A 41,657-nucleotide genomic window follows, 5' to 3' on the forward strand; every position below is an offset into this window, starting at 1 on the left:
ATGTAGCAACATTCCTCTTAAGCAACATGCTTTCTTGAATTCTCTATAGTTAATTGAATCCATTCATCGATTTCGCTTTCGATAAAAGCAATAGCACGAATACCGATCTTTACAGGCTGTGGAAACCGATTTTGGCTGATAAGACGATAAATCCAAGCCTTACCAAATCCGGTTTTATTCATCACTTCTGACAGGCGGATAAGACGTGTGCATGGCTGATTCATGGTATTTCCCTCATCTATGTTGACGGAAATGAATATATGATTGAATCACCAGCAAAAAGAGCGACCTTCAGATCGCCAAGGGTATGGATATCAGTCTTTATCAGAATCCGCGATTTTCATCACGTCTGAAACTCTGATGTTTTTGAGATGACTGTTTTTGTTGATGAACAGATGGAACTGACGGATGAAAGGTATACTGGCTGCTTTTATCGCCAGTGGTCTGTCTGTGTCCCGAATTTGGTGATTGAGGCGGGTCTGTTCTTCATCATCATCGTCGGTGTAAAGGAGGCGTGAAAGTCGATCTTCTGATATGCGAACCTTGTGCAGAGTAGACCATACAAGGATGTCAATCATGGGTATGAGTCTGTAGTTGATGATTTTCTTGATGGTTCCATAGCCAAACCTGATCGAATCAGATGTATCGGCTTCAATGCCCCGTACTTTACGCCATTGAGGTAGCGCGGCTTTCAAAGATTCAGCTATTTCCTCATCAGTTCCATTCGCAAGGTCTATTTCGACCATGACAGTATCTCTGAACAGCTTAGGGAGAGCTTCGGATACAGGGCTATCGAGAAATTCACGGTTAACCGAATACTCATCACTTCCATCCCAGAAAAATAATGAATTCCGTAATCCAACGATGCTGAGCTGAGCCAGCCGTTCTGTCGTGGTCAAAAAGAAATGTGGGGGTTGGTAAAGGGTGTCCTCTCTCGTGAGGTATCCGAGATGTTGCTCTGTAATAAGAAACGGTTTTCCGCTGAAAATTCGGTCAATATAGAGGTTCACGGCTTTCGCTTCGAATTCCTCATGATAAGGCTTAAAGAACAGTGTCCTTGCAAGCAGCTCATGGTAAAGCTGTATGAGAGTCAGATCTTCAAATCCTCGATAGGTATTGATATCCAACCATTTTTTAACTTCTTTGGTGTGTTCCGTTGACCAGTTTCTCATGATTGCCATTTGGTGCCTTTGTTATTCCATTCAGAAATGGATAGTTGAACTCATCTGAGCGACCAGAAGCAATAATTATAAAAAATGCAGTCATAAAAAAGAGCTACGCTCTTCCGAGACATAGCCCTTAGTTCAGCATCAGCTTCCTCTATGCACGTCGATTAAACGTCCCATGCATCACATTGCCACCATTCTCAAGGCTATCCATATAGTCAGCATACCATTGCAGCATCTCACGTCTGCCATCAAGATATTGCGCATGGTTATAGGTACCACGGATAGCATTCTTATCAAGATGCGCAAGCTGGGTTTCAATCCATGCGGTGTTGTAGCCTTGTTCATGAAGAACGGTGCTCATGGTATGACGGAATCCATGCCCCGTAACGCGGCCGGTATAGCCAATTCGCTTAAACACCTGATTGATACTGGCTTCGCTCATTGTTTTACTTGGATCATTACGACCGGGGAACATTAGATGAAAATTACCAGTCATTGCCCTGATTTTTTCAATAATTTCCAATGCCTGCACGGATAACGGAACAATATGAGGACGCCGCATTTTCATGCGTTCGGCAGAAATTTCCCATAACCCTTTATCAGGGTAAATTTCAGACCATAACGCACCACGTAATTCACCCGTTCGAACACCAGTGATGATCATTAGTCGGGCGGCTAACACTACCAACTCACTACCAGAGTAGCCAGCAAGGGCTTTAAAAAAGGCTGGAAGCTCCTCAATGGTCAGGAATGGATAATGTTTAGACTCATGCCCCTGCATAGCACTGGTGAGATCTGGTGCGGGGTTATACTCGGCTCTGCCTGTAACTATGGCGTAGCGAAACACTTCACCACACCGCTGACGTACTTTCTTAGCTTTCTCAGTCGCACCTCGCTCTTCCATCTTTTTGAGCACGTTAAGCAATTCCAACGGCTTGATGTCTGCAACAGGACGTTGACCGATGAACGGGAAGACATCTTTGTTGAAGGCTTCAAGAATGTCAGAGGCATATCCCGCAGACCATTTCTTCACTTTCATGTTGTGCCATTCGAGCGCAATTTGCTGAAAGGTGTTTTTTACTTCTTCGATTTGGGCTAGTTTGCTTTCTTTCTTAAACGCACTCGGATCAACGCCATTAACCAGCAGCTTTTTAGCATCATCTCTTTTGCTTCTGGCATCCGCTAAGGTAATGGTCGGGTAAACACCAAACACCACACGTTTTTCTTTACCTGCGATACGGTATTTCATGCGCCAGCTTTTGGTGCCGTTAGGGAACACCTCCAGATACATGCCCCCACCATCTGCTAACTTATAGGGTTTATCTTTAGGCTTGGCAGTCTCGACCTGTCTGGCATTGAGCTTCATTTGGGGGCATCTCCTTTAGACCGAATACAACATGCCCCCACCGATGCCCCCAACTCACCGTAGATTTTCGTGAACGTGAGTAGACGAGCAGAGACAACAAGGGCCGTGAAACGGCGTATTATAAGGATTTAAAGGGTGTTTGAGTAGACTTAGGGAGACGTTAAAATAGGTAGGATGGTGCCGATAATAGGAGTCGAACCTACGACCTTCGCATTACGAATGCGCTGCTCTACCAACTGAGCTATATCGGCCCTGAAAGGCCGGTTACGAGCGTAACCACGGGGCAAAAGAGTAGATCTAACCGGGTGATGCGTCAATGCCCTTTTGAATCAAACGGCTATTTTTGCATCACCCGCGATTATTTACCCACGAATCGTATCATCACCGTAGCCGATCCACTTGTAGGTGGTCAGTGCTTCCAGCCCCATCGGACCGCGGGCGTGCAACTTCTGAGTGCTCACAGCCACCTCCGCGCCCAGACCAAACTGGCCGCCATCGGTGAAGCGCGTCGAGGCATTCACGTAAACCGCAGACGAATCCACTTCATTCACAAACCGGTCGGCATTGCGCAGGGTGCGCGTCAGGATCGCGTCAGAATGCTGGGTTCCGTGTTCACGAATGTGCGCAATAGCGTCATCGAGATCCGCAACTACCTTCACGTTCAGATCCAGCGACAAATACTCATCGTCGTACTGCTCCGCGTTAACCGGAACGACCTTCGCCGGACCGTCTTTCAGCAGGGCGAGAGCGCTCTCGTCCGCATGCAGCGTGACGCCACTTTCCGCCATCTGCTTGCTCAGCGCTGGCAGGAAGGTACTGGCGATGCCCTGATGCACCAGCAGCGTTTCTACCGTATTACAGGTGCTTGGACGCTGGGTTTTAGCGTTGACGATAATCTTCAGCGCCGGTTCGATCTCCGCGGTGTCATCCACTACGATATGGCATACGCCAATACCGCCGGTGATCACCGGAATGGTAGATTGCTCACGGCACAACTTGTGCAAGCCCGCGCCGCCGCGTGGGATGAGCATGTCGATGTATTTGTCCATGCGCAGCATCTCGTTGACCAGTGCACGGTCGGGGCTTTCAATCGCCTGCACGGCACCCGCCGGTAAACCACACTCCTCCAGCGCCTGCTGAATGACGTTTACCGTCGCGGCGTTGGTGCGCCAGGTCTCTTTCCCGCCACGCAGGATCGCGGCGTTACCGGTCTTCAGGCACAGGGAGGCGACATCCACCGTCACGTTTGGACGCGCTTCGTAAATCACCCCAATGACGCCAAGCGGCACGCGGCGACGCTCAAGGCGTAATCCGCTGTCGAGCACCCCACCGTCAATCACCTGCCCTACCGGGTCGGCGAGGTTGCACACCTGACGGACGTCGTCGGCGATACCTTTCAGACGCGCCGGGGTCAGCGCCAGACGATCGAGCATCGCTTCGCTTAAGCCGTTGCGACGCGCTTCCAGCAGATCCTGCTCGTTGGCGAGCAAAATTTCCTGCGACTGAGATTCCAGATAATCAGCGATTTTTTCCAGCACGCGATTTTTCTCGCGGCTGGAAAGGAGCGCCAGTTTATAAGAGGCGGCTTTCGCGGCTGCGCCCATTTGTTCCAGCATGTTCTGGCTCCTTAACGAATAATCATGTCGTCACGATGCACGGCAACCGGGCCATATTCATAGCCCAGGATGGCGTCGATCTGCTGGGAATGGTGACCAGCAATCCGACGCAGCGCGTCGCTGTTATAACGACTTACGCCATGAGCGATGTCGCGACCTTCAATGTTACGGATTCGGATCACTTCACCACGCGAGAAGTTGCCTGTCACGCTTTTAATTCCTTTTGGAAGTAACGAGCTTCCTCTTTCCAGAATAGCGGCGGTCGCGCCTTCATCCACGGTCAATTCGCCAGCCGGGGGCGCACCAAAGATCCAGCGTTTTCGGTTTTCCAGCGGGGACGCCTGGGCGTGGAAGCGTGTGCCCACAGAGATGCCTTCCATCACATCACCGATCACGCCCGGACGGCTGCCCGCGGCGATGATGGTGTCGATACCGGCCCGGCACGCCACGTCCGCGGCCTGGAGCTTGGTGCCCATGCCGCCTGTCCCCAGACCAGAAACGCTGTCACCCGCAATGGCACGCAGCGCATCGTCAATGCCGTGAACGTCTTTGATCAGTTCAGCCTGTGGATTAGAGCGCGGGTCAGCGGTAAACAGCCCCTGCTGATCGGTCAGAAGCAGCAGCTTATCGGCCCCTGCCAGGATCGCCGCCAGCGCAGAGAGGTTATCGTTGTCGCCTACTTTGATTTCAGCGGTGGCAACAGCGTCGTTTTCGTTAATGACCGGAACGATATGGTTATCCAGCAGCGCACGCAGCGTATCGCGGGCGTTCAGGAAACGTTCTCTGTCTTCCATATCCGCACGCGTCAGCAGCATCTGCCCGACGTGAATGCCGTAGATGGAGAACAGTTGTTCCCAGAGCTGTATGAGTCGGCTTTGTCCCACGGCGGCCAGCAGCTGTTTGGAGGCGATCGTCGCGGGGAGTTCGGGGTAGCCCAGGTGTTCACGCCCGGCGGCAATCGCCCCGGAAGTCACAATCACAATACGATGCCCTGCGGCATGCAACTGAGCGCACTGACGTACAAGCTCAACGATATGGGCACGATTCAGGCGGCGCGATCCGCCTGTTAACACACTGGTACCGAGTTTTACCACCAGCGTCTGGCTGTCACTCATGATTCTCTGCCGTTCAACAATAAGGGAAAATGATGTCAGTCAGACGTTTTAACAGGTGTCAGCTCCGTTGCCAACTGCCTTAGCGCATGACCCGTCACTTTGTTGCGCGGGATCAGGAAGCGTAGCGGCAGATTTTGACAATTTTATTACCGAAAAATTAAAACATACTTTTTTAGACATATTCTTACTTTGTCATAAAACTTTCACCCACGAACGATAAAACCCTTCCTGTTTTTCACGGGGTAATAAGTCGAATCTTATTACTCAGCGAATATTAGCGCGTTTTTATAAAATCAGGATTGAAAATGAAAAAGAGCACTCTGGCATTAGTGGTAATGGGCGTAGTTGCTTCCGCATCTGTTCAGGCAGCAGAAGTTTATAATAAAAACGGGAATAAACTGGACGTGTACGGCAAAGTAAAAGCAATGCACTACATCAGTGATGATGACGCTAAGGATGGTGACCAGACTTACGTTCGTTTCGGCTTTAAGGGTGAAACGCAGATTAACGATCAGCTGACCGGCTACGGACGTTGGGAAGCTGAGTTCGCAGGTAACAAAGCTGAGAGCGACTCTTCTCAAAAAACACGTCTGGCATTTGCCGGGCTGAAACTGAAAGACTTCGGCTCACTGGATTACGGCCGTAACCTGGGCGCGCTGTATGACGTCGCCGCATACACCGATATGTTCCCGGAGTTCGGCGGTGACGGCCTGGCACAGACCGATAACTTCATGACGAAACGCGCCTCCGGTCTGGCCACATACCGTAATACCGATTTCTTTGGCCTGGTTGACGGCCTGAATATGACCCTGCAATACCAGGGCAAAAATGAAAACCGCGACGTGAAGAAGCAAAACGGTGACGGCTTCGGTACCTCCCTGAGCTATGACTTCGGCGGCAGCGATTTTTCTGTGATTGGTGCCTATGCCAGCTCCGATCGCACTAACGATCAAAACCTTCAGGCACGCGGCGAAGGTAAAAAAGCAGAAGGCTGGGCAACCGGTTTGAAATATGATGCCAACGATATTTATCTGGCCACTATCTATTCCGAAACCCGCAATATGGCCCCTATTTCCGGTGGCTTTGCAAATAAAGCGCAAAACTTCGAAGTGGTCGCACAATATCAATTTGACTTTGGTCTGCGTCCATCTCTGGGTTACGTGCAGTCTAAAGGCAAAGATATCGAAGGTATCGGCGATGAAGATATCGTGAAATACATCGACGTAGGTGCTACATATTATTTCAACAAAAATATGTCTGCGTTTGTTGATTATAAGATCAACCAGATCGATGACGATAATAAACTGGGCGTAAGCAGCGATGATATCGTTGCGCTGGGCATGACCTACCAGTTCTGATGTTGTGGTAATAAAAAACCGGCGCTGAGCCGGTTTTTTTGTGCCCGGTGACGCTGTGCTTACCGGGCGTACGGGATAGTACATTTTTCATGCCGGGTAAGGCGTAGCCGCCACCCGGCGCTGTGACATAATCAGGCTCTCAGTTTCACCGCTTCGCTGGAAAAATCGTCCGCAGGCTCCAGCTTCAGATCCAGCGTTGCCAGCAGGTCACGAGCTTTGCCGTGAAATTCTTTTAGCGTATGCTCCAGACGATCGATCACTTCCTGATCTTTGATGCTCGTCGCCTGCCAGTGCCCGTCTTTATTAAACAGGCCAAACTGATAGCTATAGGTAAAACGGTTTTCCTGTGCTTCCATTTCCATCCACCAGCCCCAGAACTCACGTTTTTCGGGTGCAGGCTTCACGTTGACGCAAACAGCCAGGCAGTCGAAAAAAAAGCGATTCTCTTCACACTGCTCTTCTCGAATATACGGGCCAAGAGCCATGAACTTCTTAATCAGTCTACTTTTCGGGTGTCCACTCGGTAACGTCATTGCGATCTCCTTTTGTGAAGCACTGTTTTACCAAACCAACGAAATTTAGCAAACTATTAACACAATCTCTGCGTGATCCAGCGTGTGATCTCTTTCAGCGCTTTGTCAAAATTCTGGTACACCGGGCTGAAGGGTACCTCCAGCAATTTACCATCAGAAGATGACGACGTGATTAAGCGTGACTCCTCTTCCGGGCTAAACGGATCGTTCTTCCAGAAACCGGACATCATCGGGGTTGGGCAGCGGCGGCCGAGTAAGCCCTGCGTTTTTAATGAATAACGATTAAGTTCAATGCGCAACGCTTCGTCTGAAGCATCATGCATGCCAAGTCGGCTCGCCAGCACGTCCAGATACATCTCAGGAACGCTACCCTGACGCGCAGGATCGCTTAACAGAGCATGCACCACCGGGCCAAGACAGGCGACGGCCTTCAGGCGTGAAGATTCAAGGTAGGCAAGCCGTACCGCGACGTTAGCGCCAAAGCGGAAGCCAAACGCGCCAACCCGGGTGTGGTCAACCCAGGGGATATTCTCCAGCGCTTTTAAAGCATGCTGGTGCAGCAGGCTGGAGTCTTGCGTAAGTTTCCATTTGGATGAAAAACCAATGGAAGGCATATCAAGCGTCAGCATGGCGATTCCGTTTGGGGCAAAGTAGCGCTCATACAGGCTGTAATAGTCAATTTGTAACGAGTCCAGTCCACCGCACATCAGAACCGTCGGGAACGGCCCTTCCCCCTCCGGCATATGCAGGAATCCGGTCACCGGGCTGCCACCGGGAATGGCGAACTCAATTTCACGCATCCGGCCAGGCAACCGCTGCGCGGCCTCTTCATAAGCCCGGTTTGCCAGCGCCTGGGCCTGCTCTGCCAGTTCGTCGCCTTTAAGATGCGGATATGCAGCGATGCTGTACAGATTTGCCGCATGCAGCCAGTGCTTTCCGCTGAGAGTGGCGTCTTCTTCCTGGCTCGCTTTTTGCTGCCAGAGCATGGCCTGCTTTGACCATTCGTAGATCCAGTTTCCACCACGGTAGCCCACCACCGTATCGTAGAGATCGCCGTCGGTACGCTCGGACTCGCTCATCACGATACGCGCCTGCACGTCGAGGATTTCACGCGGATCGATGCCGCGCCAGATCCACATCAGGCGGTTAATCATTCGATACCAGTGGGGCACGTTCTTACCGTCTAACGCTGACTGAACGGCAGGCATTGTCCCCGGATTAAAACGACGCACCAGCGTCGACGTTTCAGGGTGCTTGAAACGGGGTTTGAAGAGAGTTTCGGTAAGATTCGCCTGCGTCATTGCGTTGCCTCCATGGATACGTCATATGAAGACCATTGTAACGCGTGGCAGGGTAAAAAGAACAACGCCCGGCATAACCGGGCGTGTAAAGTTACGTACTGAAATTAACGGCCAGAGATAGGCGGTACGAAGACCACGCCCATATCCCATGGCTGTTCAATCCAGGTATCCTGCGGGATATCAATGACGTAATCATCAACCAGTGGGCGACCCGCTGGTTTCGCGAAGATCGTGACGAAGTGCGCTTTTGGATACATTTCGCGGATAGCCACCGCGGTACCGCCGGTGTCCACCAGATCGTCGATAACGATAAAGCCTTCACCGTCGCCTTCCGCGCGTTTCAGCACTTTCAGTTCGCGCTGGTTGTCGTGATCGTAGCTGGAGATACATACGGTATCGACATGACGAATACCCAGCTCACGAGCCAGCAGCGCCCCCGGTACCAGACCGCCACGGCTGACGGCAATAATGCCTTTCCACTGTTCGGAAGGCATCAGACGCGCAGCCAGTTTGCGTGCGTGAATCTGCAACATGTCCCAGGTGACGACGTATTTTTCGCTCATGTGAAGTGTCCCAGCCTGTTTATATACGGCTTAAAAAAATGAGGGTGAACCAGGTTGCGCGAGATTATAGAGATCTGACGCACTAAAAACCAGTGTTACGCGCCATGAGCCTGAGTTTTTACATGCTTAATGCTACCAGCCACGGGAGAAAGTGGTATTCTCAGTTGCATCTCGCAAGCCTGACTTGTGGTAACGATTAACCTGCTAACCCTGTGACCTGCAACATTGTTTTGCAGCGCAACGACAAGGAGACCTATCGTGTCTGAACTGTCTCAATTATCTCCACAACCACTGTGGGATATTTTTGCCAAAATCTGCTCCATTCCGCACCCTTCCTATCACGAAGAACAGCTTGCCGAACATATTATGGGTTGGGCAAAGGAAAAAGGTCTGCACGCTGAGCGCGACCAGGTTGGCAATATTCTTATCCGCAAACCTGCCACCGCAGGTATGGAAAACCGTAAGCCAGTGGTATTGCAGGCGCACCTGGATATGGTTCCGCAGAAAAACAACGACACCGTTCACGACTTCACAAAAGACCCGATCCAGCCGTACATCGACGGTGAGTGGGTGAAGGCGCGCGGCACGACTCTGGGCGCAGATAACGGCATTGGTATGGCTTCCGCGCTGGCCGTGCTGGCTGACGACAGCGTTGAACACGGTCCGCTGGAAGTGCTGCTGACCATGACTGAAGAAGCGGGCATGGATGGCGCGTTCGGTCTCCAGGCAAACTGGCTGCAAGCGGACATTCTGATCAACACCGACTCCGAAGAAGAGGGTGAGATCTACATGGGCTGCGCGGGCGGGATCGATTTTATCTCTACCCTGCCGCTGTCCCGCGAAGCGATCCCTGCCGAATTCGAGACCTTTAAGCTGACGCTGAAAGGGCTGAAAGGCGGTCACTCCGGCGGTGATATTCACCTGGGCCTGGGCAACGCCAACAAACTGCTGGCGCGTTTCCTGGCGGGCCATGCCGCTGAACTGGATCTGCGTCTGGTGGACTTCAACGGCGGTACTCTGCGTAACGCGATCCCTCGCGAAGCCTTCGCTACCGTGGCGGTGCCTGCGTCGAAAGCGGACGAGCTGAAAAACCTCTCCAGCGTGTATCTGGAGATCCTGAAAAACGAACTGTCTGCAAAAGAGAAAAACCTGACGGTGGTGCTGGAGTCCGTTACGACGGATAAAGCCGCGCTGACCGCACAGTCTCGTGACACGTTCGTCCAGCTGCTGAACGCAACGCCAAACGGCGTTATTCGCAACTCTGACGTGGCGAAAGGCGTGGTGGAAACCTCCCTGAACGTGGGCGTGGTGACCATGGGTGACGACAGCGCAGAGATCATCTGCCTGATCCGTTCCCTGATCGACAGCGGCAAAGAGTACGTTGTGAGCATGCTGGAATCTCTGGGCACCCTGGCCGGTGCGAAAACGTCTGCAAAAGGCAGCTACCCGGGCTGGCAGCCGGATGCAAGTTCTCCGGTCATGGCCCTGGTGCGGGAAACTTATCAGCGACTGTTCAACAGCACCCCGAACATTCAGGTTATTCACGCGGGTCTGGAGTGTGGTCTGTTCAAGAAACCATATCCGGATATGGACATGGTCTCCATCGGGCCAACCATCACCGGGCCACACTCCCCGGATGAGCAGGTTCACATTGAAAGCGTCGGTCACTACTGGACGCTGCTGACTGAGCTGCTGAAAGCAATCCCTGCGAAGTAATTCGTCGTCTGTTGCCCGGTGGCGCTACGCTTACCGGGCCTACGATTAGCGTAATCTACAGTCCCAACACCAGCTGACGATCCAGCTGCGGATCCAGCAAGGTGACATGCAGCCCCACCAGCCTCACCCCTCGTCCGCCTCGTCGTTCTTCCCACGCCTTTTTCGCCGTCGCGATAAGATCCTCTTTGTTCAGACGCGGCCAGACATGCTCCTGCGTCGTCTGCTGAAAGTCGTTAAATTTCAGCTTGATGCCCTGCCGGGCAATAAGCAGATCCGGTTTGACCTTCAGTAAGCGTCTTTCAAGCTCAGGATAGAGTTGTTCCGTAATAATGGTTTCACACTCGGTCCAGTCATGGATATCTTCGCTGAGCGTGCGTTCGACTCCGACCGATTTACGCAGCCGTTCGTTGTTCACATCCCGGTCATCAATGCCCTGACTGCGTTCCCACAGTACGCGGCCAAACTTGCCAAAACGCTTAAGCAGCAGCGCCAGATCGCTGCGCTGAACATCTTCGCAGGTGCGAAGCCCCATACTTTCCAGCTTCGCGGCGGAGACTTTGCCCACGCCGGGGATTTTGCTGAGCGGCAGCGTCTTTAAAAACGCCGGAACCTCTTCCGGAGTGATGACGTACTGGCCGTTGGGCTTATTTAAATCGGAGGCGATTTTGGCGAGAAATTTGACCGGCGCGACGCCTGCCGATGCCGTCAGGTTCAGCTCGTTAAAAATAGTCTGGCGGATCTCCTGCGCCATGAGGGTGGCGGAGCCGTGGCAGTGCACGCTGTGGGTGACATCCAGATAGGCTTCATCCAGCGATAACGGTTCAATCAGTGAGGTGTAGCGGGAGAAGATCTCCCGAATGTGGCTCGATGCTTCTTTATAGGCATCAAAACGTCCGGGCAAAAGAGTGAGATGCGGGCACAGTTTCAGCGCCATCGCTGTCGGCATGGCGCTGCGTACACCGTATTTGCGAGCAGGATAGTTGGCGGTGCTGATGACACCGCGCTGAACCCGGCTGCCGCCAATGGCGATCGGAATATCCCGCAGCGCCGGGTTGTCACGCATCTCCACTGCGGCAAAAAAGCAGTCCATATCGACATGGATTATTTTGCGCATAGTAAGCCCTCACTTATTACTGGATAAGTATACAGTAAACAAATGAGGGTTGAGAAGTGCGCGCAGGAATTGTCGGGTGGCGGCGTTGCCTTACCCGACCTGGAAGACTAAATAATGCGTTGCTGCTCGCGAGCCATCCGCTTTTTCCGCGCATCGCACGGTTCCGGACAATCGCACACTTTTTCCATTCCGATGGAAGAGATGCCTCCGCAACTGCCCTGAATGCTTTTACGCTTGATGATCCAGCCTAAGGACATGCCGAAGATCACCAGCACAAACACCGCAAAGGTCGCCAGAAAAGTCAGCATAATCAGCCTCCGAAATCATCAAGCATGATGTTCTCATCTTCCACGCCAAGATCTTTTAGCATCTTAATCACGGCGGCGTTCATCATTGGTGGACCACACATATAGAACTCGCAGTCTTCCGGTGCCGGGTGCTGTTTGAGGTAATTTTCATACAGCACGTTGTGGATGAAGCCCGTATAGCCTGTCCAGTTATCTTCCGGCTGCGGATCGGATAGCGCCACATGGAAGGTAAAGTTAGGGTTATCACGCGCCAGTTGTTCAAACTCATCGTCATAGAACATTTCGCGCAGTGAACGCGCCCCGTACCAGAAGCTGATCTTACGCTTGCTGCCAAGTCGTTTGAGCTGGTCAAAAATATGCGAACGCATCGGCGCCATACCCGCACCGCCGCCGATAAAGACCATCTCCGCGTCAGTATCTTTGGCAAAGAATTCGCCGAACGGGCCGGAAATCGTCACTTTGTCGCCAGGCTTGAGGGACCAGATATACGACGACATGACGCCAGGAGGGGCATCAGGCACATTCGGTGGCGGCGTGGCGATACGCACGTTGAGCATAATAATGCCCTTCTCTTCCGGATAGTTAGCCATGGAATAGGCGCGAAGCGCGGGCTCTTTTACCTCGGAAACAAAGCGGAAGAGGTTAAATTTATCCCAGTCTGCCCGGTACTCCTCAGGCACATCGAAGTCAGCATACGCGACGGTGTGTGCCGGACAATCAATCTGGATATACCCACCCGCACGGAACGGGACGCTCTCCCCTTCAGGGACACGCAGCTTGAGCTCTTTGATGAACGTGGCTTTGTTATCGTTAGAGATAACTTCGCACTCCCATTTTTTCACGCCGAAGATCTCCTCCGGCAGCTCAATCTTCATGTTCTGGCGCACAGCGACCTGACACGCCAGACGGCATCCCTCTTTCGCTTCACGCTTCGTGATATGCGACAGTTCCGTTGGCAGAATATCACCGCCGCCCTCTTTGACCGTCACACGGCACTGGCCACAGGAGCCACCGCCGCCACAGGCAGACGAGACAAAAATCCCGTTGCCGGAGAGCGTGTTAAGCAGCTTATCCCCTGCCGGGGTACGGATCTGATTCTGCGGATCGTCATTGATATCAATGATCACATCCCCGGAATTGACCAGCTTCGCACGCGCCGCCAGGATCAGCCCTGACAGCACCAGTACTATCAGCGTGAACATCACCACGCCAAGAATAATTTCCATCTGTTAGCCCTTATAGCTGCACACCGGAGAAGGACATAAAGCCCAACGCCATTAGGCCGGTGGTGATAAAGGTGATCCCTAAGCCACGAAGCCCCGCAGGTACGTTGGCATATTTCATTTTTTCACGGATCCCCGCCATGGTGACAATCGCCAGCATCCAGCCGATACCGGAACCGAAGCCATACACAACCGATTCACTGAAGTTGTAATCGCGCTGAACCATAAACGAGACGCCACCGAAGATGGCGCAGTTCACGGCGATCAGCGGCAGGAAGATCCCCAGCGCGTTGTACAGCGACGGGAAGTATTTATCGAGGATCATCTCCAGGATCTGAACAAGCGCCGCAATCACTCCGATAAAGGTGATGAAGTTCAGGAAGCTAAGATCAACCCCCTCCACCAGCGCGCCATCGCGCAGCACGAAGTTGAAGACCAGGTTGTTAATCGGAACGGAAAGCCCCAGCACAACGGTGACCGCCACGCCCAGACCAAATGCCGTCGATACCTTTTTAGAAACGGCAAGGAACGTACACATGCCCAGGAAGAAAGCGAGCGCCATGTTTTCAACAAACACCGCGCGCACAAATAAACTCAGGTAATGAGCCATTGTCGGTTACTCCTTTTCCTGCTGTTCAGGCTTCAACGTACGAATCAGCCAGATCAGCAAACCGATAATGAAAAATGCGCTTGGGGCCAGCAGGAACAGGCCGTTCGGCAGATACCAGCCGCCGTTCTGTACCGTATCCAGCACCGGAATGCCAAACAGCTTGCCGCTGCCAATAAGTTCGCGCAGGAAACCAACCGTCAACAGGATCACGCCGTAACCCAGGCCGTTGCCGATACCGTCCATAAAGCTCGCCAGCGGTGGCATTTTCATCGCATAGGCTTCAGCACGCCCCATCACGATACAGTTGGTAATTATCAGGCCGACAAACACCGAAAGCTGCTTCGAGGTTTCATAGGCGAAGGCGCGCAGGAGCTGATCGACCACGATCACCAGCGAGGCGATGATCGCCATCTGCACGATGATCCTCACGCTGTTGGGTATGTGGTGGCGGATCATTGAGATAAACATGCTGGAAAACGCTGTCACCAGCGTTACTGCCAGCGTCATGACCACCGCCGTTTCCAGCTTGGTGGTCACCGCCAGCGCCGAGCACACCCCCAGCACCTGAAGCGTTATCGGGTTATTGGCTAACAGCGGGCCAATCAGCACCTTTTTAACTTCTTTCAGTTCACCCGTATCAGCCATTATTCAGCGCTCCTTCACGTACATTCTTCAGGAAGGGACCAAAGCCCAGTTCACCCATCCAGAAATCAAAGCTGTGCTGCACACCGTTAGAGGTGAGCGTGGCGCCGGAAAGGCCATCAACGGCAAATTCATCGCCGGGACGCGCGCTCCCTTTCACCACCTTCAGCGCAGGCTGGCCGTTGTCGTCGAGCACTTTTTTACCAACAAACTGTGCCCGCCAGTTAGGGTTCTCAACTTCGCCCCCCAGCCCTGGTGTTTCGCCCTGATCGTAATAAGTAATGCCTTTGACCGTACGACCATCGGTATCCAACGCCACAAAGGCGTACATCATTGACCATAAACCGTTGCCATAGATGGGCAACACGATTTCCTGGATGCGCTTTTGCTCGTCACGGACGAGGTAAATCTCCGCGACATTGCTGCGGCGCTTAATGCCTGCCGGATCCTGCGAGGCGTCAAGCGTGATGCTCATCTGCGGATCTTTTAGCGCCAGCGCCTGGTTGTATTTCGCCGGGTCTTTATCCATTAACTCCCCGGTTTTTAAATCCACCAGCCGTGCGGTAATACGTTCGGCAAACACCGCTGCGACGTCATCCTTCGTCATGCCTTCCTGCATCAGCCCGGCCACGGCCAGGATGTTACGCTGTTTATCCAGCGCTCGTTGCTCTTGCTGTAGCGGCTTTAACCCTACGGCAGAACCGGCCACGACAATGGAACAGACCAGACACAGTACCAGCACCACCAGCAGCGTTTTGCTGATGCTGTCGTTATTTTTGATCTCAGCCACGCGCCTTCCTCCGCTTAATGTTGGCGCGCACGACCAGGTAGTCGAACAGCGGCGCAAACAGATTGGCAAACAGAATGGCCAACATCATCCCTTCCGGATAAGCCGGGTTAACCACGCGAATCAGTACACACATCACCCCAATGAGCGCGCCGTAACACCATTTACCTCTGTCGGTAAACGAAGCCGAGACCGGATCGGTGGCCATGAACATCATGCCAAACGCAAAGCCTCCCAGCACGAGGTGCCAGTACCACGGCATGGAGAACATCGGGTTTGTGTCTGAACCAATGAAGTTGAAAAGCGTGGCGGTGAGTACCATCCCGAGCATGACGCCTGCGACAATGCGCCAGGACGCCACGCGGCCAAAGAGGATGATGGCCCCGCCGATCAAAATCATCAGGGTAGACACTTCACCGATGGAGCCTGGAATATTGCCGATAAACGCATCAAACCAGGTGACAGGCTGTCCGGTTGCATTATTGACCAGCGTTTCGCCGCCGCCAGCCGCCCACTGTGAAAGTGGCGTCGCGCCGGAGAATCCGTCTGCTGCCGTCCACACCAGGTCGCCCGAGATTTGCGCCGGATAAGCAAAGAACAGGAACGCGCGCCCTGCCAGAGCCGGATTGAGGAAGTTGCGTCCGGTCCCGCCGAAGATCTCCTTGGCAATCACCACGCCAAAGCTGATCCCCATCGCCGCCTGCCAGAGCGGCAGCGTTGGCGGAACAATCAGCGCAAACAGAATAGAGGTAACAAAGAAGCCCTCGTTGATCTCATGTTTGCGAATAATGGCGAACAGCACCTCCCAGAAACCGCCCACGATAAAGACAGTCATATAGATGGGGAGGAAGAAGACAGCGCCCAGCGTCATCATGCTGATCCAGCCGGCATCTGCCGCAAAGCTCACCCCCAGCGACTGCGCCAGACGATAGTGCCAGTCAGACTGAATCACCTGCGCCAGCTGCTCTGCATCGTACATATGGTGCAGCGCCGGAATAGTTTGCAACCCAACGTTATACATCCCCCAGAACATGGCCGGGAAGACCGCAAACCAGACCAGAATCATCATTCGCTTGAGGTCAATGGCGTCGCGAACGTGCGCCGCGCCTTTCGTCACCAGACCCGGCGTGTAGAAAATGGTCGTTGTCGCTTCATACAGCGGGTAGTACTTTTTGAGCTTCCCTTCGGTAAAGTGCGGCTCAATTTTTTCAAAGAGGTGTTTTAAGCCCATGGTTATCCTTCCTGCTCAATGCGGGTTAACACCTCGCGCAATACGGGTCCATATTCGTATTTACCTGGACACACATAGGTACACAGCGCCAGATCTTCTTCGTCCAGCTCCAGACAGCCCAGCGCCTGGGCACCGTCGGTATCGCCGGCCAGGAGATCGCGTAGCAGCACGGTGGGCAGAATATCCAGCGGCATCACGCGTTCGTAGTTGCCAATCGGAACCATGGCGCGCTCACCGCCGTTGGTGCTGGTGGAGAAGTTAAACAGCTTACGACGCAGGAAGTGGCCGAGCGTGGTGCGCGTTACCGAGTATTTTTCTGCACCAGGCAGTACCCAGCCGAACAGCTCTTTCTCGCGTCCTTCAAGCACAACGCTCACCTGAAGATGGAAACGACCCAGCCAGGCCATCGGGCCTGTCGCGTGCCTGCCGCTCAGCACCGAACCGGAAATAATACGGTTTTCACCCTCTTTCGTTTCGCCAGTCAACAGCGCCGTCAGGTCTGCCCCAAGCAGCGTGCGAACCAGACGCGGTTGGGTTGCCTGAGGGCCGCCGATGGCAATAATGCGTTCTGCGCACAGCTCACCCGTGGTGAACAGCTTACCGATAGCAATCACGTCCTGATAATTAAGATGCCAGACCTGTTTCGTCAGGCTTACCGGCTCCAGGAAATGAATATGCGTTCCCACCAGCCCGGCCGGATGCGGGCCGGCAAATTCATTAAAGGCCACCTGCCCTTGCGGATGACCGCCCAGCTTACCCCCACTGGCCTGGCAGACATGCACTTTGCCCGGCGTCAGGCGCGTTAACACGGTGAGGCCGGCATCGAAAGCTTTTCGTTCCGCCAGGATAAGAGGCTGCGGATCTGCGCTGAGCGGGTTGGTGTCGATGGCCGTAACGAAGATAGCGGCCGGCACAGTGCCAGGCACGGGCGTTTTGCTATAGGGGCGCGTGCGAAGCGCCGTCCACAGTCCCGACTCCAGCAGTTGCGTCTGCACCGCGTCGTGGCTGAGGGTGGCAAGATCGGCGGCGTCAAAACGCGCAAATTCGCGTTTCTCATCGCCTTCAATTCGAATAACAACCGATTGCAGGACGCGACGCTCACCACGATGGATGGCGACAACGGTGCCGCTGGCTGGGGCTGTAAACATAACGCCAGGATTTTTTTTATCCTCGAAGAGCGCCTGGCCTTTTATTACGCGATCGCCTTCCTTTACCAGCATCGCGGGACGCATGCCCACGTAATCATCACCTACAATAGCGACATGGTGAATACTGGCGCCGGTTGTTACGTGCTGTTCAGGCACGCCAGAGATTGGCAGATCGAGTCCTTTTCTGATTCTAAACATGTGGTTAGCAGGTATCCATGAACAACAATCCAGAGAGGCCGGAGTGTACCATTTTCGGCCCTGACGAGGGCAGCAAATCCGCCGTCTGGCGCGCCGAAATGCGAGCTATTGCGCAAAGTTCCTGGAGTCAGGACAATGTGAATGGGTTATAAAGTAAAACTAATTTGTAAACGCAAAGGTTGGCTCTTGCGAAAATCTCCATCGGTGCTAATGTGAGCGCTCCTGTCCAGATTAGTCTGATTTCGGGTGTCTTTTGCCGTTCTGGCAAGTTGGTCATTGTTTTATCAAGGAACCAGTAGTATGCGTAAAATCGCATTGTTCATTGCGATGCTTCTGATACCGTGCATGTCGTTTGCCGGGCTGCTTGGCAGTAATAGTTCAACGACGCCGGTCAGCAAAGAGTATAAACAGCAGTTGATGGGATCCCCGGTTTATATTCAAATCTTCAAGGAAGAGCGCACACTCGATCTGTTTGTCAAAATGGGCGAGACGTATCAGCTGCTCGATAGCTACAAAATCTGTAACTATTCTGGCGGGCTGGGGCCGAAACAGCGCCAGGGTGACTTCAAAAGTCCGGAAGGGTTTTACAACGTTCAGCGTAACCAGCTAAAACCGGACAGCCGGTTCTATAAAGCGATTAACATCGGTTTCCCCAATGCCTTCGACCGTGCGCACGGTTACGAAGGGAAATACCTGATGATTCACGGTGCCTGCGTGTCTGTCGGTTGTTATGCGATGACGGATTCCGGCATTGATGAAATCTTCCAGTTTGTCACGGGCGCACTGGTCTTCGGCCAGCCGAATGTTCAGGTCAGCATCTATCCGTTCCGTATGACGGATGCGAACATGGCGCGCCATAAGTACTCTGTTTACACAGATTTCTGGAAACAGCTAAAACCGGGCTATGACTACTTCGAGCAGACCCATAAGCCGCCGGTGGTGTCCATCGTCAATGGCCGTTACGTGGTGAGTAAACCGCTCAGCCATGAAGTGGTTCAGCCGCAGCTGGCGTCAAATTACGCGGTCCCCGAGACAAAATAGCGCCCACTCGCCTGGCATAATCTTTTGCCAGGTTTCGTTGCCAGTCAGCGGCTGCGTTGCAATGACAGTGACCACATCGTTCGGTGTGGTCTCCTTCTGAAAATCAATTTCCACATCCTGATCGAGCAGCGTGGCGACCCCAAACGGCGCACGTCGGGTGATCCAGAACAGATTTGTCGAGCAGAACGCCATCACGTAGCGCCCGTCAGACAGCAGCATATTAAAGACGCCCTTCTCGCGTAACTCAGACGCCAGTGACGCTATGTACTTAAAAACGGCGGTCATGTTGCCGGGCGTACGGGGGTAGCGCTCGGTCAGCTTGTGCAGCAGCCAGCAAAATGCTTTTTCGCTGTCCGTTTCACCGACAGGACGAAAATTGCCGGTTTCCAGTGACTTATAGCCCGAGAGCTGCCCGTTGTGCGCATAGGTCCAGTTACGGCCCCACAGTTCACGGGTAAACGGATGGGTATTTTCCAGCGCCACTTCGCCGCGATTTGCCTGGCGGATATGGGCGATCACCGAACAGGATTTAATAGGATAGTCCTGCACCAGTCTGGCAATGGGTGAGTTAAAGCTGGGTTGTGGATCTTTAAACGTGCGACATCCTTTGCCTTCGTAGAAGGTAATGCCCCAGCCGTCTTTATGCGGCCCGGTTCCTCCACCGCGCTGAACCAGCCCGGTAAAACTAAAGCAGATATCGGTTGGCACATTGGCGCTCATCCCGAGCAGTTCGCACATAGATCACCTCCACAACAGCGGGGGCACCGGCGCCCCCAGCGAAGTCTTACTTAACCATCTCTTTTTCGATCAGTTGGATCAGGATGTGGATCACTTTGATGTGAATTTCCTGAACGCGATCCGCATAACCGAAGTGTGGTACACGGATTTCAATGTCCGCTGTACCGTCCATCTTACCGCCATCTTTCCCGGTCAGGGTGATCACTTTCATGCCCTTCTCACGCGCGGCGGCGATCGCTTTGATCACGTTAGCGGAGTTACCGGACGTGGAGATACCCAGCAGTACGTCGCCTTCACGGCCTACGGCTTCAACGTAGCGGGAAAAGATATGGTCGTAACCGAAGTCGTTGCCTACACAGGAGATGTGGCTCACGTCGGAAATCGCTATCGCCGGGTAGCCCGGACGGTTTTCGCGATAGCGTCCGGTCAGCTCTTCGGCGAAATGCATGGCGTCACAGTGGGAACCGCCGTTACCGCAGGAGAGCACTTTACCGCCGGCTTTGAAGCTGTCGGCAAGCAGGACCGCCGCGCGCTGAATAGCGTGAATATTGGCATCATCTTTCAGAAAATTCGCCAGCGTTTCCGCCGCTTCGTTCAGTTCGTTACGAATAAGATCCTGGTACATGAGGATAATCCTTCAGTATTGATGAAATAACACAGTGGAGTGTACCGGATAGCAGTAAAAGCGAGAAGCTAAAGCCATGCGAATCGTCGGGCGTTTTGATTTTTTGTGCCGGCTAAAACGCGAACAATGTGAACCAGGTTGTAATTATTTTGTAAACACATTGCTAAAGGAAATGACATCAACTACAACCATATCATCACAAGTGGTCAGACCTCCTACAAGCAAGGGAGCTTTTCTTTATGATGATTTTGAGCATTTTCGCAACCGTTGTGCTGCTCGGTGTGTTGTTCTATCACCGTGTCAGTTTATTCCTGAGTAGCCTGATTCTTCTGGCCTGGACGGCTGCACTTGGCGTCGCTGGCCTGTGGAATATCTGGGTCCTTGTTCCCCTGGCCATCATTTTGCTGCCGTTCAACCTGACGCCGATGCGTAAGTCGATGATCTCTGCGCCGGTGTTCAGGGGATTCCGTAAAGTGATGCCGCCGATGTCGCGTACAGAGAAAGAAGCGATTGACGCCGGTACAACTTGGTGGGAAGGCGATCTGTTCCAGGGCAACCCCGACTGGAAAAAGCTTCACAACTATCCGCAGCCGCGTCTGACCGCCGAAGAACAAGCCTTTATTGATGGTCCGGTAGAAGAAGCGTGCCGCATGGCAAACGACTTTGCCATCACTCACGAAATGGCCGACCTGCCGCCTGAGCTGTGGGCATACCTGAAAGAGCATCGCTTCTTCGCGATGATCATTAAGAAAGAGTACGGCGGTCTGGAATTCTCCGCTTACGCTCAGGCTCGTGTGCTGCAAAAACTGGCGGGTGTCTCCGGGATCCTGGCGATCACCGTTGGCGTGCCAAACTCCTTAGGCCCGGGCGAGCTGTTACAGCATTACGGTACAGAAGAGCAGAAAGATCACTACCTGCCGCGTCTGGCGCGTGGTCAGGAAATTCCGTGCTTCGCGCTGACCAGCCCCGAAGCGGGCTCCGATGCCGGCGCAATCCCTGATACCGGCGTGGTTTGCATGGGCGAATGGCAGGGCCAGCAGGTGCTGGGTATGCGCCTGACCTGGAACAAACGTTATATCACCCTCGCACCTATCGCCACGGTGCTGGGCCTGGCGTTCAAACTCTCTGACCCGGAAAAACTGCTGGGCGGTGAAGAAGAGCTGGGTATTACCTGTGCGCTGATCCCAACCTCAACCCCGGGCGTTGAAATTGGTCGCCGTCACTTCCCGCTGAACGTACCGTTCCAGAACGGTCCTACCCGCGGTCAGGATATCTTTGTCCCGATTGACTACATCATCGGTGGCCCGAAAATGGCCGGGCAGGGCTGGCGTATGCTGGTGGAATGTCTGTCTGTGGGCCGCGGCATTACCCTGCCGTCGAACTCAACAGGCGGTCTGAAATCGGTGGCGATGGGGATTGGGGCTTACGCGCATATCCGCCGTCAGTTCAAAATCTCCATCGGCAAGATGGAAGGTATCGAAGAGCCGCTGGCGCGTATTGCGGGCAATGCCTACGTGATGGACGCCGCAGCCTCGCTGATTACCTACGGCATTATGCTGGGCGAAAAACCCGCCGTGCTGTCGGCGATTGTGAAGTATCACTGTACCCACCGCGCACAGCAGTCAATTATTGATGCAATGGATATCGCAGGCGGTAAAGGTATCATGCTCGGCGAAGGCAACTTCCTGGCGCGCGGCTATCAGGGTGCGCCGATTGCCATCACCGTGGAAGGGGCAAACATCCTGACCCGCAGCATGATGATCTTCGGCCAGGGTGCGATTCGCTGCCATCCGTACGTGCTGGAAGAGATGGCTGCCGCGCAGAATAATGATGTGGATGCCTTCGACAAACTGCTGTTCAAACATATCGGTCACGTCGGCAGCAACAAGGTGCGCAGCTTCTGGCTGGGCCTGACGCGCGGGCTGACCAGCGCGACGCCAACCGGCGATGCGACCAAACGTTACTACCAGCATCTGAACCGTCTGAGCGCCAACCTGGCCCTGCTGTCTGACGTATCAATGGCCGTCCTGGGCGGTAGCCTGAAGCGTCGCGAACGCATCTCCGCCCGTCTGGGTGATGTGCTGAGCCAGATCTTCCTGGCCTCTGCGGTGCTGAAACGCTACGACGATGAAGGCCGTCAGGAAGCGGATCTGCCGCTGGTGCACTGGGGCGTGCAGGATGCGATGTATCAGGCCGAACAGGCGATTGACGATCTGCTGGCGAACTTCCCGAACCGCTTCGTAGCGGGTGCCCTGCGCGCGGTGATCTTCCCGACCGGTCGTCATCACCTGGCGCCGTCCGACAAGCTGGATCACAAAGTGGCAAAAATCCTCCAGGTACCAAGCGCAACCCGCTCTCGTATTGGTCGGGGTCAATATCTGGCACCTACCCCGCATAACCCGGTAGGTTTGCTGGAAGAGGCGCTGCTTGACGTGATGGCCGCCGACCCGATTCACCAGAAGATCTGCAAACAGCTGGGCAAAAACCTGCCGTTTACACGACTGGATGAGCTGGCAAAACAGGCGCTGGCGGGTGGCATCATCGACAACAGCGAAGCTGCGATTCTGGTGAAAGCCGAAGAGAGCCGTCTGCGCAGTATTAATGTGGATGATTTCGAACCTGAAGAGCTGGCGACACAGCCGGTAAAGCTGCCAGAGAAGCACCGCAAACCTGAAGCGGCATAAGGCCTTTTGCTCTCACAACCCCCGCCCCGCGCGGGGTTTTTTATTGCCACATTTTCTGGTAATGACGTGCTACAGTGTCAAAAAGTGTTTATTAAGGAGCCTGTATCGTGCCTGGTTTAAAGATTTCTGTTTTGCAGCAACCTTTAGTGTGGATGGACGGCCCCGCCAACCTTCGCCATTTTGATCGCCAGCTGGAAGAGATTACCGGACGCGATGTGATTGTCCTGCCGGAGATGTTTACCACAGGTTTCGCGATGGAGGCAGCAAAACAGTCCATGCCGCAGGACGAGGTGGTGGCCTGGATGCACGCCAGGGCGCAGGAAACAAATGCGCTGATTGCCGGTAGCGTCGCACTCCAGACCGGGCGCGGACCGGTCAACCGCTTCCTGCTGGTCGAGCCGGAAGGAAAAGTCCATTTCTACGATAAGCGCCACCTGTTCCGCATGGCGGATGAACATCAACATTATGAAGCCGGAAGCGAACGCGTGGTATTTGAATGGCGCGGCTGGCGTATTCTGCCGCTGGTCTGCTATGACCTGCGCTTCCCGGTGTGGTCGCGCAACCGCAACGATTATGACCTGGCGTTGTACGTCGCCAACTGGCCCGCCCCACGCTCCCTGCACTGGCAGGCTTTACTGACCGCGCGCGCGATTGAAAATCAGGCTTATGTCGTTGGCTGTAACCGCGTGGGAACGGACGGCAACGGGCATCACTATCGCGGTGACAGCCGGGTGATCAGTCCGCAGGGAGAGATTATTGCCACCGCAGAGCCGCATCAGGCAACACGAATTGACGCTGAGATCTCGTTAACGACGTTAAAGGAGTATCGGGAGAAGTTTCCGGCCTGGCAGGATGCAGATCCGTTTAGCATTGGTTGAAAAAAAGCCGGGTGACGACTGCGCCTTACCCGGCCTACAAAAAGCACAGCGTAGGCACGGTAAGCGCAGCGCCACCGGGCGTTAATTAACTCACCAGCGCCTGCCCGTCTTTGCGGCTTTCCGTCGCGGCCACGTAGTGCCCTTCCGGCATACGGTAAATCACCTGCGCACCGCCGAAGTTATAATCCTGAAGCGGATCTTCCACCACGATCTGATGCCCGCGCTCGCGCAGCGCCGCGATAGTATTGCGATCGAACGTTGATTCGACGATCACCTCCCTGCCCTGCACCACGCGCCAGCGCGGTGCATCGATTGCCGCCTGCGGGTTTTGCCCGTGCAGCATAATGCGCAGCGCCATCTGCATGTGCCCCTGCGCCTGCATCGGGCCGCCCATCACGCCGAAGGACATCAGCGGCTTGCCGTTGTCGTCCATCGCAAATCCCGGAATGATGGTGTGGAACGGGCGCTTGCTGCCCGCCAGCGCGTTCGGGTGCGCAGGGTCCAGCACAAAGCCGCAGCCCCGGTTTTGCAGGCTGATCCCGGTATCCGGCACCACGATCCCTGAACCGAATCCCATATAGTTGGACTGAATAAACGAGACCATCATCCCACTCGCATCCGCGGTGCTGACGTAAACCGTCCCGCTCTGCGTCGGCGATCCATACACAAAATCAGAAGCTTTATCGTGGTTGATAAGCGCCGCGCGCGACTTCAGGTAATGGTCGCTCAGCAGTTCTTTCGCCGCGAAGGCCATGTGTTCTTCGTCCGCCACGTAGCGATCGAGATCCGCCAGCGCCAGCTTCATCGCCTCAATGGACAGGTGCAGAGATTGCACGGAGTCCGGGTGGTGCTTCTCAATGCCGCACTGCTCAAGAATGCCCAGCGCAATCAGCGTGGCGATCCCCTGACCGTTAGGCGGCAGCTCCTGCACCGAACCGCCCGCGAAGTCGCGCGACAGGAGGTCTACCCAGTCCACGCGGTGGTTTGCCAGATCCTCTGCCGTCAGATGCGCACCGTGTTCTTTGGCAAAGGCGGCAATTTTCTGCGCCAGCTCGCCGCGGTAAAACGCGTCGCCGTTGGTTTTCGCAATCAGCTCCAGCGAGTTCGCCTGCGCCGGGTTACGGAAGATTTCCCCCACGCGCGGGGCGCGGCCTTCCGGCGCGAAGCAGGCGCTGAAGCCCGGCTGATCTTTCAGCTTGCTATAGCCTCGCTGCCAGAGATGACCAATCAGCGGCGAGACGGGAAAGCCGTTGCGCGCGTAGTCAATGGCAGGCTGCGCCAGCGTGGTCAGCGGCAGCGTGCCGAAGCGCTCCGCCAGCGCGACCCAGCCGGATACCGCTCCCGGCACGGTCACCGCGTCCCAGCCAATTTCCGGCACTGCGCTTTTTCCGGCAAACAGATCCGCATGCCAGCTGGCCGGCGAGCGGCCTGATGCGTTGAGGCCGTGAAGCTTTTCACCGTCCCAGACGATGGCAAAGGCGTCGCTGCCGATCCCGTTGCCGGTCGGCTCGACCACCGTCAGCGCCATCGCGGTGGCAATGGCTGCATCGACGGCATTGCCGCCCAGTTGCAGCATCTTCATCCCCGCCTGCGCCGCCAGCGGCTGCGACGTGGCAACCGCGTTATGGCCCAGCATCGGCGGGCGGCGTGAATCGTAACCGGACGTAAAATCAAGCGCTTTGGTCATCATGACTCCTTAGTCGTGGCGCGGATCGAGCGCATCGCGCAGCCCGTCGCCGAGTAGATTAAAGCCCTGCACGGCAAGGAAAATCGCCACGCCGGGGAAAACGGACATCCACGGAGCCTGCTCCAGAAACCCTTTCGCGGTGTTGAGCATGGAGCCCCAGGACGGATTTGGCGGCTGCTGTCCCAGCCCCAAAAACGACAGGCTGGCTTCGGCGATAATCGCCGAGGCGATCGCCAGCGTGGCCTGCACGAGGATCGGCGACATCACGTTTGGCAGGACGTATTTAATGATGATCCAGCGATCCGCCAGGCCAATCGCCCGCGCGCCGTCGATATACTCTTCGTTGCGAATGGCGATCACCTGGCCGCGCGTCAGCCGGGCGAAGATCGGCATTGCCGAGAGACCAATGGCGATCATCGCATTCGTCAGGCTTGGGCCTAAAAATGCCCCCAGCGCGATCGCCATGATCAGGAATGGACAGGCCAGCAGCGCCTCAATGAAGCGTGAGATGACGCCGTCCCACATCTTCTGGAAGTAGCCCGCCACCAGCCCCAGCGGCACGCCGATGACCACGGCAATAATGACCGACATACAGCCCGCCATCAGCGAGGTGCGCGCCCCCCAAATAATGCGGGATAAGATGTCACGCCCCAGCTCGTCGGTGCCGAACCAGTACATCGCCGACGGCGCTTTGCGCACCGCCAGGAAGTTGGCTTTGACCGGGTCGAAGGGGGCTATCCACGGCGCCAGCAGCGCCACCAGGACAAAAAAACCCACCACAAGCGCGCCAATCACCGCGCTTTTATTGCCGAGAAATTTCTTCAGCACCCGGTTCTGCGCGCGCGGCAGCGTGGGGGAAACGGTTTGCGTCGTCAGTTCCGCCATGGTTAACCTCGCATTTTCGGGTTGATAAGGACGTAGAGCACGTCGGCCAGCAGATTGAGCATCAGGAAGCCGATCGCCACGATCAGCACCACGCCCTGCACCACCGCATAGTCACGATTGAACACCGAGTCGACGATCATTTTGCCAAAGCCCGGAATGGTGAAGACCTGCTCGGTCAGCACCGCGCCGCCCAGTAGCTCGCCGAACAGCAGCGTGGTGAGGGTGATTACAGGCACCAGCGCGTTGCGAAAGGCGTGCTTCAGGATCACTGCTTTCGGCAGCAGCCCCTTCGCGCGCGCGGTGCGGATGTAATCCGCTTTCAGCACCGCAATCATCGACGCACGGGTATGGCGCATCAGCGTCGCCGCCAGTCCGGTTCCGAGCACGGACGCGGGCAGCAGCAGCGTGCGCAGGTTCTGGATCGGATCTTCACTGAATGGCACATAACCGGACGCAGGTAACCATTGCAAGTTCACCGAAAAGACCAGAATCAGCAGGATCCCCAGCCAGAAGTGCGGAATTGATATCCCCGAGATCGCCACAAAGTTCGCCCCGTGATCCACCCAGCTGTTTTTATTCACCGCCGCAAGGATCCCCATGCTGATGCCAAACACCAGCGCGATGATCATCGCCAGCAGAGAGAGCTCCAGCGTGACCGGCAGCTTGCTGGCAATCAGCTGCGTGACCGGTTCATGCGTGCGCAAGGAGACGCCCAGATCGCCCTGCAGCGCGCGCGTCAGCCAATGGAAATACTGCACGGGAATCGGCGCATCCAGATTAAGCTCAGCACGAAGTTGGGCAATGACCGCCGGATCGCGCTCCTCCCCGGCCATGGCGATCAGCGGGTCGCCGGGCAGCAGCTTTTGCAGCCCGAACACCATCATGCTCACCAGCAATAGCGTCGGGACGGCCAGCAGCAGACGTTTGCAAATCAGTTCCAGCATGGGTTCTCCTCAGGACGTTTATTTTGCCAGCGTCAAACCGGCCAGACGCACGATGCCGTCCGGGTACGGCTTAAAGCCCTGCACGTTCTTGTTCAGTCCAAAAATGCGCGGCTCGAAGTAGAGGTAGGCAATCGGCATGTCGGTCTGGAGCTGCTTCACCACCTTGTCGTACAGCGGCTGGCGTGCGGCCTGGTCGGTGCTCTGACGCGCCTGGGTCAGCCATTCATCAACCTGCGCGTTGCTGTAGCGACCGTCGTTCAGCGTGCCTTTACTGTGGATAAAGCCGTAAATGCTGCCGTCCGGATCCGGGCGCCCCGACCAGCCGGAGAAGCTCAACTGGTAGTCACCGCTCTGCTGGCGATCCAGCAGCGTGGCGAACTCGGTCATTTGCAGGTTCAGGTTAAAGCCCGCCTCTGCCACCATCGCCTGCAATACCTGTCCCACCTGCTGCGAGGTTGGGTTGTTCGGCACCAGCAGATTGACGCTCAGCGGCGTGGTCACACCGGCGGCTTTCAGCAGCGCTTTGGCTTTATCGACGTCGCGCGGCGGGACCGGCAGGTTAACGTGGTACGGGCTGACCGGTGAAAACGCCTGATTTGCCGGGGTGTAGAGCCCTTCAAAGACCACCTGGTTTAACGCATCGCGATCGATTGCCTGAGAAAACGCCTCGCGCACGCGGGCATCTTTAAACGGATCGTTGGCCGGCACCTTGCCATTGTTAATATTGAAGGTGATCCCCTGATAGCCCAGACCGGTGACCTTCGCCAGCGCCAGCTTGCTGTCGGCTTCGACGGTTTTGACGTCGCTGGCGGCAATGCCTTCGGTCAGGTCGAGATCGCCCGCGCGCAGGTTCGCGAGACGCACGGAGGCATCCGGGATCGGCAGGTAGATGATTTTGTCGAAGTGGTAGGCGTCTTTGTTCCAGTAGTTGTCGAAGCGGGTCAGAACGATGCGGTCCTGCGAGACGCGGCTGTCGAACTTATAGGGGCCAGAGCAGACCGGATGGGCGGCAAAGTCGGGCTTTTTCGCCGCTTCCGGAGCCATCATCGCCCCGGCGCGGTCAGTGAGCTGCATCAGCAGCGCGGCATCGGGGGTCTTCAGGTGCAGGGCGATCTGCATCGGGCCAGTAACTTCCACGGACTCTACGGACGAGATTTCACTTTTACGCAGGGAGCCTTTTAAGGTCAGGGCGCGGTCGAGGTTGTACTTTGCCGCCACCGCATCAAATTTTTCACCGTCGTGGAAGGTCACGCCTTCACGCAGGTTGAGCGTCAGGGTTTTACCGTCTTCGCTCCAGGCCCAGTCTTTTGCCAGCCCCGGCACCACCTTTAAATGCTCATCAACGTCCACCAGCCTGTCGCAGAGAGAGGCAAACACGAAACGGCCATAGTAGGTGCGTGCCAGATGCGGGTCGAGCATGTCAGGGTCAGCGCCCAGACCGATTCGCAGCACGCTTTCAGAATGGGCGGGCAGCGCCGCGCCAAGCAACATAACACTTCCCAGTACGGTCAAAAGAGAATTACGCATTGTCATTATCATGAGTTCCTTGAAGGAAGGGAGGAGTGAGTGGCCGCGTGTTCAAACAGCGCGCGGCGGCGCAGAAAAGCGGCGGATGGCGGTGCGATCTGGATAACGCTGCGATCGCGATTGATCTCCTGCCAGCGATGGCAGGCAACCTGACGTCCGCCGTCGAGCACCTGATTAATCGGCTCGATCTGGCGGCATTCATCTGTAACGTAGGGGCAACGGGTGTGGAAACGGCAGCCGGACGGCGGGTTAGCCGGGTTCGGTAAATCACCCTGCAACAGCGGCGTATCCCGCGCTACGCCTGGCTGCATTTGCGGCGCTGAGGCAATCAACGCCTGGGTATAAGGATGCAACGGTGCGTCGAAGATGTCGTCGACGGTGGCCAGCTCGACGATTTGCCCAAGATACATTACCGCCACGCGGTCGCTCATATGACGAATAACCGCCAGCCCGTGGGCGACGATCACCATCGTTAGCCCCAACTGGTGCTTCAGGCTTTCCAGTAAATTAACCACCTGTGCCTGCACGGAAACGTCCAGCGCAGAAACCGGCTCATCACCCAGCAGCAGCTTTGGGCCTGACGCCAGCGCGCGCGCAATGCCGATACGCTGGCGCTGCCCGCCGGAAAATTCGTGTGGATAACGCCCGGCCCAGGCCGCGGGCAAGCCGACCGTCCTGAGTAGCTCGGAGACGCGGTACTGGCGATCCGTTTTTTTCATGTTCTGGTGCAGCCACAGCGGCTCACCGACAATTTGCTCCACCGTCATGCGCGGGTTCAGCGAAGCGAAGGGATCCTGAAAGATGATCTGTAGCTCACGCCGGAGCTGGTTCAGACGGGCGCCCGAGGCGTGGGTGATCTCCTCACCCTGATAAAATACCCGCCCTTCGCTGGCGCCCAGCAGGCGCAGCAGCAGACGACCAAGGGTGGATTTCCCGGACCCCGACTCGCCGACAATTGCCAGCGTTTCGCCAGGCATCACCGACATCGAAACTCGGTCGACAGCGGTGACAAAGCGGGCCGGCGTAAACAGTTTTTTCGGGCCGGGGAAAAGCTTGCTCAGATCGCGGGCTTCAAGAATGGGCATGGTCATGCGGTCTCTCCCAGGGCAATGTGATGTTCGAGCGGCACGCGGAAGCAGGCAACCTGATGGCCCGTACCGAGCGTAGTGAGCGGTGGTTTTTCAGCATGACAGCGCGTCTGCGCGAAGGGACATCGGGTAGCAAAGCGGCAGCCTTGAGGCATGGATTCCGGCAGCGGGACCGATCCGGGAATAGTTGATAGCTGGCCTTTACGCGCGCCCATAGAAGGAAGGGAACCCATTAGGCCAATGGTATAGGGGTGCTGCGGATCGGCAAACAGAGCTTCAACACTCCCCTGCTCCACTACCTGTCCGGCATACATCACCGCCACCTGCTGCGCGACTTCAGCCACCACGCCTAAATCGTGGGTGATCATCAGCACCGCCGTGCCCGTTTCTTCTTTTAAGGTATTGAGCAGGGAGAGAATTTGCGCCTGAATGGTCACGTCCAGAGCGGTAGTGGGTTCGTCAGCAATAAGTAGTTTGGGATGGTTTATCAGCGCCATCGCTATCATCACGCGCTGGCGCATACCGCCGGAAAGCTGATGCGGGTAAGCCTTAAGGCGCATCTCTGCGGCCGGGATCTGCACCTTCTCCAGGATCTGTAGCGCAACCGTCATCGCCTCAGCCCGGGAGATCGTTTGATGGCGCATCACCGCTTCACTGAGCTGATCGCCAAGCGTGAAGGCCGGGTTGAGCGAGGTCATGGGCTCCTGGAATATCATCGCCAGCTCGCTGCCGCGCAGATCGGCATACTCCCGCGGCGAGAGCTTGCGCAGATCCTGGCGGCGGAAATTCATCTCCCCGCTGACGATCCGGGCGCTGGCAGGTAATAACCCCATCAGCGCCAGGGAAGTGATGCTTTTACCGCAGCCGGACTCGCCTACCAGCGCCAGCGTTTCTCCCGCCCTGACCGTCAGCGAGATATCGTCGAGCACGCTCACCGGCGAGCCCGCGAATTTAACGTTGAGGTTTTGCAGCCGCAGTACGGGCGTGGAGTCCTTAAAGGGTATCGTCGTCATAGCGTGGAATCGTCCTCAAGGTGGATAGCCTGAATCAGGGCGGTTTGCAGGCTGAGCAGGTGTTCGCGCATGGCGGCAGCTGCTTCATTAGGCTGGCGATGAATAATCGCTGACATGATTTTGTGATGGTGGTCGTTGTAGCTATCGACACGTTCAGGGGTGCGGGCAAGTTCGCGTAAATGCTGCCAGCCAGGCTCCCGGCGGACGGCATCTATCGCATCAAAAAGCCCAAGCATCAGGCGGTTACCTGCTGCCTCCGCAATGGCGCGGTGGAAGGCGCTATCCCACAGTTCGTTGAGATCGCGGTCATCCGGGCTGACCTTATTAATGCGTTCCAGCATACGCTGCATGAGCGCGAGGTTTTCCCTGGTGGCACGCAGTGCCGCAAGTCGGGCTAAGCCGGGTTCGAGCTGTAGTCGAGCTTCCATGACTTCCAGCAGGTTGGTTTGCTGAACCAATCCCTGAAGCGCCAACGGCTCAACCGGGGCAGATGGACCAATAAAGGTACCCTTGCCCTGCTTGCGCCAGATACGCCCTTCCTCTTCCAGCACGTCCAGCGCGCGACGCACTTCACGTCGGCCTACGCCGAGAGTGTCCGACAGCTCACGTTCAGTGGGCAGCGGAATGCCTGGTGTTGACTCGTGCTGGTTGATAAGCCCGCGCAGCTGCTCAAGCGCGGTACTGGAATTAGCTAAAAACCGTGAAGGCTTTTCCATATTGGTTCGCTCGCTTTCATCATTGCTTTATTTTTATTAATAATAAGTTATTGATATGACGCAGAACTTAACGTGCTAATGATTAAGCAATTAACGAACCAATAGCGTATTGGTTCGTTAATTTTCTGAAAAATGATCGGTAACCGAATGATTTCTTACCAATTATTTTACATAATTATTACATAAGAAGATGGACACGGAGGTGAGAGTGGGCAAAAAATGCACAAAAATAGTGCAAATAACGCACTAAAATCGCGCAATTTTTAATAAAATGCACTGCATTAATTAACTTTTTGTTAATGAAAATAAAAAGAGGAATGAACAATATTCGAGGGACGATAAAACGACGAAAGCCTGAATCATTTCTGACTCAGGCTTTCTGAATAGTGGCGGAACGGACGGGACTCGAACCCGCGACCCCCTGCGTGACAGGCAGGTATTCTAACCGACTGAACTACCGCTCCACTGTTCCCGTTTGGGGAACGAGGCGAATATTACGGTTTGCCTCTGAACTCGTCAACGCTTTTTCTCAGGTTTTGAATCGTTTGCTGCAAAATTCACCCAAACGGTGATTTAACAAACGTTTCGGCACATTTTCACGTGCGCCACAAACAGCTTCCGCCCTTCTTCTGCACTAAATCGAGACGAGATTCATGGTTCATCAGTTCTTCATCACTGGCTAAAACAACCCGCAGGCGATTCGCCTGACGCACAATACGCTGAATTCCCCCTTCATCCCGCGTCTGCTGGGATTCATTTTCCATACTGAATTTCATCGACGTTTGCCCGCCGGTCATGGTCAGGTAGACATCGGCCAGGATCTGGGCATCGAGCAACGCGCCGTGCAGCGTTCGCTTGGTGTTGTCTATCTCATAGCGAGAGCACAGGGCATCAAGGCTGTTACGCTTGCCGGGGAACATCTTCCTTGCCAGCGCCAGGCTATCCGTGACTTTACAGAACGTATTCGTCTTCGGGATATCGCGGTTGAGCTTGCTGAACTCATAGTCCATAAAGCCGATATCAAACGACGCGTTATGAATGACAAGTTCCGCACCTCTGATGTAGTCGAGAAATTCATCTGCGACGTCGGCAAAGGTGGGCTTATCCAGCAAAAACTCATCGGCAATTCCGTGAACGCCGAACGCTTCCGGGTCCACCAGCCGATCGGGTTTGAGGTAAACGTGGAAGTTGTTGCCCGTAAGGCGACGGTTCACCACTTCAACGGCACCAATCTCAATGATTTTGTGCCCTTCGTAGTGGGCGCCAATCTGATTCATACCGGTGGTTTCGGTATCGAGAACAATCTGGCGAGTAATTGCAGTGCTCATAGCGGTCATTTATGTCAGACTTATCGTTTTACTGAACGTTTCAAATACAGGAAGTCTACCAGAGATGCGTAAACAGGTAGAAATTTTCACCGATGGATCTTGTCTCGGTAACCCAGGGCCCGGCGGCTATGGCGCCATTATGCGCTATCGCCAGCATGAAAAAACATTTAGTGAAGGCTATTTCCTGACCACCAACAACCGCATGGAGCTAATGGCGGCCATCGTGGCGCTGGAAGCGTTAAAAGAACATTGTGACGTGGTGCTGAGTACCGACAGCCAGTATGTCCGCCAGGGTATTACTCAATGGATCCACAACTGGAAAAAACGCGGCTGGAAAACGGCAGAGAAAAAACCCGTCAAGAATGTCGATCTCTGGAAGCGTCTTGATGCCGCCCTCGGTCAGCACGAAATCAAATGGGAGTGGGTAAAGGGGCACGCCGGTCACCCTGAAAACGAACGCTGTGACGAGCTGGCTCGCGCGGCGGCATCCAACCCAACCCATGAGGATGCAGGTTATCAACCTGAATCCTGATCATGGTTTTTTGTACTGCCGCGTGGCCCCCACGGTCTGGCGGATCCGCGTTTTGGATTTGCTTTGCTTCATCGGGTTGAGCGTAAGGGGGATCGTCCTCTTACGCGCGACAATAAATTGCATGCAGCCCAGCGCGGGTAAATGGGTGCTTAATAAGACCCCGCCTTTACGCGTCCAGGGGATGACCTGAAAACCCCCGTAGCTCAGCACTTCGAAATTTAACAGTGAAAGCCAGTCCAGCTGGCGCATCATGGTAAACATCCTGCTGTTATAAGGCGGCGTGCGACGCAGAACGGGCGTCAGCTTACGTAGCCCCATCAGACTCAGCGGATTAAAACCGCTCAGGATCAGCCAGCCGTCATCAATCAAAACGCGGTCGGCTTCCCGCAGCAGACGATGGGGATCGCTGCACCAGGGCAGCGTGTGGGCGAGCAGACAGGCATCAATGGATTTTTCCGCAAACGGCAAATGCAGCGGATCCGCTTTCACCTGAACCGGGGAGCCATTAAGCGATACGCTAACCTGATGCGAGATAGCGCAGCTTTCAGTATTGATTTCTGCGCTCAGATTGCCAATCTTAAGCAGGTGAAAACCATACATTTTCGCGAGCCAGGGTTTAAGCTGAAGTTCTAAGGCCTCGCGATAATATTCACCCCAGGGCAACTCTGCCCAACGTTCCGGTGGTGCGACAGTCTGAGGTATCCTTGCCGGTTTCATCAAAACACCCGCCACGCTATAAGAGGTAATGCATGAATCTTATCAGTATTTCCGCCTTTCAGGACAATTACATCTGGGTTTTAGTCGACGACGATCGCAGATGCATCATTGTTGATCCAGGCGAATCCGCACCTATCCTGCACGCGATAAAAGAAAACGACTGGCAGCCTGAAGCGATCCTCCTTACCCATCACCATCACGATCATGTCGGCGGTGTTCCCGATCTCCTTGCGCGCTATCCCCATCTACCCGTCTACGGACCCGCAGAGACACAGGATAAGGGTACGACGCAAGTTGTTGAAGAAGGCGAAAGTATCCTCATCCTCGGGTGGGAGTTTTCCGTATTTGCCACGCCAGGTCACACTTCCGGTCATCTCTGTTTCTACAGCAAACCTTATCTGTTTTGTGGCGACACGCTGTTTTCTGGCGGCTGTGGAAGGCTGTTTGAAGGCACGCCAGAACAGATGTATCAATCTTTACAAAAAATTAATGCGCTGCCAGCCGACACCGTAATTTGTTGCGCACATGAGTATACATTAGGGAATATGAAGTTTGCTGCAAGCGTGCTGCCTGAGGATCGGGCGATTCAGGATTATTACCAGAAAGTGAAGGAGTTACGTGCAAAAAACCAAAAAACACTCCCCGTAATTCTGAAAAATGAGCGACAAATAAATTTATTTTTAAGAACTGATGATGTTGATTTAATTAGTAAAATTAATCAAGAAACAAATTTGTTACAACCTGAAGCGCGATTTGCATGGTTAAGGTCAAAGAAAGATAACTTCAGATAATTGCGGGTTGCCTTTTCAAAATTTCGCCGTTATCATCGCTCGTCTTTTAAGCAACTATTGACACACACATGAAGGCAAAAGCGATATTACTCGCCTCTGTCCTGCTTGTAGGTTGCCAGTCACAAAACGGCAGCAACGTACAACAGCACGCACAGAGCCTTTCTGCGGCTGGTCAAGGGGAAGCAGGGAAGTTTACGAGTCAGGCGCGATGGTTGGACGATGGGACATCCTTCGCGCAGGAACAAGACTTGTGGGCCTCTATTGGCGACGAGCTAAAGATGGGAATTCCGGAAAACAGCCGGATTCGCGAACAGAAACAGAAGTATTTGAGAAATAAGAGCTATCTCCACGATGTAACATTACGGGCAGAGCCGTATATGTACTGGATAGCCGGGCAAGTTAAGAAACGTAACATGCCTATGGAACTGGTACTACTACCCATAGTGGAGAGCGCTTTTGACCCGCACGCGACGTCTGGCGCCAATGCAGCAGGCATCTGGCAGATCATTCCGAGCACAGGGCGAAATTATGGTTTAAAGCAGACCCGCAACTACGATGCGCGTCGTGATGTTGTCGCTTCAACGACAGCCGCTCTCGACATGATGCAACGTCTGAACAAGATGTTTGACGGCGACTGGTTATTGACCGTCGCGGCGTATAACAGTGGTGAAGGTCGTGTACTGAAGGCAATGAAAGCGAATAAAGCGCGTGGAAAATCCACAGACTTCTGGTCGCTCTCACTGCCACAGGAAACAAAGATTTACGTACCGAAAATGCTGGCACTGGGCGATATTCTCAAGAACAGCAAACGTTACGGTGTACAACTGCCAACACCAGACGAAAGTCGTGCACTGGCGCGTGTCCGCCTCAGCAGCCCGGTTGATATTCAACAGGTTGCCGATATGACGGGTATGTCGGTAAGTAAGCTTAAAACCTTTAATGCAGGTGTTAAAGGCTCCACGCTGGGCGCTAGTGGCCCTGGCTATGTGATGGTTCCGCAGAAACATGCGGAACAGTTACGAGAGTCTTTAGCTTCGGGTGAAATTGCAGCCGTTCAGTCCACGCTGATCGCTGATACGTCGCCTGTAAGCAGCCGCAGCTATAAGGTGCGTTCAGGTGATACGCTTTCAGGTATTGCATCACGTCTTGGCGTGAATGCGAAAGATCTCCAGCAGTGGAATAATCTGCGCGGATCTGGTCTGAAAGTGGGTCAAACGCTGACCGTAGGTGCAGGTAGCAGCGCACAGCGTCTCGCTAAAAACAGCGATAGCATTACCTATCGCGTACGTAAAGGCGACTCGCTGTCCAGTATTGCTAAGCGTCACGGCGTAAACATCAAAGATGTGATGCGCTGGAACAATGATACTGACAACCTGCAACCTGGCGACCAGCTGACGTTGTTTGTGAAAAACAGCGCTACGCCAGATTCCTGATAGTACGATCGCTTGTTAAAAAGGCACCGATTCCCCTCGGTGCCTTTTTTATTTATCCCGCTTTTTGCGCTTCAGCCATAATGGTGTCGCTGGTAAACGAACCATCGTCATGCAGTTCAAAGTACGCCTTCACGTCAGCAGAGGCGCTCTCCTGATACAATCGGATCGCCTGAGTCAATGCCTCGGGTGTGCGCATCCGTGCAATCCATGATGTGAACTCCAGCGGCAAACGGTCGGTTATCAATGAGCGTGAAATCAAGCCGGCTTCGGTGATAAACGTAAGCCACTCTCCACTGGAGTAGTTTTGCACGTGCGAGGTATCACGCAGCGCTTCAACCGTCTGGAGCCAGATATTTCGTACCGGATGTCCGGGAGACATCACGTCCATGATGATGAAGATTCCGCCCGGTTTGAGCACGCGTTTCACTTCCCGTAATGCCTGCCCCACATCATGCCAGTGGTGTGCAGAGTAACGGCTAATCACAACCTCAAACGACGCATCCTCAAAGGGTAAAGATTCAGCGTAGCCCTGGCGCGTCGTGACGTTATTCAGCCCTTTCGCTTTCGCCGCTTCAGCAACCACATCCAGCATCTGGCTCGATAAGTCATATGCCGTCACCTGAGCAACCTGCTGTGCGGCGGTAAAACTGGCGTGCCCCGCCCCGCAGCCTAAGTCCAGCACGTGCGCGTCAGGAAACGCGGCGAGCCGCTCGCCGAGACGCACTAGGTCGCGGCCAGAGGCGTGCACGGCGCTGCTCAGGTAGGCACTTGCCTGAGAACCAAACTGTTTTTCGACGTTGTCATGATGGGAGTGTGTTGTTGTCATGTTGCTGTCCTTTTATGGGTTAAAAAAGAAAGGGCAGCACCCGCACAGGCCTGCCCCACGGCAGACCTGACGCACCATTATTTATCAGGTTTGCCGGGACTGAATTCAACTAGTAGAGGATTATGATCGGAGGCGCGCGTCACCAGAACGGAGGCGTCGTGCACGCTTAAACCCCGATAGAAGACAAAATCGAGAGGACGACCAAACGCTTTCTTGCGCTGGTCATCGTTAAAACGAACTTCACGCAGCGACATTTCACGCGCGAAGCGATACAACGCGTTCATACGTGGACGGCTCCAGGCATTGAAGTCCCCGGCCATAATGATCGGCCCACTGTGATGAGCAATCTGATCGCCAATGGGTAGTAACTGCTTACTGTACACATCAACACCCAGGCTAAAGTTCACCGCATGAATGTTTACCACCATCAGCAGACGGGTGTCGGGCAACGGATAGACCGTGACCAGCGCCGATTTTGCCAGACGCAGGATTGGCTCACGTTCACGCAGCGGGCAGCAATAGACCGGATGTGCGGCTGAAAGGGTCATCACCCCAGAAGGATGCTGTGGCAGAACAAAGGCAGGCACCTGATCGGCTGCAAGATAGTTTGTCGTTGCAAACCTGACCAGCTCAGGCGTGGTTTGCGCCTCCTGTAACAGCACCAGATGCGCATCTTTACCAAAATTTTTAAGTACGGATAACCACTCCGCACGCTGTTGTTTAAAGATGTTCCACACCAGTACGCGAATTTTTTCGTCACTGCTTAATGGCGTGCCCGCTGGTAATGCCTGACCCAGGCTCGCAAACGACCCCGGAGGCAAGATCCTCTCCGCGGGCATTCCGGCAACATAACGCATGGCATAGGTATTTTTTCGCACTTTTGGAAACGACCTCTGTAACATGAACCAGCCCGGAAAACGGACTGGTTCTAATGTTATAGGGATTTTAGGTCACACTTTCAACGCAATTACTGAGAAACCGCTTTCCAGTTTTGTAAGCAAGCACTTACTGATACTTATCCAAGCGCGACGCGAGCGGGTTTATCAAGCCGTCCACTCAGACCAATAAGCAGGAAAGCGACAAGCACAATTACCGCACCAATCCATGGCGTTTGGGTTAATCCAACGTGTTCAACCGTCTGCCCGCCGATAACCGATCCGAGTGCGATACCAATATTGAATGCGGCGTTATTCAGGCCGGATGCGACATCCACCGCATTGGGCGTATAGCGTTCGGCTTTCTGTACAACATAGACCTGCAATCCCGGTACGTTACCAAACGCGAATATTCCCATAACCAACACAGTTACCAGCGCGGCGTATTGTATCGACGCGGTGAACTGGAAAATCATCAGCAGGACAACCAGCGCGGCGAAGATAAATTTTAGCGCCGGTACCGCACCATGCTTATCTGCAAGCTTGCCGCCCCAGATATTGCCGATTGCGACGGAGATACCGTAGCCCAGTAAAATCCAGCTCACTGCGCCCGGAGAAAAACCAGCCAGTTCCTGCATCATCGGTGCAAGGAAAGTGAACGCAGTGAACACACCTCCATAACCCAGAGCCGTAACGGCATAGATCAGCAGCAGGCGCGGGTGTGTCAGAACCTTAACCTGATCGCTCAGGCTGGCGCTCGCGCGCCCCGGAATACTGGAGGGCACCAGCAGCAGGCTGGCTACCAGAGCAATCACGCCCAACAGCGTTACCGCGAGGAAAGTTTCTCGCCAGCCAAAATGTTGCCCAATAAACGTTCCTAACGGCACGCCGGTGACCAGCGCGACGGTTAAGCCGCCAAACATAATCGCAATGGCTGACGCCGCTTTCTCTTTTGGCACCAGGCTGGTTGCAATCGTGGAACCGATGGAGAAGAAGACACCGTGCGCGAGGCCAGTCAGCAAACGGGCAATGACCAGCGTGGTATAGTCCGGTGCCTGCCACGCCAGAATATTGCCGGCGGTGAAGAGCACCATCAGGGCAACTAACAGTTGTTTACGTGGAAAGCGTCCAGTCAGTGCGGTCAGCACAGGCGCCCCAACAGCGACGCCTAACGCGTAAATAGATACCAGCAGTCCGGCAGAAGGCAGCGAAATGGCGAGTTGATCAGCAATGGTAGGAACAAGTCCTACAATAACAAATTCGGTCGTGCCAATTGCGAAGGCACTGATCGTCAGGGCAAGAAGCGCCAGTGGCATAAATACTCCGTCTCTTCAGGATTAAGATGACAGGCAGTATGCGCCAGTGTTTAAATAACAAAAATGGTTAGAATCTCAATAGAATTTTGCGGATGATGCAATAATGAAAGCCACATCGGAAGAACTGACTATCTTTGTTGCCGTTGTTGAAAGCGGCAGCTTCAGCCGTGCGGCCGAACAGCTCGGGCAGGCGAACTCCGCCATCAGCCGTTCGGTGAAAAAGCTGGAGATGAAGCTCGGGGTAAGTCTGCTCAACAGAACAACGCGGCAGCTCAGCCTGACGGAAGAAGGTGAACGTTATTTTCGCCGCGTACAATCCGTTTTGCAGGAGATGGCGGCAGCTGAGACGGAAATAATGGAGTCGCGTAGCACTCCGCGTGGATTGCTACGCATTGATGCGGCGACGCCGGTCGTGCTTCATTTTCTGATGCCGTTAATCAAGCCATTCCGGGAACGTTATCCGGAGATGACTCTGTCCCTGGTCTCTTCAGAGACGTTTATTAACCTGATTGAGCGTAAAGTTGATGTGGCGATCCGCGCGGGAACCCTGACGGATTCAAGTTTACGCGCTCGCCCACTGTTCACCAGCTACCGCAAAATTATCGCGTCACCGCAATATATTGCAGAGCATGGCAAACCGGAGACCGTTGAGGAGCTGAAGCAGCACCTGTGCCTGGGCTTTACGGAACCTGTCTCGCTGAACACCTGGCCCGTGGCCTGTCATGACGGACAACTTCATGAGATCACTTGCGGACTTTCGTCTAATAGCGGAGAAACGCTGAAACAGCTTTGTCTTGAAGGAAATGGGATCGCCTGTTTATCAGACTATATGATTGATAAGGAAATAGCTGCGGGTCAGCTTGTAGAACTGATGGCTGACAAACGCTTACCTGTAGAGATGCCTTTTAGCGCAGTGTATTACAGTGACAGAGCGGTAAGTACGCGCATACGCGCTTTTATCGACTTCATTAGCGAACATATAAAAACAGCTCCCGGAGGAGCTGTGTGAGGGTTTAAGGGTACAGAGGAAGGGCTTTTATTAATCCCAGTCTGGTGCTAACCCTTCCGGGCTGACCAGACGATCGTTGCATTCCAGTGCAGCGATCGCGCTTTTATCTTCATCATCAAGCTGGAGATCCCGCGCTAACAGGTTACTTGCCAGGTTTTCACGTTTGGTTGAAGACGGGATCACGGCATAGCCCTCACCCATCGCCCATGCCAGGATCACCTGTGCGGCTGTCGCATTGTGTTTTTCAGCGATGCGTGCAATCACTTCATCTTTCAGCGCCTTACCATATGCCAGCGTCATGTACGAGGTGATGTGAATACCATGCTGTTTCGCCCAGTCCACGACTTTGTGGTTTTGCAGGTAAGGAGAGAGTTCAATCTGATTGGTGGCAATATTTTCTTTACCCACTGCGGCAATGGCCCTTTCCATCAACGGGATGGTGAAGTTAGAGATGCCAATTTTACGCGTTAAGCCCTGCTCTTTCGCTTCCAGCAGCGCCTGCATGAACTCCTCCACAGAGACGGCATCGTCAGGTGATGGCCAGTGGATCAGCGTCAGATCAACATAGTCAGTACGCAGCTTTCTCAGACTTTCCTTCAGGCTTGGGATCAGCTTGTCTTGGCTGAGATTCTCAATCCAGATTTTAGTGGTGATGAAAAGTTCGTCGCGCGGTACGCCACTCTCTTCGATGGCCTGGCCTACGGCAGCTTCGTTATCATAAATCTGCGCCGTATCAATAGCACGATAGCCCAACTCAAGTGCGGTTTTAACAGATGCGATAACAACGTCGTCTTTCAGGCGGAAAGTGCCCAGACCCAGTGCAGGGATAGTCATATGATTCCTCAATCGTTATGTTCGTAAACTGAGGAGAATTATCGCTGTAGTTGTTATGCCGAAAAAGATCGTAAAACGCAGAGGATTTTTGCTAATTTCGCAACAATCAAACGACAGATAAGAAAAAAGCCCTGAGCGTTAGCTCAGGGCTTTTAATAAGTGGCGGAACGGA

40 protein-coding genes and 2 tRNA genes are annotated in these 41,657 nt (G+C 54.3%); 9 read left to right on the forward strand and 33 right to left on the reverse strand.

The window, feature by feature from the left end:
- Window positions 1-17: 17 nt before the first annotated feature.
- The 6 genes from IM290_RS20475 to proB form a co-directional block, all read right to left on the reverse strand.
- Window positions 18-224 (reverse strand): AlpA family transcriptional regulator, encoded by a 207-nt coding sequence (locus tag IM290_RS20475; RefSeq protein ID WP_001075424.1) that lies wholly within the window; start codon window positions 222-224, stop codon window positions 18-20.
- 90 nt (window positions 225-314) lie between these two features.
- The gene (locus tag IM290_RS20480) at window positions 315-1,172 is read right to left on the reverse strand and encodes a DUF6387 family protein (protein ID WP_001412615.1); all 858 of its coding nucleotides are present in this window, start codon (window positions 1,170-1,172) and stop codon (window positions 315-317) included.
- A 148-nt stretch (window positions 1,173-1,320) separates the two neighbouring features.
- Entirely contained in the window at window positions 1,321-2,535 is a 1,215-nt protein-coding gene (locus IM290_RS20485) for an integrase arm-type DNA-binding domain-containing protein (protein ID WP_193042638.1), read from the reverse strand.
- Between the two features lie 175 nt (window positions 2,536-2,710).
- Window positions 2,711-2,786 (reverse strand) — tRNA-Thr (locus IM290_RS20490).
- Between the two features lie 111 nt (window positions 2,787-2,897).
- Complete coding sequence (proA, locus tag IM290_RS20495) at window positions 2,898-4,151, reverse strand: glutamate-5-semialdehyde dehydrogenase (RefSeq protein WP_193042639.1); 1,254 nt, start codon at window positions 4,149-4,151, stop codon at window positions 2,898-2,900.
- An 11-nt stretch (window positions 4,152-4,162) separates the two neighbouring features.
- Complete coding sequence (gene proB, locus IM290_RS20500) at window positions 4,163-5,266, reverse strand: glutamate 5-kinase (RefSeq protein ID WP_032652660.1); 1,104 nt, start codon at window positions 5,264-5,266, stop codon at window positions 4,163-4,165.
- 305 nt (window positions 5,267-5,571) lie between these two features.
- Here proB and phoE point away from each other — a divergent pair, with 305 nt between their 5' ends.
- A complete protein-coding gene (gene phoE, locus IM290_RS20505; RefSeq protein WP_017383128.1) occupies window positions 5,572-6,624 on the forward strand; it encodes a phosphoporin PhoE in 1,053 nt (350 codons plus the stop codon).
- A 131-nt stretch (window positions 6,625-6,755) separates the two neighbouring features.
- Here the strand turns inward: phoE and crl are convergent, their stop codons facing one another.
- The 3 genes from crl to gpt all read right to left on the reverse strand — a co-directional run bounded on the left by crl (window position 6,756) and on the right by gpt (window position 9,021).
- Window positions 6,756-7,157 carry a sigma factor-binding protein Crl gene (gene crl, locus IM290_RS20510; protein ID WP_006809999.1) on the reverse strand — a complete coding sequence of 134 codons (402 nt, stop codon included), beginning with the start codon at window positions 7,155-7,157 and terminating at the stop codon, window positions 6,756-6,758.
- A gap of 56 nt (window positions 7,158-7,213) precedes the next feature.
- A complete protein-coding gene (gene frsA / locus IM290_RS20515; RefSeq protein WP_017694464.1) occupies window positions 7,214-8,458 on the reverse strand; it encodes an esterase FrsA in 1,245 nt (414 codons plus the stop codon).
- A 104-nt stretch (window positions 8,459-8,562) separates the two neighbouring features.
- A complete protein-coding gene (gene gpt / locus IM290_RS20520; protein WP_003863205.1) occupies window positions 8,563-9,021 on the reverse strand; it encodes a xanthine phosphoribosyltransferase in 459 nt (152 codons plus the stop codon).
- Between the two features lie 258 nt (window positions 9,022-9,279).
- Here gpt and pepD point away from each other — a divergent pair, with 258 nt between their 5' ends.
- Window positions 9,280-10,737 (forward strand): cytosol nonspecific dipeptidase, encoded by a 1,458-nt coding sequence (pepD, locus tag IM290_RS20525; RefSeq protein WP_193042640.1) that lies wholly within the window; start codon window positions 9,280-9,282, stop codon window positions 10,735-10,737.
- A 55-nt stretch (window positions 10,738-10,792) separates the two neighbouring features.
- Here the strand turns inward: pepD and dinB are convergent, their stop codons facing one another.
- From dinB to IM290_RS20565, 8 genes are all read right to left on the reverse strand, one after another.
- The gene (gene dinB, locus IM290_RS20530) at window positions 10,793-11,851 is read right to left on the reverse strand and encodes a DNA polymerase IV (protein WP_193042641.1); all 1,059 of its coding nucleotides are present in this window, start codon (window positions 11,849-11,851) and stop codon (window positions 10,793-10,795) included.
- Between the two features lie 107 nt (window positions 11,852-11,958).
- On the reverse strand, window positions 11,959-12,159 hold the full coding sequence (gene nqrM, locus IM290_RS20535) for a (Na+)-NQR maturation NqrM (RefSeq protein ID WP_003863212.1): 201 nt from the start codon (window positions 12,157-12,159) through the stop codon (window positions 11,959-11,961).
- A 2-nt stretch (window positions 12,160-12,161) separates the two neighbouring features.
- Window positions 12,162-13,385 (reverse strand): NADH:ubiquinone reductase (Na(+)-transporting) subunit F, encoded by a 1,224-nt coding sequence (gene nqrF / locus IM290_RS20540; RefSeq protein WP_015571374.1) that lies wholly within the window; start codon window positions 13,383-13,385, stop codon window positions 12,162-12,164.
- Between the two features lie 10 nt (window positions 13,386-13,395).
- Window positions 13,396-13,992: an NADH:ubiquinone reductase (Na(+)-transporting) subunit E gene (gene nqrE / locus IM290_RS20545; protein ID WP_003863217.1), complete on the reverse strand. Its 597-nt coding sequence runs from the start codon at window positions 13,990-13,992 to the stop codon at window positions 13,396-13,398.
- A gap of 6 nt (window positions 13,993-13,998) precedes the next feature.
- A complete protein-coding gene (locus tag IM290_RS20550; protein WP_003863219.1) occupies window positions 13,999-14,637 on the reverse strand; it encodes an NADH:ubiquinone reductase (Na(+)-transporting) subunit D in 639 nt (212 codons plus the stop codon).
- A complete protein-coding gene (locus tag IM290_RS20555) occupies window positions 14,630-15,424 on the reverse strand; it encodes a Na(+)-translocating NADH-quinone reductase subunit C (RefSeq protein WP_193042642.1) in 795 nt (264 codons plus the stop codon). The genes IM290_RS20550 and IM290_RS20555 overlap by 8 nt, the downstream gene beginning before the upstream one ends.
- Complete coding sequence (locus IM290_RS20560) at window positions 15,417-16,652, reverse strand: NADH:ubiquinone reductase (Na(+)-transporting) subunit B (protein ID WP_022647143.1); 1,236 nt, start codon at window positions 16,650-16,652, stop codon at window positions 15,417-15,419. The genes IM290_RS20555 and IM290_RS20560 overlap by 8 nt, the downstream gene beginning before the upstream one ends.
- A gap of 2 nt (window positions 16,653-16,654) precedes the next feature.
- A complete protein-coding gene (locus IM290_RS20565) occupies window positions 16,655-17,998 on the reverse strand; it encodes a Na(+)-translocating NADH-quinone reductase subunit A (RefSeq protein ID WP_193042643.1) in 1,344 nt (447 codons plus the stop codon).
- Between the two features lie 300 nt (window positions 17,999-18,298).
- Here IM290_RS20565 and dpaA point away from each other — a divergent pair, with 300 nt between their 5' ends.
- Window positions 18,299-19,039 (forward strand): peptidoglycan meso-diaminopimelic acid protein amidase, encoded by a 741-nt coding sequence (gene dpaA, locus IM290_RS20570; RefSeq protein ID WP_006810008.1) that lies wholly within the window; start codon window positions 18,299-18,301, stop codon window positions 19,037-19,039.
- On the opposite strand, the gene IM290_RS20575 is transcribed toward dpaA, so the two are convergent.
- Together IM290_RS20575 and lpcA are read right to left on the reverse strand one after the other, a co-directional pair.
- Window positions 19,010-19,777 (reverse strand): class II glutamine amidotransferase, encoded by a 768-nt coding sequence (locus tag IM290_RS20575; RefSeq protein WP_017383120.1) that lies wholly within the window; start codon window positions 19,775-19,777, stop codon window positions 19,010-19,012. The genes dpaA and IM290_RS20575 overlap by 30 nt on opposite strands.
- A gap of 46 nt (window positions 19,778-19,823) precedes the next feature.
- The gene (gene lpcA / locus IM290_RS20580; protein ID WP_003863232.1) at window positions 19,824-20,402 is read right to left on the reverse strand and encodes a D-sedoheptulose 7-phosphate isomerase; all 579 of its coding nucleotides are present in this window, start codon (window positions 20,400-20,402) and stop codon (window positions 19,824-19,826) included.
- 239 nt (window positions 20,403-20,641) lie between these two features.
- On the opposite strand from lpcA, the gene fadE reads away from it, so the two are divergent.
- Both fadE and IM290_RS20590 read left to right on the forward strand, forming a co-directional pair.
- Window positions 20,642-23,086, forward strand: a complete 2,445-nt coding sequence (fadE, locus tag IM290_RS20585; RefSeq protein WP_015571378.1) for an acyl-CoA dehydrogenase FadE — start codon at window positions 20,642-20,644, stop codon at window positions 23,084-23,086.
- Window positions 23,087-23,193: 107 nt separating this feature from the next.
- Window positions 23,194-23,964, forward strand: coding sequence for an amidohydrolase (locus IM290_RS20590; protein WP_032652649.1), 771 nt, complete (start codon window positions 23,194-23,196; stop codon window positions 23,962-23,964).
- 85 nt (window positions 23,965-24,049) lie between these two features.
- Here IM290_RS20590 and IM290_RS20595 read toward each other — a convergent pair whose 3' ends face one another.
- From IM290_RS20595 to dnaQ, 9 genes are all read right to left on the reverse strand, one after another.
- Complete coding sequence (locus tag IM290_RS20595) at window positions 24,050-25,651, reverse strand: gamma-glutamyltransferase family protein (protein ID WP_193042644.1); 1,602 nt, start codon at window positions 25,649-25,651, stop codon at window positions 24,050-24,052.
- Window positions 25,652-25,660: 9 nt separating this feature from the next.
- Window positions 25,661-26,536, reverse strand: coding sequence for an ABC transporter permease (locus IM290_RS20600; protein WP_193042645.1), 876 nt, complete (start codon window positions 26,534-26,536; stop codon window positions 25,661-25,663).
- A gap of 2 nt (window positions 26,537-26,538) precedes the next feature.
- Entirely contained in the window at window positions 26,539-27,480 is a 942-nt protein-coding gene (locus IM290_RS20605; protein ID WP_015571382.1) for an ABC transporter permease, read from the reverse strand.
- An 18-nt stretch (window positions 27,481-27,498) separates the two neighbouring features.
- Window positions 27,499-29,013, reverse strand: coding sequence for an ABC transporter substrate-binding protein (locus IM290_RS20610; RefSeq protein WP_193042646.1), 1,515 nt, complete (start codon window positions 29,011-29,013; stop codon window positions 27,499-27,501).
- 2 nt (window positions 29,014-29,015) lie between these two features.
- On the reverse strand, window positions 29,016-30,098 hold the full coding sequence (locus IM290_RS20615) for an ABC transporter ATP-binding protein (protein ID WP_032652644.1): 1,083 nt from the start codon (window positions 30,096-30,098) through the stop codon (window positions 29,016-29,018).
- On the reverse strand, window positions 30,095-31,108 hold the full coding sequence (locus IM290_RS20620; protein ID WP_015571385.1) for an ABC transporter ATP-binding protein: 1,014 nt from the start codon (window positions 31,106-31,108) through the stop codon (window positions 30,095-30,097). Before IM290_RS20620 ends, IM290_RS20615 begins: the two co-directional genes overlap by 4 nt.
- Window positions 31,105-31,824 carry a FadR/GntR family transcriptional regulator gene (locus tag IM290_RS20625; protein WP_015571386.1) on the reverse strand — a complete coding sequence of 240 codons (720 nt, stop codon included), beginning with the start codon at window positions 31,822-31,824 and terminating at the stop codon, window positions 31,105-31,107. The genes IM290_RS20620 and IM290_RS20625 overlap by 4 nt, the downstream gene beginning before the upstream one ends.
- Before the next feature lie 387 nt (window positions 31,825-32,211).
- Window positions 32,212-32,288: transfer RNA gene (locus IM290_RS20630), tRNA-Asp, on the reverse strand.
- Between the two features lie 132 nt (window positions 32,289-32,420).
- Window positions 32,421-33,152 (reverse strand): DNA polymerase III subunit epsilon, encoded by a 732-nt coding sequence (dnaQ, locus tag IM290_RS20635; RefSeq protein ID WP_003863237.1) that lies wholly within the window; start codon window positions 33,150-33,152, stop codon window positions 32,421-32,423.
- Here dnaQ and rnhA point away from each other — a divergent pair.
- On the forward strand, window positions 33,106-33,684 hold the full coding sequence (gene rnhA, locus IM290_RS20640; RefSeq protein ID WP_160840538.1) for a ribonuclease HI: 579 nt from the start codon (window positions 33,106-33,108) through the stop codon (window positions 33,682-33,684). The two genes, dnaQ and rnhA, sit on opposite strands and share 47 nt — an antisense overlap.
- Here the strand turns inward: rnhA and IM290_RS20645 are convergent, their stop codons facing one another.
- Window positions 33,685-34,401, reverse strand: a complete 717-nt coding sequence (locus IM290_RS20645; RefSeq protein ID WP_017383714.1) for a class I SAM-dependent methyltransferase — start codon at window positions 34,399-34,401, stop codon at window positions 33,685-33,687.
- Window positions 34,402-34,433: 32 nt separating this feature from the next.
- On the opposite strand from IM290_RS20645, the gene gloB reads away from it, so the two are divergent.
- Both gloB and mltD read left to right on the forward strand, forming a co-directional pair.
- Entirely contained in the window at window positions 34,434-35,192 is a 759-nt protein-coding gene (gene gloB / locus IM290_RS20650; protein WP_193042657.1) for a hydroxyacylglutathione hydrolase, read from the forward strand.
- A 68-nt stretch (window positions 35,193-35,260) separates the two neighbouring features.
- Entirely contained in the window at window positions 35,261-36,625 is a 1,365-nt protein-coding gene (gene mltD, locus IM290_RS20655; RefSeq protein ID WP_032671409.1) for a murein transglycosylase D, read from the forward strand.
- Between the two features lie 52 nt (window positions 36,626-36,677).
- Here mltD and IM290_RS20660 read toward each other — a convergent pair whose 3' ends face one another.
- From IM290_RS20660 to IM290_RS20670, 3 genes are all read right to left on the reverse strand, one after another.
- Window positions 36,678-37,451, reverse strand: coding sequence for a class I SAM-dependent methyltransferase (locus IM290_RS20660; protein ID WP_015571390.1), 774 nt, complete (start codon window positions 37,449-37,451; stop codon window positions 36,678-36,680).
- A 77-nt stretch (window positions 37,452-37,528) separates the two neighbouring features.
- Window positions 37,529-38,329 carry an endonuclease/exonuclease/phosphatase family protein gene (locus IM290_RS20665; RefSeq protein ID WP_026080641.1) on the reverse strand — a complete coding sequence of 267 codons (801 nt, stop codon included), beginning with the start codon at window positions 38,327-38,329 and terminating at the stop codon, window positions 37,529-37,531.
- A 137-nt stretch (window positions 38,330-38,466) separates the two neighbouring features.
- Window positions 38,467-39,642 carry an MFS transporter gene (locus tag IM290_RS20670; protein ID WP_193042656.1) on the reverse strand — a complete coding sequence of 392 codons (1,176 nt, stop codon included), beginning with the start codon at window positions 39,640-39,642 and terminating at the stop codon, window positions 38,467-38,469.
- Window positions 39,643-39,745: 103 nt separating this feature from the next.
- On the opposite strand from IM290_RS20670, the gene yafC reads away from it, so the two are divergent.
- Complete coding sequence (yafC, locus tag IM290_RS20675; RefSeq protein WP_193042655.1) at window positions 39,746-40,651, forward strand: DNA-binding transcriptional regulator YafC; 906 nt, start codon at window positions 39,746-39,748, stop codon at window positions 40,649-40,651.
- Window positions 40,652-40,681: 30 nt separating this feature from the next.
- Here yafC and dkgB read toward each other — a convergent pair whose 3' ends face one another.
- Window positions 40,682-41,485 carry a 2,5-didehydrogluconate reductase DkgB gene (gene dkgB, locus IM290_RS20680; protein WP_193042654.1) on the reverse strand — a complete coding sequence of 268 codons (804 nt, stop codon included), beginning with the start codon at window positions 41,483-41,485 and terminating at the stop codon, window positions 40,682-40,684.
- Window positions 41,486-41,657 lie beyond the last annotated feature (172 nt).

It is taken from the genome of Enterobacter cloacae complex sp. S1, from assembly GCF_014930525.1.
Lineage (GTDB): Bacteria > Pseudomonadota > Gammaproteobacteria > Enterobacterales > Enterobacteriaceae > Enterobacter > Enterobacter hormaechei_C.

What these genes read in the sequence shown, in the direction of transcription:
- IM290_RS20550 (WP_003863219.1), bottom strand. Translation starts at nt 14,637, where the DNA reads ATGGCTGATACGGGTGAACTGAAAGAAGTTAAAAAGGTGCTGATTGGC.
- gloB (WP_193042657.1), top strand. Translation starts at nt 34,434, where the DNA reads ATGAATCTTATCAGTATTTCCGCCTTTCAGGACAATTACATCTGGGTT.
- mltD (WP_032671409.1), top strand. Translation starts at nt 35,261, where the DNA reads ATGAAGGCAAAAGCGATATTACTCGCCTCTGTCCTGCTTGTAGGTTGC.
- IM290_RS20575 (WP_017383120.1), bottom strand. Translation starts at nt 19,777, where the DNA reads ATGTGCGAACTGCTCGGGATGAGCGCCAATGTGCCAACCGATATCTGC.
- fadE (WP_015571378.1), top strand. Translation starts at nt 20,642, where the DNA reads ATGATGATTTTGAGCATTTTCGCAACCGTTGTGCTGCTCGGTGTGTTG.
- nqrE (WP_003863217.1), bottom strand. Translation starts at nt 13,992, where the DNA reads ATGGCTCATTACCTGAGTTTATTTGTGCGCGCGGTGTTTGTTGAAAAC.
- IM290_RS20565 (WP_193042643.1), bottom strand. Translation starts at nt 17,998, where the DNA reads ATGTTTAGAATCAGAAAAGGACTCGATCTGCCAATCTCTGGCGTGCCT.
- proB (WP_032652660.1), bottom strand. Translation starts at nt 5,266, where the DNA reads ATGAGTGACAGCCAGACGCTGGTGGTAAAACTCGGTACCAGTGTGTTA.
- IM290_RS20595 (WP_193042644.1), bottom strand. Translation starts at nt 25,651, where the DNA reads ATGACCAAAGCGCTTGATTTTACGTCCGGTTACGATTCACGCCGCCCG.
- IM290_RS20645 (WP_017383714.1), bottom strand. Translation starts at nt 34,401, where the DNA reads ATGAAACCGGCAAGGATACCTCAGACTGTCGCACCACCGGAACGTTGG.
- IM290_RS20660 (WP_015571390.1), bottom strand. Translation starts at nt 37,451, where the DNA reads ATGACAACAACACACTCCCATCATGACAACGTCGAAAAACAGTTTGGT.
- IM290_RS20625 (WP_015571386.1), bottom strand. Translation starts at nt 31,824, where the DNA reads ATGGAAAAGCCTTCACGGTTTTTAGCTAATTCCAGTACCGCGCTTGAG.
- IM290_RS20485 (WP_193042638.1), bottom strand. Translation starts at nt 2,535, where the DNA reads ATGAAGCTCAATGCCAGACAGGTCGAGACTGCCAAGCCTAAAGATAAA.
- IM290_RS20615 (WP_032652644.1), bottom strand. Translation starts at nt 30,098, where the DNA reads ATGACCATGCCCATTCTTGAAGCCCGCGATCTGAGCAAGCTTTTCCCC.
- IM290_RS20475 (WP_001075424.1), bottom strand. Translation starts at nt 224, where the DNA reads ATGAATCAGCCATGCACACGTCTTATCCGCCTGTCAGAAGTGATGAAT.
- IM290_RS20480 (WP_001412615.1), bottom strand. Translation starts at nt 1,172, where the DNA reads ATGAGAAACTGGTCAACGGAACACACCAAAGAAGTTAAAAAATGGTTG.
- IM290_RS20600 (WP_193042645.1), bottom strand. Translation starts at nt 26,536, where the DNA reads ATGGCGGAACTGACGACGCAAACCGTTTCCCCCACGCTGCCGCGCGCG.
- IM290_RS20610 (WP_193042646.1), bottom strand. Translation starts at nt 29,013, where the DNA reads ATGACAATGCGTAATTCTCTTTTGACCGTACTGGGAAGTGTTATGTTG.
- nqrM (WP_003863212.1), bottom strand. Translation starts at nt 12,159, where the DNA reads ATGCTGACTTTTCTGGCGACCTTTGCGGTGTTTGTGCTGGTGATCTTC.
- phoE (WP_017383128.1), top strand. Translation starts at nt 5,572, where the DNA reads ATGAAAAAGAGCACTCTGGCATTAGTGGTAATGGGCGTAGTTGCTTCC.
- yafC (WP_193042655.1), top strand. Translation starts at nt 39,746, where the DNA reads ATGAAAGCCACATCGGAAGAACTGACTATCTTTGTTGCCGTTGTTGAA.
- IM290_RS20670 (WP_193042656.1), bottom strand. Translation starts at nt 39,642, where the DNA reads ATGCCACTGGCGCTTCTTGCCCTGACGATCAGTGCCTTCGCAATTGGC.
- frsA (WP_017694464.1), bottom strand. Translation starts at nt 8,458, where the DNA reads ATGACGCAGGCGAATCTTACCGAAACTCTCTTCAAACCCCGTTTCAAG.
- proA (WP_193042639.1), bottom strand. Translation starts at nt 4,151, where the DNA reads ATGCTGGAACAAATGGGCGCAGCCGCGAAAGCCGCCTCTTATAAACTG.
- dnaQ (WP_003863237.1), bottom strand. Translation starts at nt 33,152, where the DNA reads ATGAGCACTGCAATTACTCGCCAGATTGTTCTCGATACCGAAACCACC.
- lpcA (WP_003863232.1), bottom strand. Translation starts at nt 20,402, where the DNA reads ATGTACCAGGATCTTATTCGTAACGAACTGAACGAAGCGGCGGAAACG.
- IM290_RS20560 (WP_022647143.1), bottom strand. Translation starts at nt 16,652, where the DNA reads ATGGGCTTAAAACACCTCTTTGAAAAAATTGAGCCGCACTTTACCGAA.
- dinB (WP_193042641.1), bottom strand. Translation starts at nt 11,851, where the DNA reads ATGCGCAAAATAATCCATGTCGATATGGACTGCTTTTTTGCCGCAGTG.
- dpaA (WP_006810008.1), top strand. Translation starts at nt 18,299, where the DNA reads ATGCGTAAAATCGCATTGTTCATTGCGATGCTTCTGATACCGTGCATG.
- nqrF (WP_015571374.1), bottom strand. Translation starts at nt 13,385, where the DNA reads ATGGAAATTATTCTTGGCGTGGTGATGTTCACGCTGATAGTACTGGTG.
- gpt (WP_003863205.1), bottom strand. Translation starts at nt 9,021, where the DNA reads ATGAGCGAAAAATACGTCGTCACCTGGGACATGTTGCAGATTCACGCA.
- dkgB (WP_193042654.1), bottom strand. Translation starts at nt 41,485, where the DNA reads ATGACTATCCCTGCACTGGGTCTGGGCACTTTCCGCCTGAAAGACGAC.
- IM290_RS20620 (WP_015571385.1), bottom strand. Translation starts at nt 31,108, where the DNA reads ATGACGACGATACCCTTTAAGGACTCCACGCCCGTACTGCGGCTGCAA.
- IM290_RS20605 (WP_015571382.1), bottom strand. Translation starts at nt 27,480, where the DNA reads ATGCTGGAACTGATTTGCAAACGTCTGCTGCTGGCCGTCCCGACGCTA.
- crl (WP_006809999.1), bottom strand. Translation starts at nt 7,157, where the DNA reads ATGACGTTACCGAGTGGACACCCGAAAAGTAGACTGATTAAGAAGTTC.